Genomic DNA, 56,428 nt, shown 5'->3' on the forward strand with positions numbered 1-56,428 from the left:
CGCGCACTGGCCTATTGGATCGGTACCTGCCCGACCTGCCACCACACCTTCCCGACCTAACAAAGTCCTACTAGGGCGTGTCTCCCATTAGGCGCACCCAGGCCAGGATCGCGCAGAGGGTGACGGCGGCGCGGTAGGTGATCGCGAGTTTGTCGTAACGGGTCGCCAGGGCTCGCCACTGCTTGGCCATAGCGAAGGAACGCTCGACGACGTTTCGCCCTTTGTAGAGATCAGTGTCGAGTTTCGGGGGTCTGCCACCGTGGCTGCCTCGGCGTCCGCGGGCGGCGATCGTGTCGCTCTTTTCCGGGATCACGGCGGCGATGCCCCTGCTGCGGAGCTGGCGTCGGATCGTGCCAGCCGAGTACGCCTTGTCGGCGATCACCGCGTCCGGGCGGGTGCGAGGACGGCCTCGGCCTTGGCGGGGAACGTGGATGTCGGCCAGGACTTCGGCGAGCATCGCGCCGTCATTGCGCTGCCCGCCGGTGATCACATTCGCCAGCGGCCGACCGCGGCCGTCGACGGCACTGTGGATCTTGGTCGTCAACCCGCCATGCGACCTGCCGATACCGTGACCTGCAGGTTCACACTCTGCGGCGGGGCGATTCCTGTGATTCGATCGAGCCCCCTGTGTCCTGTTCGGGGCGGGTCGTATTCGTGCCGTGCTGATGAGCGCGACAGATGGTGGCATCGACCGAGACGTTCCAGTCGATCAACCCGGCCGCGTCGGCGTCGGCGAGGATCGTCTGCAGGACCCGGTCCCAGGTGCCGTCCTCGGCGTACCGTGCGTGGCGCTTCCACACGGTCTGCCACGGGCCGAACTCCTCGCGCGGCAGGTCTCGCCAGGGAATGCCTGCTCGGTAGCGGTAGATGATGCCCTCGACAACCTTGCGGTTGTCACGAAACGGATGCCCCTGCCGCCCAGAGTTGGAGGGCAGCAGGTGCTCGATCCGCTGCCACTGCTCGTCGGTGAACTGGCGAAACCTCGACTTCGTCTGTGCCATTCGGGCACCGTCTCGCGAGTCGCCAGTCAGGTGTAGGAGGCGCGCCCTAAGCGAAGTCGGCGAGCCAGGTCGGAGACAAAGACCCCATCTGGGTCGATTCGATCCCGTGTGGTCTGCCATTCCTTGAGCCGCGGATACATTGCGGCGATGCTCTCGGGGGTGGTTCGTGAGTCTTTAGCGAAGTAGAGCCGGCCGCCGAGCGCTAGGACACGCTCGTCGAGCTCATCGCAGAACCGGGCTAATCCATCCTTTATGGGGAAGTCGAGACTAAGCATGTACCCCGGCTGCGGCCAGGACAACGGCGCAGGATTGCCTTCGCCCATGCGCTTGAACACGTTCAGGAACGACCTATGGCCGGACTCGGCGATCGCTTGGACGATGGCAGCCAGCTGCTGTTCGGCGCCGAACGGAACGGAGAACTGGTACTGCAGAAACCCATTCGGCCCGTAGGCCCTGTTCCATTCTCCGAGGAGGTCCAGTGGATGGTAGAACTGCGTCAAATTCTGGATGGTTCCTCGACCCTGTTTCGGGTACATGCGATACGCGGCCTCGGCGGCGACTCTCGTTGTGAACCTGTTGACCATTCCGCTTGGGAAAATGTCCGGAACGGTGAACAGTTGCGGTGCGTTGAATCGCAGGGGGTCCCGGCGAAGCTTGGGTGGAAGCTGGTCACGGGTGGCCAGCGACCCGCGGGTGAAGCCGGCGCGACCCAGTTTTGAGCCGGTCGAGATCGTATCTGGCACTGACATCGAGTAGTCGTAGCCGTCGTCGGAACCGCCGGTTAGCAGTTCCATCGTCTCGTCGAGGTTGCTCGTGCGGTCGTGGTCAGCAATGAAATATGCAGTCTCGGTGTGCTTCATCCGCACGCGTGCCCGGACCACGATGCCGGTTAGTCCCATTCCGCCGACGGTCGCCCAGAACAGGTCACGATCCTCGCCGGAGGGGGTTAGTGTGCGGACGGATCCGTCAGCGGTGAGCAGGTCGATAGATTCAACGTGATTGCCAAAGCTGCCGTGCGAGTGGTGGTTCTTACCGTGAATGTCGGCGCCAATCGCGCCACCGATCGTCACCTGCCGGGTCCCAGGCAGTACTGGGACCCACAGGCCATAAGGGAGCGCTGCGCGCATCAGACTGTCCAGGCTGACTCCCGCGTCGAGATCAACGACCCCGGTGTCAGGGTCGATGTGGTGAATGCGATGCAGCGCCGTCATATCGACAACGAGTCCGCCCGCATTTTGCGCCGGGTCGCCGTAGCTGCGCCCCAGTCCACGGGCAATTATTCCGCGGGGGCCAGCTTGCCGCACTGCTTGGGCGATTACTTCAAGGTCTGGGGTGGACAGCACATCTGCCGTGGTAGCTGCGCTTCTACCCCATCCGCTTAGAGATCGCCTTTCGGTTGTGAACTCGGTCTTTGCAGTCATCCCGACAGGATAGTCACGCAGTCAGGCACCCTGAACACCCTTCGTCCGAGGATGTATGGGCGCGATCCACTTCGGCGAAGCGCCGAAAATGAGACTCCGGTGCCGCCAATCACCGCTTAGCTATAGGAGACACGCCCTAAAGGGACGTTCTGCTGGAGGGTTCGGTTCGTCTGCTGGAGTGGGTGCCGGCGACGGGTTGAGGTCCGGAGTACTCGTTTCGGTTTGGTCGTCCGGAGTACTTGTGACATCGTCTGTGTCGCCGGTTCCGGGCTGGGTTTCCTCTACCTGATTCGTCGACACAGGCCATCCTTCGCTAGGGGGCATAAACAGTTGTGCCGGTCATCATGGACTAAGCGTTGTGGGGGTTTCGGTGGAGGCTGCAGTTTCCGGTCACTGTGGCACCGGCACGAACACGTGCTCGCATACCGCTGCGAGGTCGCGAACGTAGCGCCGCTGTGCGCGCTCCTCAACCTGCCGAGGTGTCAGTGATTCTCGTCTTCCAGTGGCGCGTTCGTGCTTCGTCGGCGTGGTGAACCGTCGGGCCGGCAGTGACGTCAGGTAGTCGACCAGGTGGGTCGCGTCGACGAGCGTGACGAGCCGGGTGCCGACCATCGGCGCCTCGGAGTCATCGTCAACTGGGTCACCGAGCAGCTCGATCGTCCACTCCCCCCAGGGCACATTCATGCGGGCGCCGTGGATGGCGAGGACGATCGGGACCGCTTGGCGATCGAGGCCATCGGCGTGGAAGGCCCACGCGATGCGGTCAGCTTCGAAGATCGCCGACTGCGCGAGGCTGGCGTCGAGCACCTGGCCGTTGTAGAACCAGTCGCTGCCGGCGGTGCCATCTTCGGTAACCCAGGGGCGGGCTTCGAAGTTCCCTGACCGGTACTTGCTGTCGATGAGCAGGACACCAGCTGGGCCGATCACGATGTGGTCCGCATCCGCCGCCGTGTAGTGCAGTGCCCGAGAGTGCAGCACGTGCCAGCGGTCATCGAGGCCGGTCAACATGTGAGCGGTGATGCGTTCGGCGTCAGCGCCGAACTCGAGGTACTCCTCGGCCATCCACCGGCCGTCCCCGTCCGGGCGCTCGGCAAGCGGTGCGCCGGTGCGGTACCGGATCTTCGAGCGCCAACCCGCGCTGCGTGCCCGCCAGGTGATCGGCCACGCAGCGCGCCACCCGACAGCCACCAGGCTCGTGACGAGGGCGGGTGCTACCCACAGCCAACGCGGTAGACCGAGGGCGGCCGTCGCCCAGAAGGCCGTGACGATGACGGTCAAGACTGCGACGGTGGGGAGGTACGGGGTTCGGGTGGTGCGACGGGTCGAGAACACGGCCACCGAGGTGACGGCGCATGCAAGGGCGGCGGCCCAGGATGCAGCGGCCCCGAGCTCGTAGATCTGACCAATAGTGAAGACCAGCGCGGCTGCGACGAACGCGAAGCCGACTGCTGCGGCGCGGCGTGGGAAGGTGATGAGTGCGTAGGCGGCGGCGAGTGCCGCGGCGCTGTAGGTGCCCACGGCGAGGGCGTCCATGAGCGGGAGCACGAACAGCAGAGCGATGGTGGTGACCGTCGCGGTGATCGCGCTGGCGGTGACTATGAGCTGACCGGTCATGGTGCGCAGGGCGCGGCGTTGCGCGCGCGAGCGGTTGCGGAGGGACTGCCCGGCGAGGGCGGGGTTGTCGCCGCCGACGGAGTGGGCGTCTGGTGTGCTCATGTCGGTGAAGGTACGGAGACGCTTCGCCGGGTGTTTCAGCCGTAACTGTTACAAGTGCGGCGTGTCGTGCAACTCCGTAACAGTTATGCGTGTTTAATGACCGCCATGGCTCAACCACACCTCGGCGAACGAACGCAGATTCGTTTCCACGCGCCCCAGGCCGTCGTCGATGCTCTCGCTACCTATGCGGAGCGACGTGGTCTGCCTGTAAGCAGAGCAGTCGCTGACTTGCTCTCCGAAACCGCCGGTCGCCCTGACCTCGTTCTTCACGGTGAGCCGATGTTCGACTTCGCAGAAGTCATCCCATCGGTGGCCCATGAATCGGAGGGGACAGGGACACTCGCGATTCGCGTGCCCAAGGAACTCGTCCCGGTCCTTGACGAGTTCGCGGCCGAGGCAGCTCTTCGTCGCCCCGACGTCGTCGCCTCTCTGCTTGCCCACCGCGTAGGCCTAGGGCACCTGATGCCCGAGAGGAGCCAGCTGCTGATGACCGGCTAACGCCACACGCCGGGCGGCCTTACCAGCCAACCGGCGTCAGGCCCATGAACAACTTCATCAGCCGTGGACGTACATGTTTAGGAACTAACCACCCCTAGAAACAGCTAAACCCCGCACAAGCGGGGCTTCTGTAGCTGCTCGGTGAGCGCCAACTCACCGAACCAGTGTTCATGTGCGGGGCAGAGTTACCAGCTCTGCTGATCCGCGGCTCCGAACCAATGAGGAGCTTTCCTGTGCTAGCAGGACAGTTCGATGGTAGCGCACATCTATGCGCTGATCCATCGGCAACACACAACGACGCTGTCACAACTGTCACGGACCACAACTGGCGCCACACCTACTACCAGGCGTTTCACGAATGGTCCCCGCGACCCTCCGCCCGAGTCGACACCGCGCGCACCCACACCTACACCGACGCGCCATTTCCGGCCGACCTACCGGACTTCCCCGTCGCGATGTACCTCGCCGACCCCCACGGCACCTATCGCTTCCTCGCGTTCGACTTCGACTCGACCCAAACACCATCGATCGGACTCGCCGACTCCATTGCTGACGCACTCGCCTTCACCTCGACACTGCGGTCGCTGAACATCCCACACTTGGTGACAGCCTCCGGCAGCCAATGGGGCCGCCACGTCTGGATCCGCATGGCCGAGCCGGTAGCCGCCGGAGCGGTGCGCTCCCTCGCCCGCCTGACCAAACAGCTCCACAGCAGCCTCGACCTGTCGCCCCTGACCAACCCGCGAACCGGCTGCGTCCGTCTCCCGGCCTCCGCTCACCGCAGCGGCACATGCTCCACCCCCGTACTGCCCGATCCCGACGGTGACCCCAACGAAGCGCTCGCCGCACTGTCCCTCGGCGCGACCATGCTCGACCTGCGCCGGCTCTCCAAGCATCTGACCATGATGCTGACGGTCCTCAACACCGCCGGCACCACCGAGCCGACGCCGCAGCCGAAGCCCCGCACACCCCGCAAGTCCCCGCGCCTGGAAGTCCTCACCGGCCCGACCATCGTCGAAACCCGGGCCCCCGCCATCCGCTGCAACCTCGAAGACGACCCCCGCCACGCCGCGCTCCACGCCGCGCTGTCGACCCCCATCCGCCCACGAGACGACCACAGTGGCCCTGCGTTCTCTGCCCTGTTGCGCATGGCCGCCAACGGATGGCGCACCGACGATGTCCTCTCCGCCGCGCGTACCGCACCCGCCCTCGAGTATCTCCGCACCGGTCGCTACGGCGGTACCGGCCGCGTTCAACGCCCCGACATCGATCGGTTCGCGCTGCGCCAGTGGGACCGTGCCTTGGCAGCCTGGAACCGATGGACCCAGAAGCACCCCTGTCGCGCGGAGACAACCACCGACAAGGGCGGCAGGTTTCGCGCCCACCAGATTCAGCACGCCGCCGGTACCGACCCCACACAGTGGAGCGGCAACGCCGGAGTCCACAGACGATGTGTTCTCGATGCACTGTGCCTGATTGCGTGGGAGACCGGACGGACAGAGTTCGACATCGATCAGCGACGTCTGGCCCTGACTGCGGGGGTCACGCAGCCGACTGCGTCGAGGGCGCTGAGTTGGCTGCGGGAGAACGGATGGATCACCCGAGTAGATACCTGCCGGGGAACGCGATCCGATCGGTATCGGTTGGACCTTCCTGCCGTTGAGGTTAGAACTGAATCACAAGGGGTACCCGCCCCCGATCCCCTCCTGGGCACCCGCCTCCACCAGACCCTGCTCCACGCCCGCCACGACCTCTGGACCAGCACCGGCCTCGGCGGCGCCTGCGGTGCCACCCACCGCGCCCTCCTCTCGGGCCACCACAGCACCTCCTCGCTCTCTCAGGCGACGGGCCTCCCCGCAGCGACGGTCACTCGGCATCTGCGGCTCCTGCAGGACCTCGGACTTGTCACTCGGTGCGGTCGGGCTGTGAAGAAGGTGGTCTCGGCTATGGCTGCTGCCGCTGTGAAGCTGGGCGTGGCGGGCGTGATCGAAGCACGTCAGAGGCTGTACACCGCAGAATCGCTGATGTGGGAGTGGTGGCAACGAGAGTTGGCGTGGCGACGAGCACCGCGGAGCCGGAAGCCGGTCCGTGCCGAGCACCCGCTCCCTCTGCTCCGTGGCCGTTTCCCGACGGGCAAGGATGGTCGGGCGGACTTTGCTGGAGCACTCGGTCGGGTGCTGGCGTCTTTGTCCCGTGCTGTGGCCCTGGCTGCATAAGCTGCGAGCGGATGACCGGAGTGGAGGGAAGCAGCGATGACAGGCGGCTTTGAGTTGACACGGTTGACCTCGGTTGCGCCCCGTACGGTGTGGCCGGACGAGGCATTGCACTTCACGCCTTGGTTGCTGGAGAACGCGGATGTTCTCGCGGAGCTGCTCGGTATTGACGATCTCGTTCTCGAAGCAGCAGAGCACCGAGTCGGGGGGTTCCGCCTGGACTTGATCGGCCGGGATCAGGGAACGGACCGGAAGGTGATCGTCGAAAACCAGCTCGGGCGTTCGGATCATCAGCATCTCGGCCAGATCATCACGTACGCGGCCGGCACGAACCCAAGCACAATTGTGTGGGTGACCACGGGGTTCCGTGAGGAGCACCGGGCGGCACTGGAATGGCTCAATCATCGCACCGACGAGGACACCAGATTCTTCGGTGTAGAGATCCGTGTGGTGCGGATCGGCGACTCCCCCGTCGCCCCGAACTTCGAACTGGTCGTCAAACCGAACGACTGGGAGAAGACAGTGAAGAAGGCGGCGACCTCGACAGGTGAGTCCGCGTCGGCTGTGGTGTACCGCGAATTCTGGGCGGTTGTCCTCGACCGGATTCGGGACCGGTATCCGTCTTGGACGAACGCCACCGGCTTGAACAAACCCTGGCAACCCATAGGCACGGGTATCAGCAACGTTCAGCTGCTGATGAGTTGGTTCAACGGAGTCCTTACACATCAGGTGTACTTCTCGGCCAACGCCGAGGAGAACGAGCGCCGGTACGCCATCCTGGTCGAGCATCGCCACATCGTCGACTCGCTGGTCAACGCCGAGGTGACATGGGATCCGATGCCGGACAACAAGGCCGCTCGGATCATCGTTTCCTCGCCGTTCAACGACATCAACGACCGCGACCGGTGGGACGAGATGGCCGAATGGCTCATCACCAATCAAGAGCGCCTCCGAGAAGTCCTGACACGCGTGGATCTGAGGTAACAGCTCAGAGCTGGGTCAGACGCGAGACTTTCCACTCGCCGTCGATGTTGACCAGGGTCAACAGCAGCACTAGCTGTCGTCGCGCAATGAACCGCGTCGAGTTCTCTACCGTCTGCGTCACCCGCACCATCCGGTACGCCTCGAGAGCAGTCTGCGGCGGCACCTCTTGCGTGTCGATCGCCGCAGTGGCATCCACCATCGCACCCGCCTGCGCCCACCGGTTCCACTCGTACCCCGGCGAGGAACGCCCGACCTGGCCGCGGATGTCCTCGGCGAGCTTCGGATCCAGGACCGCTGCAGCACGGACCATTCCAGCGTTCATGTCCGGATCGGCCCCCGGTAACAGCGTGTACGACGTCTCAGCGAACGCGATGGCCACGGCATCCGGGTCGCTGGTGTCGATGGTCGACGCGTCGAGTGTCGGCAAGGTCGACGGCAGCACCTTCGTCGGCGCGGTCTCGGTGGGCTGTGGTGTCGACTCCTCGCTCGACGAGGAGCAGCCGGCCATCACGGCCGCGACCAACGCGAGGGCAGTGACACTGGTCAGTGCACGGCGGATCATCCGAACCTCCTGATGTTTTCGGCGTTGTTCAGGTCGAATGGGTGGACGCCGACGGGCACCCCGAAAGTCTGCGCCTCGAGGACCTTTCCGTCACCGAGCCAGATGGCCACATGCGCGGTGCCGTTGGAATACACCGCATCACCAGGCTGAATGTTCTCCTTGGACACCGCGGTGCCGGTCTCGACCTGCCCCCAGGTGGTGCGAGGAAGGATCGTCCGCTGTCCGGATGCCTGCGCGACGGCGTACAGCACCAGCCCAGAACAGTCGAAGCCGAGTTCGCCGGCGCCCTGACCGGCAGTGGGGCCGTCAGCTCCACCGCCACCCCACACGTAGGGCAGACCCTGCTGACGTGACGCGGCTTCGATCATCGCGCGCGCGAAGGGACTGCCGGCGACGGTGATGGCCGGGCCTCCCCCCGGGACTTCCGGGGACGACCCGATGTTGGCCTCGTACTTCGCCATCCGGGCGCGAATGCCGGGAACGTACGCCTGGGTCTGCCCGAACGGTGGGATCCCCCCGTACTCGATCACCGCACCCTCACCCGCGTTGTAGCCGGCCAATGCCAGATCGACGATGTCGCCCTTGACCTTTTCGCTGGCCACGTGAGGTTTGAGCTGGTCGACGATGTAGCACATGTACTTGCCCTGGGCGGCGATCGCGTCGAACGGATTGAACGGGTCCGGCGCGTTCGGGCCCTCGGGCCGTCCGCTTCTGTCCAGGCCGGAGTCGACGCCCATCGTTGCCCACGTGCCCGGCATGAACTGGGCCATACCTTGGGCGCCACCGGAGTTGACGCCATCGCCCGCGCTGGTGACCCCTTCCTGCCAGCCGGATTCCTGCTCGAGCTGCGCGGCGATCAGCGGGGGTTTGATCTCCGGACACATCGAGCCTGCGGCGATGACCGCGGCCCGGTACTTCTCGGGCACCGAGCCATCGGCGAGACCGCCTCCACCGCTGGTCTGTGGCTCGATGCAGTCGGCGGTGGAGGTGGACGTGTCGGCCGCGAGGATCGCGGGTGGAGAATTCGGGGAGATGCCCGGCGCGGTGCCGTAGCGTGTGTCGCCGTTCGGGGTTCCACCACCGGCGACGCTGACGTGGACGTGATCGAAGTGATTTTCGGTGTCCGATCCTCGGTCTTCCATCACAGACCAGGAGCCGTTCTGCCACAGTTGTTGCTGCCAGATCAGGTAGTCGACGTGGAAGGCGTCGGCGTTCGCCTGGAAGTAGGCGACGATGTCGTCGCCGAGCTTGGTCCCCTCGGGACTCTTGTAGTCCGGGACCATGATGTCGACGGCACGACCGGACCCGTGGTCGCCCGGGTCCCCGGGCCGTAGGCCACCGATCGTCGTGACGGCGGGGAACTTCGCCGACGCGGCCCGCATGACGCGCACACCGTCGACCTGCATCCCGGACTCGGTGCCCTTCTCGGCCGGCAAGGCGACCATCTCGGCGGCCGGCGCGGTGAGAGCGTCGAAGGGATTGGCGCTGGTCGACGTGCTCGGGTCGATCGGCGTGTACTCGGGACGCGCAGCTGCCAGCGATGAGGCTGCGGGCAGGTCTTGCGTGAGCCACGGCATCGGATCGACACCGGAGTTGTAGTTGACGTAGCCGCCAGGATGCAGGGAGAAGTGCAGGTGGGGGCCGGAGCTGTCGCCGTCGTTGCCGACGTTGGCGATGTGCTGTCCACCGCGGACGAGGTCACCGGCCTTCACCAGCACGCCGTCGCCAAACATGTGCCCGTAGAGCGTGGCGACCCGTTGGCCGTTGAGGTTGTGCTCGACGATGATCGCGTTGCCGTATCCGGAGACGGGACCGGCGACGGTCACCTCGCCGTCGGCGGCGGCGTAGATCGGTGTGCCGACGGGGGCGGCGAAGTCGCTGCCGTTGTGCATGCCACCGTCACGCATCCCCCATCCGGAGGAGATCGTGTAGGTACCCGAGGCCATGGGGATGGCCAGTGATCCGGCACGGACACCGGACAACGATCCACCGGCGGCACCGAACGCGGACACCCGCCCTCGGTCGACACCGCAGTCAGTCGAGACGACTGTGGTGGTTCCGGTGATCGCCGCGACGAATGCGGTGATCATGTTCCCGACCAACAGCAACAGGACTGCGAAGAACGCGGCGATCGCACCGAGAATCGACAGGTAGAGCGGCCACCGTTTCTTCTTCGGAGCCTGCCCTCCGGCGGCCTTCTTCGCGACCGCATTGGTGGCCGCCTTCGCGGCGACCTTGCCTGCTACAACCCACATCTGTCAGGCACCACGCATCTCGACGCGGTACACCGCCAGACCGGAGTCGGCCTCCCCGACAGTCCTCGGCCCGACGACGACCTCGAAATGCAGGTTCTCCCAATGCCCGTCCTCCACGTGCTGCGCGAGGAGCCCGAGCACGTAGCGGCGGGCCGGGATGCGGACGGTCACCGTCCCAAAGTCTGCGTCGAGTTGAACGGGCCCGGCCGGCAACACGTCCTGCGCCTGAACCTGCTGGTCCCAGGTCCACCCCCAGATACTGTCGAATTCCGCCTCGGCCCGACTGGATACTTCCGGCATGGCAAGCGACCGCCACGACGACATCCACGTCCGCCCTGGCGCCGGGTTGGCGGGGCTGAACGTGCCGTACAGTTTGATGAAGTCGATAGCGAATGCCTCAGCGTCGGCTGCCGGCACTTCTGCGTAGGTGTGCTTCGGGGTGACCTCGATGTTTCCCGGGTCGTCGGGGAGCACAGTCGGCGTTGCCGGGGCAGATGGGCTGTCACCGCCGCATCCCGCGAGGGCGACCGCTGCTGCGAGCAGTATCGCGGCCAGCGCGGTCCGCGTGCTGGCCGTACTCATCGGCCGCTCCGGACAGCGTGACGCGCACGCCGCTGCTTGAACCGGCGCCACAGCCAGCGGACCGCCGCAACCGTGAGCTCGAGGGCGATCACCGTGAGCATCAGGGCGGCCATGCGCACGCCACCGTCGCCGAGTCGCTGTGATCCGGTCTCGGACAACGACGCCGAGAGAACGAGAACGACTCCCCAGAGGACCAGGCGACCGCGGGTGGTGGTGAGCCTGGCCCCGACCTCGTTGATGGCCTGTCCAGCCCACCGCCGTGTGCGGTCAGCAAGATCCATGACGGGTCCTTCCTGCGTCGACGTCGATCGGTCGGACAGACGATTGCGTACGGGTTCTCCACCAGCTGCTGACCAGCGGAAACGCGAAACGGCCCCCACCGGGTCTGGTGGAGGCCGTCTGAGGGAGGAGCCAGGAGGGTTAGAGCAGGATCATCAGCAGGAACGAGATGACGAGCACTCCGATGAGGATGTAGGCGATCATCTTGTTCGACTGCACCCCAAAGATCGTCGGCGGAAGATCGTCCGGTGTCAGCCTGCTGATACCAGCCGGGTCCACCATTCGGCGGATCGCTGACCGTTTGGGCGTGTTGGTGGGAGCGTCGTAATCCTCGGTCACCGGGCCGCGTGCTGGAATGGACGTGCGCGGCTGCACGCCACGCGCTTCCGCGAGTCCGTTGACGACCGCGACCATTCCCTCGTCGTCGAGTGGAATGTGGATCGGCTGCTCGCCACCGCCCTCGACTGGAACGACGACGAGGATCCGAACCTCGCCGGTCTCGTTGTCGTACAGCACCTGAGGGTCGTAGCCGTACACCACGTCTTCCTCGTATCCGGCGGCGTCGAACGCCTCGAACGCGTCTGAAAGTTCGGCGGTGTGGTGGGAGTTGCCGTTGGCCGTGGTATCCATGGGCTGTCCTTGCGTCGTGCTGTGATCGGTCGAAGTCGGGCTGGACACTGTCACTTCGCTTCTCCGGGTCATCGATCGCCGTACCAATCGCCGTCCCAGCTGTCCCCGATGGGATCGCCGCGCCACTGGTCGGCACCGGAATTCCGGTCGGATTCAAACTGTGCGCGGGCCTTCTCACGCCGCTGCTGCCGCTCGAACTCGGGGAGCTGTCGCGACGGGTTGATCTTTCGACCAGCAGCGTTCTGGGCACGGGTTGCCTGGTACGCGACCTGGAACTTAACTTCTTTCGCTGCCCGAGCGGTTGCCTGTACACCACGATTCGCGGTATCAACGCCGCGGTTGGTCCCGTCACCGTCGTAGACGGGAGTGCGACCGCGTACACCCTGGTACGCGCCACGGACTGCACCAGCGGTGCCGGTGACCGGCGCGGTCACCAGGCGTCGCGCCATGACACGGGTGCCGCTGCGGCCCATTGCCCTCGATGCCTCCAGGTTGGCCTTGTGTTCGCCACCGAGCGTGTTGACCGCGCCCACCGCGGCGCCTCGGATCGCTCGACCGCTGGCGAGGACCGTGGACTTCGCTGCACGACCGCTGGACTGTACGACGGAGCCGGTTCCCCGACCGACCGCACCCGGCACGCGCGAAAGCCGCTGTGCACCCTTGTATCCGGCATATGCGGTCATGGCCTTCGTCGTGGTCATCCCGCGGCGTGCCTGGTCGGCCATGTTCACGTTCAGTGAACCCTGCTTCGGTCGGATCTTCTCGTCGACCTTGCGGATCAGCTTGAAGAACCCGAACAGCACCATGCCGACGATGATGATCTTCATGCCGGTGTAGATGCTGTCGGAGCGGAACACCAGGCAGATCAGCCAGATGATCAGGGTCATGATCAGGCCGTAGGCGAACCGGGCGCTGAACGTGTGCAGGACGTTGAACACCCATTCCTTGGCCATCTGCGTCTTGCCCGAGAACGTTGACGCGGAGAGGACCAGGACACCGATCATGAAGAGCGCGAACAGCATCACGTGCCAGAGCATCGTGATGATCGACAGTGACGTGAGGGCGATCGCGATGACCAGCGTCGCGACGAGAGAGGACGCGGCCTGAGTCAGCCGCTGTAGTCCATTGGTGCCGGTGAACGCCGAGTACATCGTGCTCGCATCTACTCCGGCCAGTGCGGTAGAACTGCCACTCTGTCCCGTGTCACCGCTCGAAGTGTCCGTCACGGCGGTGACCCGATCAGCCAAGACCTTCGCTGCTGCGAAATAGGGAACGCACTGCTGCGCATCAGCGAGGTTCTTCGGACTGTTGTCATTCAGGCATGTGGTGACGAGATCGCCGATGGCCGGGCCGCCCTGTTGCACGATCAAGTAGGTTCGCAGATCGCGGCACATGTCGAGGTTGATGTAGCACGGCAGGCCGTCGCCCTTGGTCGCTGCGTCCTGCCCGTATCGGACACCTTCCACCGCCTGCCCGGATCCGGCGTTGGGCTTGCCTTCGTCAACGTTGATCGCACGTCCACCCGAAGGACCGAACTGTCCCAGCGCCCACGGCCGGTACGCCAACGTTTCCGCGAGTACACAGGAAGATACTCGCTGCCCGAGAGCCTCGGCGTTCCCCGGCGGGACGTGGCAAAACTCTTCACCGCTGTCATCGCTGAGATCAGACAATATCGCTGTCGTCAGCGCTGAATTCAACTGCCCGATCATCGAATCGAGAGTGCTAGCCACGACGTAGAACCCCGCCCCCTGCGGTTCACCCAGGGACTGGTCGCTGTTCTTGTCAGCAATGATGCCGCCGAACATTGCTCCCGCCAGGATCATGACGCCGACGGATGCGACAGCCTTCCCGATCGCGTCGCGGCCACCGCCCCGCACCGCGGCCATTCCGATCGAGATCGCAGCCAAGGTCATCGCAATACCCATCAGCGGCAGCGCAACATTGGTGAACACGTTCGCCACTACTGAATTCGACTTGTCGTACAGCCATGCGACCGGGTTCTTCGCTTGCGCGAGTTCCTTGAGCGCGATGGTCGCCTGCAGAACGTAGAGGTTGACGGTGAAGATGGCGTTACCCGACATCGTCCACATCCACGCTGGAATCGAGCACTGGTCGGGCTTCGCCTGCCCGTCGGCGTCCGGCGAGTACTGCCAGTTCACCCAGTCCAAGCCTCGCAGGCCGGAGATCTCGTAAAGGGTGTACTGCGTCATGTCGCCGCCGGCCGCGAGACGAATGTCCTTCGCATTGTCCGAGCGCTGACCTGTTTCCGCATCGACCGCACCAGCCAGGTTCAGGTTCGAGAACCATGCCTCCGGACCGGAACCCACCGGCTGCTGCTCGAGGTTGGGTGCGGTCATACCGCACATCGCTTCCTTGACAGGCTCTGTGATCGCGTCCGTGATCGACGAGAAACCCCAAGCTCCAGCCGGTGCTGCCGAGCCGAGCATCACTGTGGCCGCGACCAGCAACGTCGCCACCACCGAGGTCACCACCTGCCACACCCGACCTGCGAGGCGGTGGGTCCGCGGGTTCGACTGCTCTCGTCGCGGTGCGAGGCGCTGGCGCCACCACACAACCGCGACTCCGAGGATCAGCCCGCCGATCGCAGCGGAGGCCGACGAGAGCCACAGCTGGAGGGGAAGGGTGGCCATCAATGCAGTCTGGGCCAGGAAGGTGGTGAGTGCCGGCGAGAGGCCGACTCGTCGCGAGCGCAGCACCAGCACTGCGAGCGCCAGCAGCCCGGTCAGGTAGGCGGTGAAGTACGCATACCCGCCCTCGACCATCGTCAGCCACGACGATGCCGCACCGAGCGTGACCACCACGCCTACGTACACCACCGTCGAGGCCGCCGCCAGGACGTGTGCCGGGCTGCGCCGCCATGCGACGACCAGACCGGCGACCCCGGCCAGCATCGAGGCAACCACGAGGGTCGACACGCCGCCAATCTCCTGCAGGATGCCAGCAGCTAGGAACAGCGCAGACACCACGGCAACGCCACGGAACATCAGACGCGGCTCCGTAAGCACGTCCATGAACTTGCGGCCCCACCTCGAGCCGCGCCCGGTCCAGAACTGCTGAGGGGCAAGGGTAGCCATCACCGCGCATCCTCCAGTCCGGAATCGGTGTACAGGCCCTCCGCCGCCACCGCGGCCGCGGCATTGGCCGCTTCGAGCTCGTCGATGTTGCGAGCGATGAAGTCGTGCCAGTCCTCGTCGAGTTCGAGGTCATCGGTGTAGTCGCCGCGCATGTTGGCTTCGCTAATACCCGTGCGGACCTCGAGCATCGTGGTCGGGTCGATGTCCCAGTCCCGTCCACTGCCACTGATCGGGATGCTCTGCGCTCGAGGACGATCATTCGGGTTCGTCTCGGTCGCCCGGGCGAGCTCGGCGAACATCTGGTCCACCGACACCGTGGCGACGCGGTTGTCGACATCGCGCATCACACACCGACCACCACGAAGCTGACCGCCAGCGCTCTTGCCTTCCTCCAGGAGCTTGCGTGCCAGCGCGACCGTTTCGGTCGTGGTCCCGCCGCTGGTGTCCCGCAGCAGCTCCAGCGCACGTGCAGCCTCGACCGGGGACTTCTGCCGGAACATGAAGATGGTGCCGAACTGGTTCGAATCTGCCTCACCGGCGTCCTTCGCCTGCTGTTCGATCTCCTGCACGTCGCGGGGCTGCTGGGAGATGAACACGATCACCAGGTTGAGCGAGCGCCCCTGACGCAGGCCGCGGGAGAGAATGCCCTGCCCGGTTGGCTGCCGGGCGATCATGTACCCCTCGTCGACGAACAGCGCACGCGGCGGCGTCTTCATCTCTCCCGTCACCGGATTTGGCTTCGGCCGGTCGTCGAACAGCTTCTGCACCAGATCGAGCACAGTGAACATCGCGGCCGCTGCGTTGCGCTCGGACTCCGACCACGTCTCGGGCTGGTCCGGCTTCTTCGGCGGCGCAAACCCGTGGAGGGTGAAGATGACCCGTCGACGAGTCATGTCACCGAGGTCGACTCGCTGGCCGTTGCCGACGAGCAGCTTGGCGTATCGAGTGTCACGGGCACGCTTGAACCGGTTGATCACTCGATCGAGCTGTTCGAGCTTCTCGGTCGCGTTGAAGGCGTTCGCGTTGTCCGCGTCCTCTGCCATCGGCCGGTACTTCTCCCGGCTCTGCTCGAGGAACCGAACCACGGTCCCCATCGACGGCATAATCGGGTCGCCGTGGATGGGCTCACCGGCCTGTTCGGCGTCGTAGGCTTCCTTCATCGCGGCCAACGCCTGCTCGACGATCGTGCGGTCGTCCTTGTCGGTGAACAGCACCTCCACCTGGCCGCGCGCGAGCTCGTCGGCCTCGGCGTACGAGTCGGTCAGCGACCACGCATCCAATTGGCCAGCGGCGCCCCGGGCGAGGCTGACGATCGTGGTCTCGGCCCAGAACTCGGGGTTGACCGGCTGGAACTGGGACTCCTCGGTGCCGAGAATGCCGGCTTCGGCGTCGGCGGAGAACCCCGGCTGCATCACCTGATCGCCGAACGCGATGTAGTACGTGAATTTCTCGAAGTCGTTCTTCGGGTCGAGCACCATGCACTGGGTGCCGGACTCGGATTCCCAGAAGTACAGCAGCAGGGCGAGAGTCGACTTGCCGCCGCCCGATGCGCCGATGATCGCGATACCTGCGCCGCGGTCCCGTGCAACCTGCACGTGCAACCCGAAGTGGACTGGTGCGCCGTTGGTGTAGGTGTAGCCGACCGGGAACCCTCGCCAGCCTCGGGTCCTCCCCCGGTTGGCCTCAACCGCGTCACCGACCTGGTCGTCCGAGTCGAGGCGGGCCACCGCCGGCGCCCACACATCGGTGGTGCGCTCGCCGATCTTCACCCCACCGCCCTGCGCGGCGACGAGGCCGCCGAAGATCTTGCCCGTGTAGTCTCCGGGCAGCTGCTCTTTGAGCAGGTGGGACTGGGCGCGGGGAACGCGCACCATTTCCAGGTCGCCCATCATCGCGCGGACATCTTCTTCTGCGGCGACGAGTTCCTTGGGTGTCGGGGCGGAGAGCACCAGCCGCAGCCGGCCGATCATCGCGGGCTGCGGAGCGGTACTTGCCTCCTCGAATAGGGCCTGCGCCCGGTCGTACTTGTTCTCGAATCGCGGATCCTCCGAGGCCTGCGCCTTGTCTCGGTCGTCGGCCTCATCCTTGATGTTCTTGGCGACCTTGAGGGCTCGGTCCTTGAACTCCGCTGCCGAGATCAGCTCGTAGCGCCACGACAGCTCGACCGGCCGCGGAAGCTGCGCGAGGGCTGGACCCCAGGCCATGACCGGGTTGAACTCGAGGATCGGTGCGGACGAGGCGACGACGAGGGTTGCGGTGTAGGTCGATCGTTCTTCGCCGGTATCCGGGTCGGTGTCGATGATCTCGACGTAGTCCTGTCCATTGCGGCCGCGGAAGTTCACGGCCATGTCGAAGAAACTCGTCCGCAGTGGCTTTGATGTCAGGATCGGCTGTTCGGACGGGAAGCGGTGCCCGGACAGTGTTTTTCGGACCAGCCAGATTAGGTCGCCGCGGGTGCACGGTGTTGCGCGGAAGGTGGCGAGCTGCAGGTGCACCCGGATCGCGAGATCGCGGAAAGGCTCGAGGTCCGCTGCTCGGAACTGTTCGTCAGCGACGGCGGTGACCCGATTCGCGATGGCGCTGAGCGGATCGGGAACGGTATCGCCGGTGAACTCGCCGAGCCGCACCATCAGGTAGCGCTGGCGCTCCGGTGTGGATTCGGACAGCAACGCCGACACGTGGCGCAGAAGCTGGCGCATCAATCGCGACGGGTTCCAGGATGTCTTGAGGTAGTCCCGGGCCCACTCTTCGGCCGATGTCGGCCGGTACCGGATGATCTCGTGGCACTGCACTGACTTGCCGTTGAATACGGCCAGCAGCGTGTTGTATGTCTGCGCCACCAGTTCGGCAGCGGCCTGCTTTTCCTCGGCTGTGAGGAACTCGTCGGTCGTGCCTGCGAGGCGCAGCGCGGTCCACACCGAGTCCTCGGAGATGAAGATCAGATCGTCCGCGTATCGGTATGGCAGTCGTTCCCGGTCCGCCACGGTTGTCAGCTTCTTCTGTCGAGCGCGGCCTGTTGGTGCGGAGGTCTTGCGCGCTTGGGCCTTCCGAGCGCCGAAGTAGACGCCGCAAATGACGAGGACGCCAATGAAGATGTATGTCACGGGAGGCTACTTCCGGTAGGTGCCGTAGGGCGCGGGTGCGGGAAAGCTGTCGCTGTAGTCCGGCATGTCCTCGGGGCGGTAGAGGATCACCTGCCAGTGCAGATCGGTCGGGTACTCGTCCTTGCCGGTGCCCTGCAGCATCGAGGGCTGGAACAGGTGGTAGTCGACCCACAGGGTGGTCGATTCGAGGGGCGTGACCCGACCCTCGGTGTCCTTGGCCACCACCGTGTAGACCACGCTGCCGACTACGACGCCGACCAGCAGTCCGATCCACCACCAGCCGCTTCCGAGCAGCCACAGAAGCAGTGCTATACCGATGCTGACGGACACCGCGGTTCCGCCTGCGACACCTGCTCCGACCCAGTCCACGCCACGGGTGAAACGGAACTCGTCCATCGAGAACTGACGGGACCGGTGCCGGAACAGGTTGGTCCAGTCATGGGAGATGATTTGGGAAGAGTTGTCGCCGGCGGACATCGCGAGGACCTACTGTCCGTCGACCACGGATACCCCGCCACCAGTGGTGCCGGACTGGACGGTCTCCTTGCCGAGCGAGGCGGCGAGGCCCGGAATGAAGGTGACCATGCCGATGAAGAGTCCGGCGAAGACCCACACGCCGACGTCACCGATGCGTTCGCGCATCTTGCCCTTGCCGGAGCTACCGATCTTCACGGCGAGGATGGACCCGAAGACGGTCAGCAGAGTGCTGCCGATGAGGAGCAGATTGTCGCGGACGTTCTCACCGATGCTATTGACCGTGTCCCACCCTTGCTGTGCGACGACAGTGGTCGACGGGTCTCCCGTCAACGCCAGAACCTGATCCCACATGCTGTGCTTCCTTTCTAGTGAGGGCCGCACCCGCCAGGCGGGCCAGTCGCGGCGACTGCACGATCTCGCATGGGTTCTCCACCTGAGCTGGACGTTCGCCGAAATTGTCGTTCTACGAGGGTCTTTCCTGGGGATTACGCGCTGGGAACCTGTGCGGGATCGAACGGAACGGCCGCGGCCTGCGTCGGCTGCACAGGCGTTGTCGAAGACGAAGACGAAGACGAGGGCGACGACGATCCACTGCGTGAGGAACTGTCGGCCGCACCCGATGACGACGCGGCTGCGCCGCTGTTCGGAACCGGTCCCCCAGAGGGATCCAACGCGGACCCCGTGACGTCGAGGACCGCCCACTTCCCCTGCACGTACCGCAGCCGGATCTGGTAGGTACCAACCTGCTTCGACGTGCTCATCGCGCTGGTCCACTCCACGGTGGTCTCGGCGACAACCTCGTCGCCGGACTGGTAGTGGATGGTGCCGTCGGACTCTGTCCGGGCGGTGTACACAGTCACCTTCTCCACGGTGGGGTTGACCAGCAAGCCACGCAGTCCAGCACGGGCCGCGAACGATGCGTCTTCGGTCAACGTCAGATTGAGCTGCTGGGCATCCGACGATCCCCACGCCTGCATGAACGGAGACAGCACCTGATCGCGCAGCTGCGTCGCCAGTTGGGCGTCCTTGGCTCGGGTCTCGGCGTAGGCGGGAGGAGCACCCAATCGGGGCGCCGGCATGAAACCGACATTGCCGACGACCCGCATCATCGTCGGGTCTGCGCGATCGTTGACCCACACCGGAACGACCGCTTCCAACGTCTTCTCCGCGTCGTACGCCACCTGGTACGTCAAATACGCTGCGGCCCCTTCGGTGTAGCCCTCGCGCACCGAGCTGATCTGTCCGGTGAAGACGATGCTTTCCGGCTTCTCCGCCTCTGCTGTCGATGTACCGGAGTAGCCACAGCCCGACTCGGTGCCGCTCGTCGCCATCCGAGCCAACACCTCACCGCGGGTGCGGACCGCGGCAGTGTCGGAGGCAGCCGGACGGGTCAGGCAGATGTTGAGGTACTGCTGACCGAACACCGCTGCCTGCTCGACGGGATACGACGACAGACGAAACCGCAGCGCCTCGTTCTGCGAAATCGCGCCCTGCGCCGGGACACGCGATGATCCGATGTTCACCCCCGCCGTGAACGTGGTGCCCGCCGCCAACAGCAGGACACCCACCGGGATACCCAGCCGCACCGCCCACTGTCGGCTCTTCGTATGGGACGGACGCCCACCGATCGGCGGGACATCGAAGTCGTCATTGGCGGAGCCGTCGTACATCGGCGCCGGCTCGTGGTCTCCGCGCACGGCCGAGAACGCGGCCGTTGCTCGCCCGCGCAGGCTGTTACCGGTCTTTTTGTCTTTCGCGGTCGGGGTGTCCGGCGTAGCGGTGTAGGCAGGCTCGGGTTGAGGCTCGGCCGGGGCCCGAGGCGGCGCTGGGCGCGGCCGGGTCGGGCGTTCCTGCATGCGAGGGGCAGCTCCAGACGTCCCGGGGGCAGCTACCGGTGCGTGCGGCATCGGCCTGCGTTCTGGGACCGGAGGAATGGTCGGTGTGACAGCAGAAGGAGCCGACGCGGCGGGCGGATCGGCCGGCGCGGGCGTGTAACCCGGAGCCGGCGGAAACGGGTGCACGGGCCGATACCCGGGCGGCGGGGTGGGAGCTGACATTCAAGGCCTCACAGATCGGTGGCGTCGGGCGGCGTGGTCAATTCACTGCGCGGGCACATTCAACTTCCGTGCTTCTCCACCTCGGCCTGGCCGCGATCGGGGTCGCTATCCCAGGGGTCGAGCCCCCACTCGCTGTCCGTCTCGTCCCAGGGGTCCGGACCAGGGTCTGGCGGCAATGGCACGTCGGGGTCTCCCGGACGTCCGGAGACGGGCTCTGGAACCTGCTGCCCTCTCCTTCTTGGCGGTGGCGCCGCGACGGCCCACGGATCCTCGGCGGCGGTCAGCACAGGAACCGCCGCGGCCTCGTGCGTCAGTTCCTCGACCGAAGCGGCATCCGCCGACAGCACGTGACCGAGCACCGCGTCCGACCGCACCCGCTCCCATGTCCTGTCGAGCACCTCGTCACGGAGGGCCTCGGCCTGTTCCACCGTGGCTGGATCGCCGAAGAAATCGTGCCGGTTCGGAGGTTCGAGCACGGTTACCAACCGCAGCGGCTCGAACCACATGTTCGGCCCCTCGTCGACGGTGTGCACCGCGCTCAGCGTCGGCGTCTTCGCGATCCAGATGAACTCGCGGGTGTCAGTGGCGTCATCCTTGGTCAGCTCCTGCAGCGTTCCCAAGGGAATGCGAGTCTCCCGGACCGAATCGGTCATGCCCGAGTTCATCGACCGGGCGCCAGCCCACAGCCGCCACCTGCCACCGATGTCGATCTCGTGCTTCATCCGTGGCTTGCGTTTGTCGACCTGTCCCGAGAATCCGCAGACGGCCTGATCGTCGGCGTCGGATCCGAGCTGGAAACAGAAGAGGTTGTAGACCTGCTCGAGCACCTGGTTCGCCCACACTCCGGTGCCGTCGACGGCGACGAAGTCACCCCAGCCCTGCGACGAGAGGACCACACGGATGCCCTCGTTCGACGATTTGTTGAGCAGCCCGAGCAACGCGGCCGCGGCCGCCGTCGACTTCGCCGACCCGAGCTCCTCGACCTGCACCACGAACGGCTTCCACGGCGTCGCGTCAGCTTTGCGAGAGGAATCCCCGGTCAGCCTCCGGACATCCGCGATGTTCTTCCGCAGCGTCGAGGTCGTGTTCTGCAGATCGAGCAGCACCATCGTCGACACCAGAATGGACAGGCTCCGGTAGTCGTTCGACGGCAGCGAGAACACGACAATCTCTCCCTGCAGCACAGCCCGGACGAGATCGATCGTGTCGGTCGCGTCGCGGCCCGGGCGCAGTCGGCCTCCCAGCGCCGACGAGTTCGCGAACTTCGAGATCAGCGTCTGGCTGTCCCCGATCGCCCCGGCCAGCAGATTGCCCGCCCCCCGGGTCTTCTGCCCCATCTCCGCGACCCGCTGCTGCAGATCGTTGACGCGGCGTCGGGCATCGACATCGGCCATCGACGGATGCGCACGGAGGACCGCGTCGACCGTCAGCTGGTTGGCTGCCTTGTCGAGGGCGGCCGGGTCGAGGATCGCGGTGAGCGTCTCGAGCCCGCCCTTGCCGGCGGAGAACCCGGTCAGGTCGGCGATGTCGAACGCCAACATCACGACATCCTCGGCTGTCCGCAGGTATGCCGCCGCGTCGCCGTCACGGTCCACCGAATTGAGGAGCATCGCGGTCTTGCTGTCACCGTTGCCGCGCACCAGCGGGTCGTAGAACGAGGGCTGGGTGCGCGCGTACGGGTGCGGGCGACGGTAGGCGCCGGAGGACTTCTCGTTCAGCGTGAAGTGATGGAACGCCCGATTCTCCTGCTGCGCAACCTCCGCCCAGTAGGAGGGAATGTCGTCGCCGCCCTTGAAATCGATAATGCACGCGCCGCCACCGGTCACCCGAACCTGCTGAGCATTCATCGAATTCGCGAGACGTGTCTTGCCGGTACGGGGCCCGCCGAGCACCAACGCCGGCAGCTTCAACGTGTCGAGGTCGCATACAGCGGGGTGACCGTATCGGCCGATGCCGACGGCAACCTGCCCCGCATCGTGACCGCGTCGGCGAAGCCCCGTGGTCTTGGAAGAGATCGGATTCAGTGTCATGAGGTCACCTCGGTCGGTGCGATGGTGTGATGGCCGGCGCGGATCTGTTCGGTGACACGGCGCGCACGCATCCGATCAAGGACGCCGACAGGCCGCCAGTTCGAGAACTCGGGTCCTTCGATCTCGCCGAGCTTCTCCCGCTTGAATCGGCGCACCCGGGTGAACACCGCGGTGACCGCGAAGCCGACAGGAAAGGCGAACAGGAGCTGCCCGAGTACCGCAGCACCGGCCGTCGCCGTCACGACGTCCCGCAGCGCGGCACCCACATCACCGTCGACACCGGAGGCCGCGTCGGCCGGCGATGCGCCAGCCAAAGATGTGATGAGCCACGCGGGAAGTCGGAGGGGCTGAAGCGCCCAGGCAAGTACCGACCCGGAGATGAGGACACCGAGGAGGAAACTCAGGGCCGCCCAGGCTGCCCACCACCGCCCGCGGACTCGTCGCCGCTCGACGACGAGCAATGACACCGCAGTCACTGCGATCGTCGCCGGAACCGTGACGATCGGAACGAGCACCGCCAGGACGCGGGCTGCGATCGGTAGTCCCGCAGACGTTTCGTTGGATCGCCCTGACGACCCAGGGTCCTCGTCGTAGCCGTCCTCATCGGACATCGTGCTCCCTTCACCGGAATTCGGTCGGAAGCAGTCTCGGAAACGCCTTCTCCAGGCCCCGGCGCGCGAGTCGACCGACGTCGGCCGCGGCCGGGTGTCGTATTGCATCCGAGAGGCCGCCTGGCTCGTCCGGTAGCTTTCGAACCAAGACCGCCGAAGTACGGCGGACGCGGAAGATTGGGGAAACAGTCGTGACCCGGATGAAGACGTACGCAGGAAGCGCGCTCGCTGCGCTGTGCTTGATCGGTGTCACGGCATGCGGTTCATCCGACGATGACGGCAGCGAAGCGGCATCTGGCACCGGTTCGCAGGCAGCCACTCCGACGCGTTCGGGTGCTATCGGTCAGGTCGATGGCCGCGTGAAAATGGAAATGGATTGGAACAGGGCACGGGAAAAGGTTGGGTTCGACAACCTGTCCCCCGCCCTGGGCTCTGTGACTTGCGAGGGAACGGGGCCGTCGTTGAAGGCCAATGTTGCATTCCCCGAGGGCATTCAGGTCCAGATCGACGCCGCAACCGAGACCGTTGTCGTGACGACGCCGGAGATACAGCCCGTCACGAATCCGATACCCGCGGAGGCTGTGACTTGGGGGATGAACGGAGTCGAATTCGACGGTGCCGGTGATGTGCAGCTTCAGTTGGTCGGGGAAGATTCCGCACGTCCTGGAAATGCAACCTTCCGCTTCTTGGTGACCTGCTGACAGCCCCAGGCTGTCCCATAGTTCTGAGGTCCTCGAGATGACAGTCATCTCGAGGACCTCGTGCTTTATGCGCCACCGACCTGTCGGCGGTCGCATCACGACCCGAACTTCTCCGTTCCGGAGTTGTTCATCATGGGCGTCGGGAGGTGCCACCACCAGAACTCAAGCGTCTCGCGGCCCGATCTCGATAGCTGCGCCCGGCAGCCCGGATGCGCGCTGCAAGGGCCTCCGGCGAGTACTTCATCGACCCCACCAGTGCCCCGAGTTCGGGCACGACCGGGTGAGGGGTCCGCGCATGAGCGAGCTGTTCGATGCGGTCGGCGAGTTCGGCGATGGTGTCGAGTTCGGCGACAAGCGCCTGTTCTCGTTCTCGGTCGTCTGCGTGGTGGCTGAGGAGTCGTTCGATCGCGTCGATGTCCTCGAGGTAGACGTCTTCGAGGCCTGAGTTGTACCAGTACTGGTCCACGTCCAGCAGCACACCGACAGGCGCGGTCCGCCGTCGCGGAAGGTCCTCTTCCATGACGGTTCCGTTGACGAGCTGGGCGACGAGGCCAGACTCCCAGGAGCCCGTGCGCCCGATGAGCAGCCGCTCGACCGACCCGACGTTCGCGGTGACGGAGGCGAGGATGCCGGCGAGCTCGTCGGCGAAATCGATGGCACTGCCGTCTTCTCGGGTGCTGAGGGCAAGTGCGGTCAAGGCCTCGATCGCCTTGTGCCGGGCCTTCGGGGCGACACCCGATTGGGCGGGCTGCAGGAGCGATGTCTCCTCGTCGGCAGAGGTGGGGTCTGCGCTGCGGGCAACGGCGCGCATGGCTTCCGGGAAGGTGGTCTCGGGGTGCGCGGCCTGATAGGCGCGGGCGGCTTTCTTGCGGGCCGAGTTCTTCGTCATGGCGGGCTCCGATCACATGGTCGTCGCGGCGGCCCCGCATCCGCCGCCACGGACATGTGACGGTTTCAAGGGGTTGCAGATCCGGTGGACCTTGCCCTCAGGCGCGGCCGGGGTGGTGATGCGGGCACCTGTCGGCAGCGTCGGGGTCAGCCATGCAACGTGGCTCTAGGTCACGAAAGTAGCAGAACGTAGCGGATCTCCCCTGAAAGCAGGAGATGGCTCGTCGTCGTGATGGAAATGCTTGCGTGAATGTGCAGGTAGATGAGCTAATGGGGGGTAGGTCGTTGTCTGTGACGGCCGGATGAGAGCGCGGAGTCCGCTCGTTTCGTGAAGTTCCGTGACCTGGGCTTTTAGGGTCTCGCTGGCCGTCAATTCGAGTAACGGCCCATTTTGGTGGTGCGACTATCGCTAATGACAGTTAGCGCCATCATCAATGCGTCCACCAGCGGTGGCTGGCGAAGGTGTTTTCGGCCCCTGCGGTGACCTGGGTGCGGCCTAAATACGGACAATCCCGGCACATGTTGGGCGCTCGTTGACGGCGGTCAACACCCCTCCCGCCGTCCGTTTTCTCCCCCTCGATTCGCGTCAATCGATGCATCCGCCCCTCCCCGATTGGCTCGATGAAAGGCTGCCTCGACGTCAGTTCAGGCTGAAACCGTCACTGTGACGGAATAGGGACGATTGCGCCCTCTGCCTGCGCCGACCACGCCACGGACTGAAACACCCCGCGTCCCTGCTCAGCACCATTCGACGAGTTCAACTGCCCCGACCGTCGAAGGAACCTGATGCCGCCGACCTTCCGCCCCACCTACACCTACGACGACCCGCACCTCACCCCGCCAGCCCCTGGCGTCGACCTGATCATGCAGGTCGGGCTCGTGCACTCCCTGCCCGGTATCGGACCCAAGACCGGAGGCCAGTACATCGGCATCCCCCGTGTCATCGGCCCGCTCCACTCCCGCCTATGGCGACCGCACGACCAGGTCGAGATGACGCTCCCGAACACTGATCTGCAGCTGGGGAACAACACCTTCCACGTCACCGGCCATCGTCACGGCGAGTTCAAGCTCTCGGAACGTCCCGGCTGGCACTGGCTGCGGTGGACGATCGCCGACCACCTTGCACACGACCTCCGGCAGGCGGCGGCCGCGGCTGACCTCGGGATCACCCCGGTCTACCCCGACGACCCGCTGGTCATCGTCCCCTGCGGAGGCAAGAAGGCCGCCTTCCCCCGCCCGGCCGGCGCCATGTACCTCTCCGGCTACCACCGACTCGCCCGACGCGCCGCGAGGGCCCTGACCAACGACCCGAACGTCAGGATCGTCAGTGCACTCCACGGCCTCCTCACCCTCGACCAGATCATCGCGCCCTATGACCTGCGCCTCGGACAACCCGGCTCGATCACCGCCGACCACCTCGAGGACCAGGCCAACCAGCAGGGACTCCTCGGCCGCCCAAACGTCGTCATCCTCGCTGGCCGCGACTACACCCGCCTCGCGCTCTCCATCTGGCCGCACGCCCGCACCCCACTCAACGGCACCCGCGGAATCGGCGAACAACAACACCTTTTGGCCCGCATCGCTGCAGGTGAACCGATCGGACAGGTCGGCTGAGTGGACCTTGGGCGTGCCGTGCGGTCGGGGTAGTGGATCAGAACGTGAAGATCGCGTCCCTGTACTCGAATCCGGGGCTGACTTCCATCACCAGATCCGTGGGGTCTGTGACGCTGTAGGCCACCTGGAACTCGGATTCCCGGCCCGGGAGTATCACGGTCGTCGGGGTCTCTCCGATGTTGCTCGCGGAGTCATAGATCTTGCTTGCTTCGCGGTTCCCGCTCTGCAGGGTCGTCGTGAAGAGCGCGGGGTCATAGTTTTCAGGCGACCCGTTGACGATCGTGATGGTGAAGGTGATTGCCTGGTCGCCAGGGTTAAATCCGGCGGCAGTTCCGCTTGGTGCGAAGGGCTCCGGCATCCCAACCGTGACTGCGAGACCGTTCCTGAAGGTGAATCCTTGTCCGAACTTCGCCGTCGCTGGCTCGTCGGAGGTAGTTGCTGTCGAAGCTGCGTCTGGGCGGTTGACGCCCGTTCCTGCGTCAGGTGTGGATTCGCCATCGGTTTGGCTGCAGGCGGTGAGTGTCGCCACCGCAACCAGTGCGAGGAATCCGAGTTTCCGGTATGGCATCTCAATCCTTGAAGTGTGATTTGGAGCACATTCCTGTTGATGGTGTCGATTTTGTTTCTCCAGGTGTTACGCCACCCGCGCCGGCATGACCTACGGTCCACAGAACGTCGGTGGCTCTCAGTAGGCTCCGTTTCGAGCAGGAGAGGAGCGGTGATGACGACCGAGACCATGCCGGGTGAGGCCATCGTCATCGCCCCACCGACCGCCACAGCAGTCGGCGGTAGCGAGATGTCGACACCGCCGGTCCTGTCCCCCGAGGCCAAGGCCCGCATCGTCGCAGCGCTCGAACAGCGTCACGCTCCGTCGACTGCCCGCAACTACCGGCAGGACTGGGAGAAGTTCACGGCCTGGTGCTCAGCCCACGGCCACCTCTCCATACCGGCGCACCCCGCCGTCGTCGCCGACTACCTCACCGAGTGCGCTGACCTGCGTACCGAGACCGGTGAACGCGCCTACTCGATGAACACCCTCGCCCGTTGGGTCGCCTCGATCAACTACTGGCACCGCGCCGTCGACCACCGCGCCCCCGGCGAATACCAACTCGTCAAAGACACGATCGCCGGCTTGCGCCGCACCTACGCCGCCGCTGGCGACCGCCCGGTCAAACGGGTCGCCCCGCTTGAGCTCGCCGAGATCGAGCACATCGTCACCACGCTGCGAGCGCAGGCATCGACCTGGCAGGCCCGGATGCGGGAGCGTCGCGACTCCGCACTGCTGCTCCTCGGATTCCTCGGCGCGTTCCGCCGCTCTGAACTGTCCGACCTGCAGATCCGTGACGTCACGATCCACTCCAGGGACGGCCTCCACATGCGGGTCCGCCGCTCGAAGACCGACCAAACCGGTCACGGCCTGGTGAAAGCCGCCCCGGTCGCCCTCACCCACACCGTGTGCGGACCCTGCACCTACCGCCGCTGGCTCGACGTACTCGCCGCCCACCAAGCCGACGGCCGACCCGGCATCATCCGACTGCTCCGCACCAGCGACGAACCAGCCGGCCACGTCTGCCACCTCCCCCACCCCGACCTCGCCGACGTCGACGTGCCGGTGTTCCGGCCGATCCGAGTCAACGGCAACCTCGCTGACACGGCACTGTCCGGGCAGGCCATCCACGCGGCCTACCGCAGGGCTGCCCAGGCCGGAGGCCTCTCCCCTGCGAAGATCGCCCAGCTCGGCGGCCACTCCGTCCGCGCCGGGTTCGTCACCGAAGCACTCCGCAACGGCGCCCAACCCCACGAAATCCAACGGCAGACTGGGCACGCCTCCCCCGTCACTGTCGGGATCTACGCCCGCGAGCACAACCCGCTGACGGGCAACGCTGTCACCCGCTTCGCCCGCTGACCGAAAGCTGTTCGCGAGCTGCTCGCCGCAGACCAGCACTGATCAGAAAACGCCGGTGAGCTGCCCCGAGACAACGGGGGCAGCCCACCGGCGTTTTTCCGTGGCGAGGCTCGCGCGGGCAGCCGACTACGTGCCGTACACCAGGGCCGCGATGGCGAGCACCGCCACCACAGGTGATCCGAACAGCAGTGGGAACTCCTCGACGACCCGAATCCGGATGACCCCCCGGTAGGAGAGGAACCCGAGCACGAACGCCACGACCGATCCGACCAACAGCAGCCACCACACCGGGCTCAGCGCACCAACCAGGTCCGGGACGAACGGCGGCGCCTCCGGCTTGATCTCGGGAATCTGGGCTAACGCGGGGGTGACAGACATGGAACCTCCGAGGTGGTGCGGGACCGCTCGATCGGACCGCCGAGCATGACGCTGATCTTCCCCTACGTCTTCTCCACGTGTTTCTCTCGTCAGAGATGGTGGTTAGCCTGGTCCAGCAGGTCGGATCAGAACATCGGCATCTGTTGGTCATCGACCGCGCGACGGCGTCCTGGCTGGTGACGCCGAGCCTGTTCGCGAGGCGCCGGCGCAGGCTCCGGCGTTGGATGAGGATCGGTCGTTTTTCCGGCGGACCAGCGTGCACGCGCAGCGTTCGCCCCGATCCCGGCCGCACCGCCTATCTGATCCCATGTCATCCCCGCGCGCAGAGCGCGCTGTACGTCCAAGGCCGGATTCATGCCGGCGAGGTGCTCGATCGCGATCCGGGTAAGCAGCCGCGCCTCGCTGTCGTCCCGCAGCTGGTCCGCCGAGTGGGCGCGGGCAGGGCCGATCGCACTGTCCACGATCCGGTCGAGCAGCACGTCGACCTTCTCCGCCAGCAGGTCAGCGGCGGCGGCGAGACGCTCGCGGTCGGCCCAGGGCTCACCCATGTCGGCAGTGTAAGCATCGGAAACGGCGCCTCGCATGAGATAGCGAGGCCAGCCGGCGGCTATCGGAGGAGGAAGCTGCGCGCAGTCGTCAGCGTTGGCTCGACGACATCCATCGCGTACACGTTCCAGTGCGAGCTGCCCCAGTTGTACGGGGCGTGAGCGGCGGGGTGACTGAAGTTCGCGATCGCGGTGGCGACGCCGGCGAACTGGGCGTACTCGAGCTGCTCGTTCGCCGGATCGATCCGCTCAACATGCTTGAGGTGCGGCGCGATCAGCGACCGAAGTGCCTTGCTCTGCAGGATCACCATGGTGGGCTCGAGGATCCGGACCGTCGCCGCAAGGTGCGGCAGGCATGCCCGGTCCATCGCCGGCACCTGCGCGGCCTGAAATCGGCGGCCCTTCGCCGAGTCGACCGGCCGCACCGCCGAGCACAATCGCTTGTTCACCAGGGCATAGCACTGCATGACGTGCTGCGGCACCGGGTCATTCGCCAGCGGTAACAACTCCCCAGCACGGTCATCGCCCAGGCCGCGGCCGAACGCGGCGCGCAGTGCACTGGTGGTGCCGAGCATGTGCGCGTGGCGGGCGCCGAACCTCGTCCCGATCGCTTCGTCCTGCTGAAGTCGCCGCGTCTCGAGGGAGATGTGCCGGTCCGGGCGCCCCATCTCCATGCCCAGCACCAGCACTCGCAGGGGGACGCCGTCTTCGAACATGTCGTAGTGCAGGCCCACGTGAGAGAGCTGTCCTTCGTAGAAGTCGGCATCCTTCTTCGCGGCCGCACTGCCACAGGCGGCACTGGATCGGCAGACGAAACCGCCCGCACCGAACACCGACCTGGACATGTACTCGTCGAGCTCAGCGATCCGCTGACGGGTCTGCACCGGGTCACTCGTGAACTGAGCCATCTGCGCAACCTACCGACGGCCGCCCAGCACCCAGCCCGACTCACGGATTGCCGTGCTGAAACACCTCGACCGGCCCACTCCTACGTTTGCCCCAGACCAGCACCGACGACCAGGAGAACACCATGACGACCCACTCCGACAGCCCCGCCACCGTCGCGCACATCGAGATTGCGCCAGCCGAGCTCACCCACATCACAGGCGCCGTGATCGTCGGCGCCCACGACGGCCACGTCCGCGTCACTGGCACCGTCGAACTGTCGGACGTCATGCCCAGAATGTTCAGCGTCGAGACCGAGGCCGGAACCCTCTACCTCGACCAGGATTTGCCGGTCACGATCGTCAACCCGACCCTCCAGTCGAGCGAGGACCGCGACGACATCGAGGGCCTGGCTCACACCGTCGGCCTGCTCAAGGCGTCTTGACCCCCACGACCAGCACATCGACTCGCCCCGGAAGGAAACAAGGACCGCAGTGACCACCACCGCAGTGACCACCACCGCTCACATCAACGAGGCCGTCTACATCGACCCGCGCGCCGGGAACGACAAGTTCTACCGGACCTTCACCTTCGGCTCCGCATGGGTTTCCCAGTACGGCCGAAACGGCACCCTGGGCACCTTCACCAAGATCGTCGAGACCGCCAGCCCCGAGGCGGCAGTGAAGGCCGCCGCCGCCAAGTTCGCCGGCAAGGTGAAGAAGGGCTACGAGCCGGTGCGCTCGGGTGGCGTCGAAACCAGCACCGTCATCACCGCGGACAACCTCGCGGTGCTCGATACGCTCGTGGAGAGTCTGCACAAGGGCGACGCCGTCGGCATCGTCACCGAGCCGGTCACCGCCGTCGAGATGGATACCCGCCGTGAAGACTTCACCGCTGCCGCTGTCGAGGCACTGACCGCCACCTCGTTCCTCGGGGAGCCCGCGGTCGCCGAGGACACCATGCCCTCCCTGCCGGTGCGACCGATGCTCGCCTCCGTGCAGCCCGCCGAGATCGTGGCGGACGCGATGGACTCCGACGACTGGTACGCCCAGTTCAAGTACGACGGCGACCGCGTCGTCATCGAAATCGACAACGGCGAGATTCGCGTCCTCAACCGCCAGGGGCAGGCGAAGGTCCGCAACGTCGGACCGTCGCACCTGCATCCGTTCAGCGCCTTGCACTCCGGGCGCTGGGTTTTCGACGGTGAGGTAGTGGGACGCACCCTGGTGCTCTTCGACCTCATCGTCGCCACCGACGGCATCAACACCTGGGCGCGCGAGTCCATGGCGTTCCCGGTCCGCCACCACACGCTCACCATCCTCACGGAGGTGCTGGGCATCCCCGCCGTCGACAAGGCCACGGAGGGCAGCCCGGTGGTGCTCGCGCCCGTCGCGGTGACCGCGCAGCACAAGGCTGACATGCTCGAATCCGCTGTGGCCGAGCAGCGAGAAGGCATCATCCTGCGCCACTACTGCGGGACATACGAGTCCGGTCGCCGCTCGACCATGCTGGTCAAGCACAAGCTCATCAAGGACGTCGACGTCGTCGTCACCGCCCTGCACCCGGTGAAGGACTCCGCGGAGCTCGCCGTCCACGACGCCGAGGGGAACCTCGTCCAGGCCGGTACCGCGTCCACCATCGGCAAGGGCGCAGTCGAGGTCGGTCAGGTCTGGGTGGTGACGTTCCTGTACGTCACCAACCCCGAGCACCCGCGGATGGTCCAGCCGCGCCTGATCCGCCAGCGCCACGACAAGGCCCTCACGGAGTGCCTGCTCGACCAGTTCGCCGACGCAGGCACCAACAAGGCCGTCTGACCAGCACCCCATCGGCGTCAGAAGCCCCCGACACCACCCGGTGCCGGGGGCTTCCTGGTGCTGGCGGGTGCGCGCGCCCCCCTCAGCGAACCGGCCGCAGCTGCCCGAGCTCGGCCCGCCGAGTCCCGTCCGGATCGGCCACCATGAGGTAGCGAGGTGACCAGCGCAGATACGGTCGGCCGCTCAAAGTGTCCTGACACCCCGCACGACCTGCGTATCGGCCCGTCCCCTGGCATTCCGCGGGAGGCGGGCCGACCCGGTGCTCACCCCGGCTAGCCTTCCCAGGTGACCGACAGACCCATCCTCACGCCGGACCAAGGCGATGCGAGCATGACGCCATGACGAGCTCCTACCCCCTCGGCGACCTCGTGCCGGCCATCGCGATCGGCGCGCGGTACAGGTACGACTGGCAGCTGTTCGCGGACTGGTGCACCGCGGTCGACGCGCCTGCGCTACCCGCGGACCCGCTCACGATTGCGATGTTCCTCGACGAGCACCCGGCCGCGACGGGAACCCACCGGCGGCGTCTGTCCGCGATCAACACCGTCCACACCCGCTCCGGTTACACCGCGCCCGGGACCGCGCACGCGCTGCGGGAACGCCTGACCCGCCGCACACGACCGCGTCCGGATCTCCGGGACGCCGCCGACGAGGTAATCCGCCGACTGCCGACCACAGGCTGGCCCGGGGGCCTCTTCGGCCGCCGCGACGCCCTCCTGCTCACCCTCGCGTGCAGGATGCGACTCTCCCCCATCCAGATCGGACGCCTCAAACGCAGCGACGTCACCTTCGACGGCCTCACTGTCCGCATCCCCAACCACGGCATCGTCGTCGACCACGACCCCGACGAGTCACCGCGCACCGACCCGGTCGCCGTATACCTGCGATGGGCCCGGCTGCAGGCCTTCACCGACCGCACCCCATCGAACCGGTGGCTCGGCGAGTCCCTCACCACCGCCACCCCGGTCACCGACGACACCGTCACCGGTCTGCAGCTCCTCCCCCCGATCCGACACAACGGGCCGCTGCTGCCGTCCTTCGACAAATGGGGCCACGCCAACGTGGGCCAGGCCGGACTGTCCCGGCGCGCAATCACCCGAATCCTCACCGCACACCTCACCGGCGGAACGCGCACCCGCGACCAACGCGCAGTGAAGTTCTTCGACGACGGCTGGGCCGATGCGGTCGAGGACGTAGTCGAATCCATCAGCGACGACGAGAACACCACCACCGATCCTGTCGAACCCCCAGAGCTGTCCAGCGAAGAGATCGCTACCCGCTACGAAGCCGGCCTCGCCGCGCGCCGCGGTACCGCCGAAGCGATGGCAGACCTTGAGCCGACCTTCGACGACCTCGACGACCGCACCGACGAACTCTTCGCCCGCATCCAAAAGCTCCTTGACATGACGACTGAGAACCCCTGATTCCACATCGGTGGAGGAGATTCCGACGTCGCCGTACAGTGCCAAAGCATGGCTGCCCGGTGGGATCATCTTGACTTGCGTGACGACCTCACTGCCGAATATTTCCCACCGATCGAGGGCACAACGCCCGACACCCCGGGAACCTTGTGGGGTTACGTGAGTGGGTATGGCGCCGGATGCGCAGTTCCCTTGGAGACATGGGTGGCTGTCGAAGACGGCGCCGCGGTCGGAATCCTGACGGTCCACGTTCGCCCAACAGCTCCGTCGGACAGGGGACACGATAAGCACGCCGTAGTCGATCTTGTGGCGTCTGAGGAAGGCTCTCGCAGTGGTCCATTCCTGGTGTGTACGGCGATCCAACAGCTGGAGGAGAAGGGCCTCCGGCTCTACAGAAGTGGGTATGCCACACCAGCGGGCTATCACCTTCTCAAGGAGAAGCTGAACCTCCTTGTTGACCCGAATCGCATTTACGAGGCCGCGGCAGAAGCGGGTGCCGAACCCGATTACGGGTTGGATCCAGGACCGGCGTACGTCGGATCGGCGGAGAAGAAGCAGGAAAAGCGGGTTCTGTCGAATCTCAAAAGGGCTCGTGAGCTCCTGGCCTACCGGCGGGGCGAGCTGCCAGACCCCGCCGTATAGATGGCAGGTATTTCGCGCGGTAGGTGACACGGCCGATGGTGGAGAAGGCTCTCTTTACCGTCTGCGGCCATGAGGGAGAAGCGGTTCGAGACCGGGCTGGCGCACCTTCGCGTCTACGTCGCAGAGCATGGTGACGGGCACGTCCCACGATCTTGGGTTTGTCCGGACTGCGGGTTCGCTCTGGGCAGCTGGGTTGCCCACAAGCGGGCCGCGATCCGTGCCGGCAGCACGACCCTGACCCTGGACCGCCTCACCCAGCTCAACGACGCAGGCTTCGAGGCCCGCAGCCCTCGCGGTGTCCGCGGCCCCACCTCGCTGCACCAGCAGCAGTGGGGACAGGGCCTCGACCGTCTCCGGACGTACGTCGCCGCGCACGGCAACGCTGACGTCCCGCGCCGCCACGTCACCGAGGATGGCTTCGCCCTCGGCATGTGGGTGCAGTCGCGCCGCAAGGAACTGCGAGCCGGGAAGCTCACCGCCTCGGACCGCCTGGAGGCACTGTCCAAGCTCGGGTTCATGGAGCACTCCGACCGCCGCGGAGGGTTCGCCGCACCCGGCCGGAATGCCGCCGCTGAAACAGGTGGAGAAGCGGTAGGCAATTATGGAGACACGTCGAGGCAGAACTTGGCGTAACAGACAACGGCACTGTTTTCCTCCCCTCGAAACAGTGCCCCGCCGGTCACCGCGCTCCTCCCCTCACCGCGGTGACCAACACGGCCCGGGCTCGCGTCTCCCTCCCCTCGACGCGAGCCCGGGCCGCACTCATCTCGACGCTCGGAGGGGCCGCTTCCCCTACTTGACGCCTGGCTGATAGACCCGGGCAAGCACCAGCCCCAGCACAGACAGCGCAAGGAATCCAAGCCACACCGGGGCGGCGGACGGGACCGTCAAGACAGAAATGAACAGCCCGCAAATCGACACAACCAGCAGGCTCGACCACACCACCGTGCGGACCGTAACCATGAACGCGGCCCTTGCGGCACGAGCCGCGCGGACCTGATCGATACCCGCCACGAAGTCCTTCGCGTGCTGGTTGACAGGGAACAAATTGCCGTCGGAGGTATAGGCGAACAAGCCGATCCCGTGCTCGTCTGCGTACCAGACGGCGTCCTGCGTGTACGGCGAAGGGGACAGCAGCTCCGCGAAGAACAGCATGTCCTTGGAATGTTCTGCGCCCCGCGCCCCGTACAAGCGTTGCAGATCCGGCCGCCCCACCTTCGAATGCATCCACTTCACTTGAGCGACTGCACGGCGGGCAACGACGTCGACGCCCCCGTCAGCGCCGCGCCCGGTCACCCTCGCATCCGGGAAGCCCATATCCCTCATCTGTGACGCCGCGAACTGCTCGGCGTCCTCTGGAGTGGTGATGTATCGGGACCGAGAATCCATGGCGCGACCTCCGGATCTGCCGACACTGTAGCCACTCGTAGCACGCATTCAGGTCAGATCAGGAGCCCAAACTCTGCAGACGTTGCAGCGTTCGCGGACGCATCAACCACTCCTCGAACTCCAACGCAGAGTCATCCCGCTCCCACACCTGCAGCCACTGCCGCCACACCCGATACGAGCACCGCAGCGACGGCGGCAGCGTCTTCTGCGACAGCGCGTACCGCACCCCGTCATCACGGCCCTGCGCCGGCCGCACCACCATCGGCCGACCCTTCACAGACCAGTCCGGAGCCTGTCCGGACTCAAGGAAACCAAGGTCCGCGAGCAACCCGTCATCCCACCCACCGACACTGCGCCGACCCTCCAACTGCATCTGCACATCCGGGGTGACCTCCCACAGCACCTGCGCGATATGACCGGCCTCGATCGACATCTTGTAGCCCCGCAGCACCTGCAGCATCCGCCACCGCTCCTTGTGCGTGATCTCCATTTCCACGGCCACAATCCGCCCACCGACAATCGCCGTGAAGTCCGGCCAATGCAGCTCCCCCGCCATCCCCACCGGCACCCCGAACCACCGCGCCCGGCCCTTCCCGTCAACCGTCGGCGACACCGTCACACCGGACTCGTCCGCCGCAGAAGAACCCGCCACCGCCACACCCACGAACCGCGCGAACGCCTCCGCCGCCTGCCCACTGTCATTCGCGCGTTCCACCGCCCGCATCTGCCGCTCGGACACCACCCGCACCCCACGGGCACGCATCCGCAGCGCCGCCTCCGCCACCAACAACCGGTGCAGCATCCGCTCCTCCGACGGCACCAACGCCCGCAGCTCCGGGAACCCCGGGGCCGCCGCGGCCGCCATCCCCGCCGCCGTCGGATACAACACCGTCCCCGCCCACCGAAGGTTGTCGGACCGCTCCAACAGCCCTGCCTCCCGCATGTACTGCACCCGCTTGCGCGCCGTCTCCCACACCCCGCCATAGAAGTGTTCGGCGGCGTGCCGAAGCGTGATCGCACCGAACGCGCCGGCGAACTCCAACAACTGCTCATCCCCCGGCGTCCGACGCCACCCGTGCCGCCGCACCGTCCCCGACGACATCCCCTGATTCCCCCGCCGAGCCGCCGCCGCCCGCCGCTTCCGCGTCATCGGAACCCGGTATCCCGCCCCCGAACCAGACGCCTTCTCCACGTACTCCGGCACCGACACCACTCCTCACATCACGTCCAACGCGCCAGCCCCAGACCCCGCAGCCACACCAGCCACAAGGCCCCCACCAACGCGCCCCCCACCCGGGGGCTTACCGCGCACACCCCATCACCCGCCTTCTCCACCTGAAACACTTGCGAAAAGCCCCCACTCAACCCCCGCCGACCACCACCACTCACCTCCACCCGGGGGTGTCGCGGGTTCCACTGGTCTCGTGCCTCGCCGGTGGAACCCTGCTGCCCCTTGTGGGTGTCGGTGCCCGCGCGGTGCGTGGGGGTCACCCCTTTTGGGCGGCCTTGGTGTGAACCCTGGGTTCCTCGCTCGCTCGGAACGCTGCGTGGTTCACGGGCCGCCCGGGGTGAGGACCCCCTCGCACCGCGTGGGTTTGTGGTGGTCGCCTCCGGGTGGGTGGTGTCGGCGTGACGCGGGGTTGCCTGTCGGGTCAGCCGGTGGCTGCCCCTGAGGTCAACCCGTGTGCTGGCGCAGGTGGGGTGGTGACCGTTCGGGGTCGCGCCGGAGGCGCTGCCGGGTACAGCCGACGGTCGGTCTGCCGGGTTGGTGGTCTGTGCTGGGTTGCGGGTGACCGCCTGCCGGCGGTGGGCCTCCGGCCCGATCGTGCGCACCTCACCTCGGGGCGCCGTACCCGGCTCGGTCGGACCGCGGTGATGGCGCAGGTTTCCCCTCTGGGCTGCCCTCGGTGGGTGACTGCCGGTGTGCGGGCTGCCCGCCGGGTGACCTCGGGCCGACCGACAGGTCGACCCGCCGCCCCGACCACGCTTGGCCGCACGCTTCCGTTCGAGGGCCGCCCCAAGGGGTCACCCCGAACCCGACCAGCAACGAGACCGCCGGCCAACCCGGGTCTGAGCGGAGCGAACCCCCACGGGCTTCCCCTACCGGCCGGCACCACCAGTGAGCCGCCCATGCAGCCGGACACCACACCCCGCCGACGCGAAGGCCACCCCACCCCGCCCGGCACACGAGGATGCGCCGCTGAAATCAGGAACCCGACCCCGCCGGAATCGCGCCCTGCAGCGACCACCGCCCGGCGACAGACCTCCACCCCGACCACTGGCCGCCGAGCCGACCTCCAGCACTCCCAAGCGAACCCACGGTCAACCCCAAACCTGCCCACACCCCAAACGGCAGCAGACCGCCGATCGCGCCGGAGGCGCCCCGCAGGCCACCCCTGCCCAACCCAGCCAGGCACACGTGGATGTGCCGCTGAAATCAGGAACCTGACCACGCCGGAATCGCGCCCTGCAGCGACCACCGCCCAGGCGAGAGTCCGGCGACCCGAGCGGCACCAGTGGCGCGCCGCCCCGAGAACGAACCACCCAACGACCAACCGCGAAGGTCAACCCCGGCCCCCCCTGCCGGGCGGCCGGGAGCCTGGGGAGCCGGCGCCCTCAACCCAGCCCACGGGCTGGGTTGCCCGGCCACCCTCCGGGTGACCGGGACGGGCACCGGCACCCCAGGACGAACACCAACCACGGCGACCACCTCCCACCCAGGGGCACCCGCACACCCCGCCACCACCCGTCAGGCGGCCACCCCACCCACCACACGTGGCTGGGTTTTGGGCGCGCGGTGCGGGCGTGGGCGGTGGGGTGTGTGGTTCGGGCACCCGGGCGGTGTGTCTATGTATTGTGGACGTAGACATAGTTTCGGGAGTCGAGAAGGCGGTGCTGTCCGTGAATGCGGTGGTCACAGACTCGGTGCGGGAGCAGGCTGCAGCCTTGGATGCGTTGCGTAGCGCTCATGCCCGCGAGAGCGACGAGCGTGGCCGGCTCGCGATGGCCACCGCGGTGACCGGTGCCGCGTTGGTGCGCGCCCGGGAGATGGACATCCCGTGGCGTCAGTGCCAGGAGGCTCTCGGCGGGATCAACCGGGCCGCTGCGAACGTGCGGTGGAAGAACGCGCGGGAGCGAGCCGCCACCGGGGTGGATTGGGACTCCTCCCCCGATGTGCTGTCCGAGTTTGCGGACCGCTGGGGCGGCGATCGTCCGCTGCGTGAGCTCCAGGCCCTCGAGGTCGCTGCGGAGTGCGGTGCCCGCCAGGCCGGCGAAGTGGAGCGAGCGGCGTGTGAGGCGGAGCCGGGCCGCCGGGACTACGAGATCGACGACCTCGTCGGTCGCACGGTCGAGGATGCGGTCGAGGCCGGGCGCCTGGCGCTGGTACGCGCGGCTCGCAGCGGTCCGGTCCCCACGCTTGAGGCATGGCGGATTGTGTCGGAAGCAGCTGCAGCGTTCCGCCCGCTGTGGCGGCACACCGACCGGTGATCAGCCTTGCGGCGCGGTGACACGCCGACGGGCCGGTGGCGGGTTCGCCGGTGGTCACCGCGTGTTCCCCGTACGCTGAGATCGGTCACGCCGCCCTCCGTGGTGGTAGCGGAATCCGATCGATCGAGGAATCCGACCGCTGTCCGCCCCCGCGGACGGTGGTCGCGGGGTTGTCGTCCACGTGCCTCTGGTGGTCGCCTGGACGCGAGCGTGACGACGGGGCCGGCTCCTTTTCGAGGAGCCGGCCCCGAGGCGTTTCCGGACCCGACGCGGGTGTCTCCCTCCGCCGCCTCGTGTCTCCCCGGGAGACCGCTGTCCAGCCAGGTCGCAGGGCATCGCCGGCGGTATGTCCCGTCGCCGGACTCTCGGGTCTGCAACAGGCGGTGAACCGGCTCGGTCCACTCGTGGCCATGAGCACTCGAACAGGCACCAGCGACCTCGCCTTCGCGTTCGCGGCCGCACCGCTTCCGGCAGTTCTCGGGATCGGCGCGCTTGCGCTCCTCGGTCTCCTCGCGCTGGGTGTCGCGCTGCACCAGCCGCGGTACGCGAACCTCGGCGCTAGAAGCTGCCTCTGGCGCCCGCTGACGGGCTCCGCCGCAGTCCTCGCCGCCACCGTGGCGGTCGCGTACTGGCTGTTCCCGTGAGAGCTTCCCGCTCCCGCCTGAGCGGAGGGCTCGACGAGGCTCACCTGCTCTCGCCGGACCCCGGTCGGCGAGGGGTGTCTCCTCGGCTCGGTCGTGTGGCCTCCGAGACCGCTGTTCGGCCCGCAGGCGGCCCGGAGGACGCGAAACGCGGCACGCCCTCTGAGCGCTCCGCTCCCCCTTTCTGGCACAGGAACCCCAGATTGGCTTTTTCGTCCGCGAGCGTGGCTCTCAGGCGGCAAAACGGGGGTCTCCCGTTCGCGTTCGGGACCCCAGATCTCCGATCGACCCGGAAACGCGTCAGCGAGCCGCTGACGCGTCGAGGACGCAAATCGGGCCCCGGGTCCGTCCGACGCCGTTTCGGGCGCCAGCGGGCCACGCAGGCATCCGCAGGCCCCATCCGGCGCAGCCCGCCAGCCGACCAATCGCGGCCAAGACGATTCGACGCCACCCGAGCCGCCCCGGTCGCCGACCTCGGGTCCGACGAGTCGCCCGTCGCCCGTGCCGCACGACTCCTCCGCGCCGCACGACTCCCCCGCGCCGCACGACTCCCCCGCGCCGCACGACTCCCCCGCTCCACACGACTCCCATGAGCCGTGCATCGCAGGGGAAACCCCAGCGCCGCACGAAACCAGGGTGACCCCTGGGATACACGCAACACGCCAGACACGCGATACACGCAATACCCGGGTAATACACGAAACACGCGACACCCAATGGGCACGAGACCGGCACGAATGCAGGGATACGCGCGAAACACGAGAACCGAGCGCCACACGTGGGCCACGCGCAAAACGCGAAACACGGGATACACATGAAACCCGCGCACTCCCCAAATTGCGCGAACTACCCGACACCCAAGACACACACGCCACACGCCAGAACCCGGTATCCCACGACACACGAGATACCCGCTCAACCCGAGTACGCCGGACCGCACTGGAAATGCGCGACACCCGCGATACCCGCCTACACCTCCCCTCCCCCGCCCCACCCGGATCCCGCGAAACACGCGCCCCCCGGCATTGCCCGGACTCCCCCGAGACCCGGGACACCCGCTTCACCCGCGCACGCCCGGACTCCCCAGCTCCGCTCGACTCCCGCGATACCCGACAACACCGGCTCTCACTGGAGACGCGCGAGACCCGCGATACCCGTCCGCACCCCCGCTCCCCCGCCCCACCCGACTCCCGCGATACCCCTGAAGCCCGCGACTCCCGCGAGTCACATGACTCCCCCACTCCCATGACCCCCGCGAGACCCCACCAACACAAGACACCCGCGAAACCCCAAGTACCCGCGAACCCCATGTGGCACGCGATTCCCCCGATGCACGCGTTCCGTGCAATACCCGGGCAATAGGGGTACTGCGTGAAACACGAGAGTCACACGAAACCCCACGTCAACCGGTAAAAAGGGAACAACTGGAGACACGCTCAACCGGGACAACACGCGAAACGCACGACCAACGCGACACCCAAGAATCATGCGGAGCTTGGGAACAGTGGGACACCCACGTCACACGCGATACCGGTGCAGCCCAACACACACACGAATCGCCGGTCACCCGCTATACCCTTCGAATACGCGATACCCGGAACCCACTGGTATAGCGGAATACCCGGCCAACACGTGCCACACCGGTCACCCAACGAACACACCTCACACGCGATACCCGAACCTGACGGGAAGAGTGGGTAACACGAGACACCCGCGTTACCCGGAGAGGGCGTGCCACCCACGAATTGCGGGTCACACGTGACCCCCGCAGTACCCGACTGATCCATGCCACACCGGTTATCCACGGAACCCTTGTCACCCGCGAAACCGGGGAAGCGAGGGCGACACGCGAGACACGAGATACACGTGGCATACCCGATACCAGTGGTATGCGTGATACCCGTGACCAGCATGGAACCAGAGAAATGGGGGAGACACTCTAAACACGCGCATCACTAGAAACCGGGTGGACACACGAGACACGCTGTCCACGCGTTACCCTTCAACCACGCGAACCTCTCCAATCACGGGAGTCACGCGCTACCACCGGACCCTGTGACACACGCGGATCGCGTGGAGAACCCGCCACCTACGGTTCTCGCACCACATCAACCACCAGAACACGAGGAGCTGCCGTGCAGCCTACGAATCTCGTCGCCCCCTCGCGTCGACACAGCGGGGGAGGGGTCCGATGAGCCTGACCCCTGCGGAACTCAACGCCGCACTCGACAAGTCCTGCTCGATGACCTCTCAGAAGGGTGGAGTCGCCAAGACCACCACCACCGCCCAGTACGCGAAGTTCCTCGCGAACGTCGGTGTGAAGGTCCTGATCGTCGACGCCGATACCAACCGCAGCATGACGGTCCTTACCGGCACCGGGCCGACTGTCGAGGACCCCGTCTCGATCGCCGACCTGATCAAGTACCCGACCGAGCCCAGCATCGTCGCTCGCGCTGCGCACCTGGCTACCGAACCGTGGCAGCCCGACACAACCCGGCCCTGGAAGCTCGGGGGAGCGCTCGTACCCGGAGGATCGGTTCATGTTGTGCCCTCACCGGGCGCAGCGCTGCAGGAGATCGCGGACGAGAAGCCCGCAGCCGCGCACTTGCGATTGTGGAAGGGGTTGCACGAGTCCGGACTGTCCTCGGACTACGACGTCGTGTTGATCGACTGCCCACCCTCGGTGGGGTCGACCACGGAACTCGCGATTCTCGCCTCCGGATGGGCCATCTTCCCGGCCCACCCGGAACTGCTCGGCACGGTCGGGTTCGCTGACGGCGTCCGAGCGGTCCAGCACTTCGCGGAGGCCTGGCGTCATCCGCTCGCAGTGGCAGGCGTCGTGGTCACCAAGGTCAACCGCACCACCGAGCACCGCATCGGAGTCGAAGGCACGGTCCAGTTCGTGAATGGGACCTGGCCTGACTCCGGCTTCGACGCCGACGATCCGCGGGACGCGTTCGCATCCGGGGTGTGGGCGCCGGCTATCAACGAAGCCGCGTTCGTCGCTGCTGCCAACGGTCGTGGCGAGTCTGTCGCCGACGCTCTGCCCTCGATGTTCACTGCAGCGGGGGAGCCGAAGATCAATACCGACTCGCAGTTGCGCCTGGTGTCCGCTTACATGCGGCACGCACTCAACCTTCTCGCGCTGCTCGCCCCGGAGCGGTACGAGGACACCATCGAGAAGCTCCAGAACGAACAGCTTCCTCAGGTGATGCGTGAGGTCCTGTTCGAGAGCCCGCTCAAGTTCACCGTCGAACCCGACGAAGACGACCATGTGCCGGCCGCAGACGCCGGTGGAGATGAAGGTGCGGCGGTTGCCGTGGCCGTTGCAGAAGGAGTTCAGTAATGGCGAAGATGACGTCAGGTCGACCCGATCGCTTCGGCGGCGGCACTCCGCCTCCGGCGTTCGTTGGCGCAACGGCACCTGCAGCAACGGCACCTGCAGCTGTCGAGCCCTCGCTCACTGCCGTCCCGGAGACGACGCCGGTGGCCGAGACTCCCGCACCCGCGCCGTCGGAGGTCGAGGAAGCTCCGGAACCGAAGGCCGCTCCGGAACCGACGAAGAAAAAGAGCACCACGTCGCGTAGCAAGCGGGTCGTCGAATCCACCAACAGCGAGGTCCGTCGCAAGTACGTCGAGTGGGACCAGTCGATCGAGGACGAGTTCCAGGACGGCTGCGACGACTGGTACGGCGACCGCGACCGCCGTGAGCGCAAGCGTCGCCTTGGCCGCCGCCCGTCGGACAACGCCATGGTCATCGCGTTGATGCGCCTCGGTCTCGAGACGATCGCCAAGGACCCGAAGGCCAACGATCGGCTCGAAGATCTGCTGCCGGTCGACGCACGGCGCCGCCGAAAGTCCTGATCCCCCTATATATAGAGCGCGGTATCCCCGGGACGACCACGTGTCTCCCGGGGATACCGCTGTCCGGGTAGGGGAGTGGTGCCCTACCACCCATACCTATCTCTGCATCGAGCTCTGCATTGAGCGAGGCCTATCTCTATAGGGCGCTGAAGGCGGGAGCGGTTGATTCCTCTAGTTGAGGTCACGCATCGGATCTGCGCAGGTCACAGCGCCGTCGAAGGTAATCCACGTGACGCGATCGAGCTCACCCGAGCCTGCGAGCAACGGTGTCGCCAAGGCATACCCGTTGAAACGGATCGATCGACGGTCGGGACTGACGATCACATTCGGCCCCCGGCCCCCCATGGCCCAGGAGGCGTGAGCCTTCCATCCAGTCCCCGTTTCATCTACCCACCCGAGGAGCACGGATGGACTGTAGGGCGGTCGATTGCTTCGCGGTTTCGGCACTTCATACTCGGCCTGCAAACCGACGTTGAGCGACTCGAAGACACCATCTTCGTTGGCGGAGTAGCCCCAACCCGTCCCGCTTATAGGCGGCGGATCTCCAACGGTCTCGCAGTGCGCGCTGGTCGGCGCCACAACGCCTTGCCAGCCACCAGCTACTTGTACGTGCGCTCCCACCGTTTCCATGAACTCCGCCGGTGGCATCGGTAAGGCGGCAGGTTCGTCGATCGTGCCCCCGAACCTGACCTGCGGCTTCTCATGTGGAACGGCTGCGGGCGTAGGAGAGGGAATGGTCGAAGTCTGGGTGGCCGTGCTGCTGGTGGGCGGGGAGGCTACTGGTGCGGTGGTGGATGCCCAGCTCGGTGTGGCGACGGTGGATGGAGCCGACGGCGCATCGGCGGTTTCCTCCGGGGACACCGAAACCTCTGGTCCGCACGCCGCGGCCATCACCGTCAGAGCTGCCAGAGCCAGCATCCGTCGCATCGCACAGTCCAATCGGAGGTGGGGAAGGAGTCTCATTCTCACCCGGCACAGTCACCGGGGCGGTTTCTACGCTGGGTGAGAGTCGGAGCATTCGCATCGTTGGTGGAGCCGAGAGGACGCGGCCTTACGAATCTCCCCGTCTCCCCGGGAGACGCCTGTCCGCCTCCGTGGTCGCAGGAGAGAAACCCGCCGGCGGGGGACACGTGCCCGAAGGTTCGTCGAATTCCTCGTGGTCAGCGCCGGTGGAGAAGCGACATGGTCCTATGTCGCGACCACCACGCCCAACCACCCAGGAGGACCGCGATGACCGAGACGATGCCCGCGCGATGGGACCGCGCAACGGCGACCACGCTCGCCCGTCTCCGCGAGACGACCGGCCGCCCGGTGAGCTTCCTGGTGACTCAAGCGGTCCTCCACGCGACGAATGACGGAGCCAATCTGACCAATTACTTCGCCACCCCCGCCCGTGGTGACACCGTCCGCACGACCGTCACCCTGCACGGCGACGTCGCCAGCAAGCTCGACTCGATCGCCGCAGCACATCCGTCGGCAAGAGGAGTGCGCAGTAGATACGCCGTGGTTCGGGCCTGCGTGCGATGGTGGCTCGACACCGACCTCGATGACCTGTCCGCTCGCCTGGGCGGGCAGTGGCTCCGAGTGGAGGCGCGTCGTGCCTGAACCCCGTCAACTGCGGAGACCGCGCCGGACCACCAGCGGCCCCGGCTTCGTCCAGATCCCCAAGACGTTCGAGAAGCAGTGCCTGGCCGACGAACTCACCCTCGAAGAGATCGGACTGCTCACCCTCGCGAACACCCATCCCGAGACCAAACACGTCGGCGTCCTCTACCGCCCGAACGAATGGAACGACGTGTTCGGCGGAACCAGTCACGTCGGGCGACTCCTCGACAACCTGCAGGCCAAAGGAAAGCTCGCCCTCGATGGGTACTGGGTCCTCATCCGCGGCTGGATGCCCACTCGCGGGTTTCGTCAGCCGAAGTACTTCTCCTCTGGTCTGTACAGCCTTGTGCACCAAGTCGACTCACCGCTGCTCCGGATGGTGATCGGATCCGAACTCCTCGGCCTGCGACTGTGCGACCAGACGCCCGCGGACCTGGAGAAGAACCGGATGTACCAGTACGCCTCGGAGTACTGGGAGGAAATCACCGGCTGCCCTTTAATTCCCGCCAGTTCGATGACCGGCGACCTCCTGCGGCCCCCGGAGGAGATGCTCGATCACCTTGCTGTGATGCCCGGCGCGGAAACGGCATTCAAAGGCCTCACATCGCGGTCGTGGTCCGTGATCGACGAGCCGCTGCGTGCCCCACTGCAGCGCTCACTGTTGTCCCGGTTCGGAGACAATCGGTTCGGGCATCTCAACAGCACCCGGCTCGGTTGACCGGCTCTGTCCGCTGCACCGTTGCATGAACGGCGGGCCCGCCACTGGTGAGCCCGCCGAGCTATATCCACGGCCGGTGGCTCCCAACAACTCCCGAGCGTCCGGTACGAGACGGTCAGCGCAGCCCACCACCGCCGCAGCCGCCGGCCGATTTCAAGGGAGTTGCCCATGCCTGCCACTCGTTCCGCAGAACGCACTGAGTTCCTCACCGATGTCTTCACTACCGCGATGGAAGGCGGGGTCTCGTACTGGGCATCAGTGCTCGAGTACAGGCACACCGAGTCGCCGCGGGCGGTGCTCGTTCACACCGAGGAGCTCATTCTCGATCACGAGACCATGAGCTGGGTTCCCGGTCCGGACGCGGAGGAACTTATCGTCGATCTCGATGTCGTAGCGCGAGGGATCAGTCGAATCGTCAAGGGAGAGGTCGACTACTTGCCCGAGACGCATCGCGCGCGGATCGCCGCCGCCAGCCGGGAGAACGACATGATGCCGGCGGATGGCCGACACGGTGACATCGACGCGGGGATCGCCGAGCACGTCGTGCAGGCAGCACTGTTCGGTGCGATCGTGCACGGTTGAGCATTTGGCTACGACAGGAACAAGCCCGTCCCGATCACGTCGGGGCGGGCTTCGTCGTGGGGTCGGAACTACCTTCGCAGGACGGGATTTCGAGCTGTCCACGAAAGGGCTCGGCGGGGCATTTGTCCGGTATTTCCGGTGGTGTAGGGGTGGTGTAGGTCTGCCATAGGGTATGCCGATTTCCGTCGGCCCCGATCTGGCATAGCCCTGCCATACCCAATGCCGATTCAGATAATTCGGACAGTCATGGGGTATGCCATCCGCGCGATGAACGATGGGTTCCGGAATCATCACCGCAGGTCAAGCCACACGCTCTGGAACGACGCTTGTGTGGCGTAGGGTATGCCGCCCAATCGGTCTGGCATAGGCGTGGCATAGGGGTGGCATACCCATGGCATACCGCCTATCGCGCGAATAAGAACTGAGATATAAGAACTACTAGTGGTCACCTTGGGTAGGTGGGGGGTGTGGGGGGAGGGGCAAATTCGCGACGAACCGTCGCCACACGAACGCGACCTGCGGCCAGCTCGACGCTGCGGACCCCACGAACCGTCGCCAGGCCGCAGGCCCGCTGTCCCGGCTGACGCCGGGACACCCAGACCGCCCCGCCTCTCAGACGCTCTGAAACCCCGATCGGGCACAGGAAACCCACCCCGCACCCTCCAGGCGCTCCACGGCCCGCACAGCCACACGGAACACCACCCACAGAACGCATCCCCAGGCGTCCATTTCCCAGCAGCTCGCCACGTGGTCCCCAGGCGGACGAGTCCTTCGCGGACACCGGCCCTGCCCGCCTCCGCTCGCACGCCCTCACCGCAGCAGGCAGCACGCCCGAGCCCGGTCGGCCACAACAGGGCTCGAACGGGACGCCGAAACCACTGGCCACACGCCTATTTCACCGCCCGACTGGACTGGAGAAGCGAAACCGTAGCCTTTCGCGCACCACCACGACCACCGATCGAAAGGCCCGGTATGCACACCCACGCAGCCGCGGACACCGAACTCGCCGCCGTCGTCTCCGCAGCGGTCGCAGCTGCCCTGCCCGCCTTCATCGACGCTGTTACCGCAGCCGTGCTGTCCGACCCTCGCCTCACCGTCCGGCAGGACGGCACCGCCGGCGCGCTCGCACCTGTGGATGCCTCTGCAGCTGCCGATCTCCGGGCGGTGCTGGCCGCCAACCCGAAGCACCAGCCGACCGACCCGGACGCGTGGGTTGCCACGGTCGCCGAGCACTACCCGGCCGCTGCGACCGCACTGGAGTGGGCGTGGTCCGAACGGTGCCCCACCGACTACTGGCGGCGCCTCCGCGGCGCGCCGGGCACCGCCAGGAACGCAGGGCGCAGCACGCGAAGCGAACTCGACCAGCTGCTGTCCGAACACTGCCTCGCGACCACTCGGGCTCACGCTGGACTCGTCGCCGACCTCAGCGCTGCAGTCGAGACTGTGCGGGCCGCGATCGCCGAACGGCACGCCCCGAAGGTGACCTACACGTGGCGGCGGAACCTTCTCGCCGCCGCCCACCTCGCCGGGGACGACCTCGGCAAGGCCGTCGCCGTCATCAGCTGGTGTCTGCGCACGCGCCCGCACTGGCAGCGCACCATCACCCAGGCTCCGTCGAAGTCCGCCTTCGAGAAGATGTTCGGGGACTGGCGCGCCGATGGACAGGACTGGACGATCGCCGATGTTGCCGAGCCCGAGATGGCTGAGCAGCTGCGCGATCTCGGACGGACCTGGTCCCGGTACCAGAGCGAGCATGGGGGAGGGGCACCTCCGTCCGTGCCGCGCACCGGCCGCAACCTCCACCGCGCGCTTGCAGGCGACGGCATCGAGGCGGTTCCGGCCGCCGAGCTCGCTGCGCTGATGCGGTGGTGGTTCGACGAGGGCAATGCCCGCTTCCACATCAGGGACGCCGATTTCCCAGCTCCTGAGGTTGTGTCCCGCGCGCTGCTCGCCATGCGGACCTCCCGCACCGCAGTTCCGTCGAACGGCGTCGCTGCCACCAACACCGCCGCCTCCGGGGTACGCGCCCACACCGACCTGAGCGAACTCGAAGGATTGGCATGAGCACACCCAGTAGCCCACGCAGCGTCGCTGCGATCCTCGGACACGTCACTACGATCGAGGTTCCGTGCCGGGACTGCGGTGCCCCCGTCGCGCGCCCCGCACAGCTTCCCGGCCGCCCGGACGGCTGGCGCGACGCTGTCCGGTGCCGGGCCCATGCCGCCGCAGCGGGCGTCGACGCAGCCTCGGCCCGGGCCGCCTCCGTCCGAGATCGTGACCGCCAGAACTGGTTCGACACGGTCCGCGCATTCAACGCGGTCGCCGGCTACGAGCACGCGAGCGTCGACGAGATCGACTCCACCAAGACCGCTGTCGCGTGCCGTCGCCTCATCGACTCCCATGCCGCGGCTGATCCGCACAGCGGTCATCGTGGTGGCATCGCGTTGATCGGGCCGACCGGGATCGGCAAGACCCGCGCCATGTTTTCTGTCGTCAATGCGCTCGCTCCCGGCCGCCGCGCGCTCGTCGGCAGTGAAGACAGCGTCCTCGCCGTCGACGTGCCGCCGTGGGAGCTCTCCGCCGCGATCACGACCCGGATCACCGGAGTCGAAGTCCTCGGCATCGACGACGTCGGGGTGTCACTGCGCCGGCCCGACGAGCGGATGCTCGCGTGGAAGGCATTGGCCGACGCGGTAGCCCGCGCACCGCACCCGGTCACGGTCGTGGTCACCACGAACCTGCAGGGGTGGACTGCGCTGACCGGTTGGGTTGGTGCGCAGGCCGCGTCGCGGTTGTCCGGGTGGATGCCGTTGGCGTCCCCGGGGTGGACCGATCGCCGCACAGGTAGAACGCATGAGCAGTGGCGGAACGACCTGCTCGCCGCCCAACGATCCGAGGAGCGAAACCGATGAGCCAGACCGACATCGAACTCCCCGAGGCACTCGAGATCCCGGCCCGCGGTTGGTTGCGGGGCCTGTTCGATCGCAGTGCTCCGGACCTTGCTGCGCAGTTGGAAAGTGCGGTCGCGGCGATCCGTTCGAGTCGTCGACCCGAGTACGTGGCGGTGTTCGGCGGCAAGGGGGGAGCGGGCAAGACGACGACCTCCACAGGTCTCGGGTCGATGCTCGCCGCGGTGATGCGTGACCGGGTGGCGGTTGTCGACTCCAACCCGGACAAGGGCACTCTGCGACTGAAGTTCCCGACGGGGCAGTCCGCGCTGCCGCTGCAGCAGCTCGCCGGCTACACCGAGCAGCTCCGCAGCTACGCGGATCTGCGGCCGTATCTGCTGTCCAACGAGCTCGGCCTCGACGCGCTCACCTCGACCCGGCACCGCGACATGGCCGCGGACGGTGTGGTGTACGCGGAGATTCTCGACTTCCTCACCGCCGACTACCGGATCGTCGTCGCCGACTGCGGCACCAGCGCAACGTCCGATGTGGCCCGTGAGGTCCTGGCCCGCGCGACGCAGTTGGTGGTCGTCACGCCGGCCCAGATCGACGGGTTCTACGCGCTGCTGGAGACACTCGATGAGCTGGTCGACATGCGGCACGCCAGGCTGCTCGGAGATGCGGTGGCGGTGATCAACGGGATCCATGAGTCGACCTCGGTGGACGTCGACAAGATCCACGCCGACCTCAAGCGGCGCGTGCGGGCGGTGCGCCGCATCCCGCACGATCCGCACCTGGCGGCGGGCGCGGCGTTCGACTTCGGCCAGCTGCAGCCGGAGACGAAGGTGGCCTACGCGGAACTGGCGGCGACGGTGACGGCCAGATTCCGGTAGCCGGCCGCGTCGTCGGCGCTGCAACAGTGTCGGTCCCGGTGGGCAGGGTTTGTGATGCGTGAGCGATCCGCCACGTGAAGTCGAGGGGGAGGGGTAGGCGATGTCGGGGGAGTTGAATCGACAGTTCAAGGAAGGGCTACCGCGGCGGCGGCGACCGTGCGTGGAGTGCCCGTGGCGCCGTGATGTCGCGGCGGGGAAGTTCGGGCGGGACCGTTTCGATGCGCTGGCGGGCACCGCGGGAGGCCCGGGGCGTGAGGCGGGCGTCGGCGCTCCGATGTTCGCGTGCCACAAGTCGCGGGAAGGCTCCGACAAGGCGTGCGCGGGGTGGCTTGCCACCGTCGGGGCCGACCATCTCGGCGTCCGGATCGCGGTGGTACGCGGGGATCTCGACCCCGCGGAACTGCAGCCCGGTGAGGGGTGGCCGCTGCTGTTCGACAGCTTCGAAGAGATGGCCGCCGTGCAGGCCGCGGCCGATCCTGTGTTCTGCGAGACCGGAACCGGTAGCGGTACACCGATGATCGAGGCCAGGGAAGGATGACACGAGCGATGAGCAGATTTGTTGGCCAGAGTGCGGTCACGCAGCGGTATGCGTTCTGTGAGCCCGTCACCGCTGCGGCGATGGGCAAGATCCACCTTCGGTCAACCGAGGGGCACCCGGGTTCGCCCTCGGGTTTGCCCGCCGGAACGGCGGCGCTGTGTGGCCGTGACCTTCGGTCCGGGTGGGATCTCGAGCTGATGGCCACCGAGGAGTCCATCGCAGAGGCTGGACGACCGCGCGCCACCGACGGCCATGTGTGGTTGTGCAGCCTGTGCGCTGAGCAGTACGCGAGGCAGGAGCGTAGCGATGTCGCCGACGTCTGACGTGTTGGGTCCGGGAGTTCCGGAGGTGCCGGGTATCGCGCCGGGTGTGACGTTCGGGTGGGTTCCGGGGCTGATCGGCAACGAGCCGGGCGTCGTAGTCGAAGGAATTCCTGGGTTGGTGGGCGGCGGTCCGGGCATCGTTGTCGGTGGGGTGATCGGATTCCCAGAGTCGGCGAGCGCCATCCCGGGGATGACGGTCGGCCTGCCGCCGGGGCCGATCGGTGTGGGCCTCGGTGACGTGGCCCTGTGGTGAGCGACTCGTCGGATTCGGTGGCCATGTTGTTGCTGCTGTCCTCGGTGGCATCGGGGTGTGCGGCTGTCGGTTTGGTGTTGATCGTCGTGACCTTGCTGGGCCGTCGTTCGCGGACTCGGTCTTGAACGTGCGTCGGATGCCGGGTGGCCCGGAGCCAGACCTGTCTGGTGCCGGTTCCCGTTCTTGGGCGGTGCATAGCCGGCCCGGCCGATCGTCGACCGCGACTTGCGGCACGCCGGGATGGGCGAGCGCGTGGCGATTTTCATCTCGGCAGTTCAGCACCGTGCACCAGTAGCGAAGTCTGCAACACACGCTGTACGCCGGCGGCATCGTCGGTTGCAGCAGTTCTCACCGACACTCTGGAGTACACGTGAACGCAGACAATCGAATCCCCGCCAGCTCCCCGTGGGGTGCTGTTCAGTACGGCAGCGTCGTCGCCGACGGCATCATCACCGTCTCCACGGCCGGACATGGGGGTGTGCGGATCAGCCCCGAACGGTTCAAGCAGATGCCCGCCGCACTTCGAATCGGACGACGGCGCTGGTTCGAGGAGGACTGCGAAGCCGCTCTCGTGGGACTCGCATTCGCCGACGACCTTGGGCTCGACGATCGTCGCCGGGCTCAGGTTGCGCAGTCGGTGGCCGACTGGTTCCCCACGAAGTGGGAAGCGCACTTCGGTCGCACGCTCGAGCCGGGGGAGTCGAATCTGCGGGACAAGGAAACCTTCGAGGCAGCCACGGCCGACCAGTTCGTCGCCGACAGCGCGCTGGGGGACTGGCACGAGGACGTCCCGGCAGGAATGGTCGGTGTGACCGCACTCCGCCGCAGTGACAACGTCCGCGGCAGGTTCCTGGTCGCCCACGACCGGTACTCCCAGCGCCACCGGTTCGGATACGTGATCGACGAGGCGGTCGACGTGGTGTGGTCGTCCGCACCCAAGCTCGCGGCGTAGTCGTCACCGGACATGGGTCGGCCCTCGGGGGGAGAAGGCACTCCCCGGGGCCGACCCGTGTCGTCTCCATGAAGACCCCGGCTGTCCGCCCGCTCCGTTGATCCCCGCCTGCGGTGCTGCGCTGCAACACCCGCGATCCCCGCTCGCGAACCTTGCGTCGACCAACAGGCACCGACAGTGAGGAACCGAATCATGGGAACCGACGTCTACTCGTCCGCCCGACTGACCATCACCGAAGAGAAGGCGACTGCGCCGACGTTCGACGAGATCGTCAAGGGGCTGCTGGCGATCCCCGAACTCGACGAGGTCGACGGATCCGGCACGCCCTTCGACACCGTCTTGTCGGCGCTGATGTCGATGATGCACGACACGACCGGCCCGGATGACATCGCGAAGGACGGCGACAAGTTCGTGCTCTCCGCCTCAGGACGGGGACGGCTGTACGCGATGGACGAGACCCTGCGGGTGCTCGCCGACGCCGGATTCGTTGGCGAGATCGAATGCGAGGACGAAAACAGTGACCGGTGGCGGTACCGGATCGACGATGCCGGGCGCGTGCACCGAGACGACGGCGAAACCATCTACACGGGCGGCCCGATCACCGGGGTGTGGATTGTGCAGATGCAGTACCCGGACGACCGCGATCTCGACCACGTCGCCGTCGTCGGCGTCGAGAAGGACGCTGAGCCGATCCTTGCCGGCTGGGCGCGCGCGGACGCCCGCGAACTCATCGAGCGGGGCGAGCTGGCTGCGTCGCGTATCGACCTTGACGTGGACGACGCTGCGCTCCTCGGCAGGTGGGCCGAGGTCGGCGGCGTGAAGTGGGATGTCTACCAGCCGAAGTGACCACTGCCGACGCGGTGCCGGGTGAAACACCCCGGCACCGCGCCACGCACTGTGGGGACATCCCGCCCCGACCGAAAGGACCGACCGTGCAGATTCTCGACTTCCCGACTGACCTGGCGTGCATCCACCGCGATTCGGCGGGAAGCCAGAACTGGGTCGGACTCACCCGCGGCCTGCCCGGCTCGGGCAAGAGCTCCCTCGCGCGGCTGTGGGTGCAGCAGGACCCGGAGCGCCGGGTTCGGATCAGCCGTGACGATCTCCGCGCCGAACTGTTCTCCGGCTCCGGCCAGCTCACCGAAGAGCAGGAGAAGGTCATCACCTTGACTCAACGAGCGCGGACCGCGGCAGCGCTCGTCCAGGGCCGCTCGGTCGTGTGCGACGACACCCTGCTCGACCCAGCACACCTCACAGCGTGGGAGGAGTTCCTCGCCCCGTTCGGTGTCCCCGTCGTCGTGGTCGACGTGCCGACCCCTGTCGACGAGTGCATTCGTCGCGACCGTGAACGCGGCGCCGCGGGAGGTCGACAGGTGGGGGAGGCGGTCATCCGCATGCTCGCCGACCGCTACGGATACCCGGGTGGGCAGTGCTGACCGGCAGACTCGTCGGGCAGGGCGAGCCGGACAAGGGGGCTCGTACCGTGCCCGCCATGAACAGTGCTGTCCGTCAATCAGAACCGCTGCCCGTGTGGGTTGTCGTGGCTGACACGACGGGACGGCTCGCCGCGCCCTGCCAGGCCGTGGGCATCACGGCGCACCGAGCGTTGCTGGTCGCCGCGACGGACGACGTCGACGCATTCGTCGCGGCGGCCGCGCGGTTCGGCGTGACTGTTCCGTCGCGGCGTCGCGGTGACCTCCTGCCGGCGGGGGTGGTGCAGGCGGTGTTCGACCCGATTGTCGGTACGGCTCGCGAGCGTCCTGGTCGGTTGCTCGCTCGATGTGGTGATGGCCGGGACGGTGCTGTCCTCGTCGACGGTGACCTGGTGGTGCCCTGGGTTGACCTCGGAGACCTGACCGCGCTCGCTGCCGAAGCCGCACGCACCGCGGCATAGCCGGGGACGTGCACGACCGCCGGAACGGTCACAGCAGTAGCGGCAGTCAGGGCGCGCATCGTCCGCCGGCCCGGTCTGGCTGAAACACGCAGGCCCCGGCTTCATAGCGTCCATCCTCGACAGCTTCCCGTAGATGCCCCGAGGAGAACCCATGACGGCGACCGACACACCCGATGCCTACCTGACCGCGGCGCTCGCCGACCATGGTGACCCGCTGACCGGCGACCAGTACGTCGAGCGCGTGCTGCTCGCGCGGCAGGCGGCGTGGGCGGATCAGCACCGCGCCGTGGGAGAGGCGAAGGGCCTCAAGCTGTCACGGATCATCACGCCGCTGCTGCCGGACTTCGTGCTGGAGGCGGACCTCGCGCACGTACAGCTTCCGCAGGCGACGCCCAAGCACCGGCCGCGGCCGCGGCGCTACCGTCCCGCGTCGTACTGGCAGGACCGCGTGAACAAGGTCGGCGCGCAGATGGAGACGCTGGCGGAGCCGATCATCCCCGACCGCGCCGCGGCGGGAGGCGCCGCGCTGGGCCCACGGCGAACCCGCAGAGTCCAACAGCAGGAGGACACACGGCTGGCCCGCTACACCCAGCTCCAGCGGCAGCACGGCCACGCGCAACAGATGCTGCGGGCCGCGCAGGCGCGGGAGGCGTGTCACACCCAGGGGTGACGATCACCCACAGAGACTGCGGCCGCCGCGTCGGCCGAAACCGGTGCGGCGGCGGCGAACGACTCACGTAGCGTGCGCCGCCGCACCATCCGAGAGAAGAGGGAGAAACCAGATGAGCGTGGATGGGTTCGTATTCGTCGACCTCGAAACCACCGGCACCAGAGCAGCCGAACACGAGATCCTCGAGATCGGCTTCGCGCTGTACTCGGTGGACCTCGAGCCGGTCGAGCGGTTCGAGATGCTCGCGGTCACCACCGACACCGCAGCCCTGATCGAGCGGGTCCGAAACGACCCGGCCTACGACTTCATTACCCGGATGCACACCAAGAACGGCCTGTTCGCGGATCTCGAAAAGCAACTCGCCACCCTCGGTGACAACGTCCCCGAGGACCTGTCGGGGTACGAGTCCGAGGTCGTCGACATCCTCGCCCGGTGGGGAGTGGACGGATCGACACCGCTGTGCGGGTGCTCGCACCGCATGGACCGTGAGTTCCTCGACCGGTGGCTTCCGAAGGTCGATGCGATGTTCTCGCACCGCATCATCGATGCGTCCTCGTTCCGGGAAGCCGGACTGATCTGCGACCGCGAGCGCACTCAATCCCGCATCGACCTCGTCGCCGAATACAGCACCGCGACCCACCGAGTCGCCGCGGACATCCACCACGCCGCGAACCTGCTGCGCGTCTTCCACGACCAGGCCCCCATCCCCCTCAGCGCCTGAGCGCAGCGCCGAGGGAAGGCGGTTCGATGCCTGTCGTCCGCGTGACGGCAGCTCGAACCGCCGCGCCGGCCCGGACCAGCGCTGTCCGAACGCCCGGCGCGAGGTGTGGGTGAACGGCGGTCTGAAACACCGTGACCAGCGGCATCAGAGAGTCGAGTGGTACCGACTTCGACATCGCCTGGAGGCCACAGTGACCACGACCTTTGACGAGACCCTGACGCGGCGTATCGCCGGCCATAATCGGCGACTCCGCGAGGAGATCGACGAGCGCACCGCCGAGCTCCGCGCGCTCGCCGCCCGCGCCCTGGCGCTGTCAGCGCAGTCGGTGGATCCGTCGGCGGCGATCGTCACGGTGCACGGCATCGACTCGTGGTTCGCGTTCGACCAGATCACCTGCACCGGCACCGCCGGGCAGACGACCACCCTGACTGGCCTGCCCGTCGAGGTGCTCAGCGTCGTGAGCAACGCGCTGTCGTCACTGCGGTCCGGCGACGCGGTCGCGCCGTGGAAGCGCGTCGATGACATCGCGCAGCTGAACGTCGCGGAGGCCCTTGCCCAGGAGGCCGGGTTCCCGTTCCTCACCGTGCAGGAGCGGATCGTCGCCGACCTCGAGGAGCAGACCGGTAAGTCGATCCGGAGGATCGAGATCACCAGCGAGGAGTACGACAACGGCTACTTCCCGTCGAGCCAAGTCGAGGT

The 56,428-nt window shown here is 66.6% G+C and carries 54 protein-coding genes and 1 pseudogene (1 of these 55 cut by a window edge); 32 read left to right on the plus strand and 23 right to left on the minus strand.

What is annotated here, in order from left to right; all coding sequences use genetic code 11:
• Window positions 1-70: 70 nt before the first annotated feature.
• The 3 genes and pseudogenes from HCA61_RS21850 to HCA61_RS21860 form a co-directional block, all read right to left on the minus strand.
• Window positions 71-1,001 (minus strand): annotated as a pseudogene (locus HCA61_RS21850) (IS5 family transposase).
• A gap of 26 nt (window positions 1,002-1,027) precedes the next feature.
• On the minus strand, window positions 1,028-2,422 hold the full coding sequence (locus HCA61_RS21855) for an FAD-binding oxidoreductase (protein ID WP_169690310.1): 1,395 nt from the start codon (window positions 2,420-2,422) through the stop codon (window positions 1,028-1,030).
• Window positions 2,423-2,812: 390 nt separating this feature from the next.
• Window positions 2,813-4,138: a nuclease-related domain-containing protein gene (locus HCA61_RS21860; RefSeq protein WP_169690311.1), complete on the minus strand. Its 1,326-nt coding sequence runs from the start codon at window positions 4,136-4,138 to the stop codon at window positions 2,813-2,815.
• Between the two features lie 105 nt (window positions 4,139-4,243).
• On the opposite strand from HCA61_RS21860, the gene HCA61_RS21865 reads away from it, so the two are divergent.
• From HCA61_RS21865 to HCA61_RS21875, 3 genes are all read left to right on the plus strand, one after another.
• Window positions 4,244-4,636, plus strand: a complete 393-nt coding sequence (locus HCA61_RS21865; RefSeq protein ID WP_169690312.1) for a hypothetical protein — start codon at window positions 4,244-4,246, stop codon at window positions 4,634-4,636.
• A gap of 233 nt (window positions 4,637-4,869) precedes the next feature.
• On the plus strand, window positions 4,870-6,852 hold the full coding sequence (locus HCA61_RS26900; RefSeq protein ID WP_169690313.1) for an ArsR family transcriptional regulator: 1,983 nt from the start codon (window positions 4,870-4,872) through the stop codon (window positions 6,850-6,852).
• Between the two features lie 36 nt (window positions 6,853-6,888).
• Window positions 6,889-7,833, plus strand: a complete 945-nt coding sequence (locus HCA61_RS21875; RefSeq protein ID WP_169690314.1) for a DUF4268 domain-containing protein — start codon at window positions 6,889-6,891, stop codon at window positions 7,831-7,833.
• 4 nt (window positions 7,834-7,837) lie between these two features.
• Here the strand turns inward: HCA61_RS21875 and HCA61_RS21880 are convergent, their stop codons facing one another.
• The 12 genes from HCA61_RS21880 to HCA61_RS21935 form a co-directional block, all read right to left on the minus strand.
• Window positions 7,838-8,395, minus strand: coding sequence for a hypothetical protein (locus HCA61_RS21880; protein ID WP_169690315.1), 558 nt, complete (start codon window positions 8,393-8,395; stop codon window positions 7,838-7,840).
• Complete coding sequence (locus tag HCA61_RS21885; protein WP_169690316.1) at window positions 8,392-10,650, minus strand: peptidoglycan DD-metalloendopeptidase family protein; 2,259 nt, start codon at window positions 10,648-10,650, stop codon at window positions 8,392-8,394. Before HCA61_RS21885 ends, HCA61_RS21880 begins: the two co-directional genes overlap by 4 nt.
• A 3-nt stretch (window positions 10,651-10,653) precedes the next feature.
• A complete protein-coding gene (locus tag HCA61_RS21890; RefSeq protein WP_138846066.1) occupies window positions 10,654-11,232 on the minus strand; it encodes a hypothetical protein in 579 nt (192 codons plus the stop codon).
• Window positions 11,229-11,513 (minus strand): hypothetical protein, encoded by a 285-nt coding sequence (locus HCA61_RS21895; protein ID WP_169690317.1) that lies wholly within the window; start codon window positions 11,511-11,513, stop codon window positions 11,229-11,231. The genes HCA61_RS21890 and HCA61_RS21895 overlap by 4 nt, the downstream gene beginning before the upstream one ends.
• Before the next feature lie 139 nt (window positions 11,514-11,652).
• Window positions 11,653-12,141: a hypothetical protein gene (locus tag HCA61_RS21900; protein ID WP_169690318.1), complete on the minus strand. Its 489-nt coding sequence runs from the start codon at window positions 12,139-12,141 to the stop codon at window positions 11,653-11,655.
• A gap of 68 nt (window positions 12,142-12,209) precedes the next feature.
• Window positions 12,210-15,236: a hypothetical protein gene (locus HCA61_RS21905; protein WP_169690319.1), complete on the minus strand. Its 3,027-nt coding sequence runs from the start codon at window positions 15,234-15,236 to the stop codon at window positions 12,210-12,212.
• A complete protein-coding gene (locus HCA61_RS26905; protein ID WP_169690320.1) occupies window positions 15,236-18,340 on the minus strand; it encodes an ATP-binding protein in 3,105 nt (1,034 codons plus the stop codon). The genes HCA61_RS21905 and HCA61_RS26905 overlap by 1 nt, the downstream gene beginning before the upstream one ends.
• Window positions 18,341-18,346: 6 nt before the next feature.
• Window positions 18,347-18,817 (minus strand): hypothetical protein, encoded by a 471-nt coding sequence (locus HCA61_RS21915; protein WP_169690321.1) that lies wholly within the window; start codon window positions 18,815-18,817, stop codon window positions 18,347-18,349.
• 9 nt (window positions 18,818-18,826) lie between these two features.
• Entirely contained in the window at window positions 18,827-19,168 is a 342-nt protein-coding gene (locus HCA61_RS21920; RefSeq protein WP_169690322.1) for a hypothetical protein, read from the minus strand.
• 134 nt (window positions 19,169-19,302) lie between these two features.
• Window positions 19,303-20,673, minus strand: a complete 1,371-nt coding sequence (locus tag HCA61_RS21925; protein WP_169690323.1) for a conjugal transfer protein — start codon at window positions 20,671-20,673, stop codon at window positions 19,303-19,305.
• Window positions 20,674-20,933: 260 nt separating this feature from the next.
• Window positions 20,934-22,904 (minus strand): hypothetical protein, encoded by a 1,971-nt coding sequence (locus HCA61_RS21930; RefSeq protein ID WP_169690324.1) that lies wholly within the window; start codon window positions 22,902-22,904, stop codon window positions 20,934-20,936.
• Window positions 22,901-23,515: a hypothetical protein gene (locus tag HCA61_RS21935; protein WP_169690325.1), complete on the minus strand. Its 615-nt coding sequence runs from the start codon at window positions 23,513-23,515 to the stop codon at window positions 22,901-22,903. The genes HCA61_RS21930 and HCA61_RS21935 overlap by 4 nt, the downstream gene beginning before the upstream one ends.
• 239 nt (window positions 23,516-23,754) lie before the next feature.
• Here HCA61_RS21935 and HCA61_RS21940 point away from each other — a divergent pair, with 239 nt between their 5' ends.
• Complete coding sequence (locus HCA61_RS21940) at window positions 23,755-24,216, plus strand: hypothetical protein (RefSeq protein WP_169690326.1); 462 nt, start codon at window positions 23,755-23,757, stop codon at window positions 24,214-24,216.
• Between the two features lie 130 nt (window positions 24,217-24,346).
• Here HCA61_RS21940 and HCA61_RS21945 read toward each other — a convergent pair whose 3' ends face one another.
• Complete coding sequence (locus tag HCA61_RS21945) at window positions 24,347-25,105, minus strand: hypothetical protein (protein WP_169690307.1); 759 nt, start codon at window positions 25,103-25,105, stop codon at window positions 24,347-24,349.
• A 785-nt stretch (window positions 25,106-25,890) separates the two neighbouring features.
• Between HCA61_RS21945 and HCA61_RS21950 the strand changes: the two genes are divergently transcribed.
• On the plus strand, window positions 25,891-26,718 hold the full coding sequence (locus tag HCA61_RS21950) for a DUF6884 domain-containing protein (protein ID WP_169690327.1): 828 nt from the start codon (window positions 25,891-25,893) through the stop codon (window positions 26,716-26,718).
• A gap of 37 nt (window positions 26,719-26,755) precedes the next feature.
• On the opposite strand, the gene HCA61_RS21955 is transcribed toward HCA61_RS21950, so the two are convergent.
• Window positions 26,756-27,247 (minus strand): hypothetical protein, encoded by a 492-nt coding sequence (locus tag HCA61_RS21955; protein ID WP_169690328.1) that lies wholly within the window; start codon window positions 27,245-27,247, stop codon window positions 26,756-26,758.
• 192 nt (window positions 27,248-27,439) lie between these two features.
• Between HCA61_RS21955 and HCA61_RS21960 the strand changes: the two genes are divergently transcribed.
• Entirely contained in the window at window positions 27,440-28,624 is a 1,185-nt protein-coding gene (locus HCA61_RS21960; RefSeq protein WP_240960005.1) for a tyrosine-type recombinase/integrase, read from the plus strand.
• Window positions 28,625-28,750: 126 nt separating this feature from the next.
• On the opposite strand, the gene HCA61_RS21965 is transcribed toward HCA61_RS21960, so the two are convergent.
• The 3 genes from HCA61_RS21965 to HCA61_RS21975 form a co-directional block, all read right to left on the minus strand.
• A complete protein-coding gene (locus HCA61_RS21965; protein WP_169690329.1) occupies window positions 28,751-29,002 on the minus strand; it encodes a hypothetical protein in 252 nt (83 codons plus the stop codon).
• A gap of 125 nt (window positions 29,003-29,127) precedes the next feature.
• Window positions 29,128-29,550, minus strand: coding sequence for a hypothetical protein (locus HCA61_RS21970; protein WP_169690330.1), 423 nt, complete (start codon window positions 29,548-29,550; stop codon window positions 29,128-29,130).
• A 59-nt stretch (window positions 29,551-29,609) separates the two neighbouring features.
• On the minus strand, window positions 29,610-30,455 hold the full coding sequence (locus tag HCA61_RS21975) for a hypothetical protein (RefSeq protein WP_169690331.1): 846 nt from the start codon (window positions 30,453-30,455) through the stop codon (window positions 29,610-29,612).
• Window positions 30,456-30,577: 122 nt separating this feature from the next.
• Here HCA61_RS21975 and HCA61_RS21980 point away from each other — a divergent pair, with 122 nt between their 5' ends.
• The 5 genes from HCA61_RS21980 (at window position 30,578) to HCA61_RS22000 (ending at window position 34,942) form a co-directional block, all read left to right on the plus strand.
• The gene (locus HCA61_RS21980) at window positions 30,578-30,877 is read left to right on the plus strand and encodes a hypothetical protein (RefSeq protein ID WP_169690332.1); all 300 of its coding nucleotides are present in this window, start codon (window positions 30,578-30,580) and stop codon (window positions 30,875-30,877) included.
• A 49-nt stretch (window positions 30,878-30,926) separates the two neighbouring features.
• Window positions 30,927-32,246 (plus strand): WGR domain-containing protein, encoded by a 1,320-nt coding sequence (locus HCA61_RS26910; RefSeq protein WP_169690333.1) that lies wholly within the window; start codon window positions 30,927-30,929, stop codon window positions 32,244-32,246.
• A 338-nt stretch (window positions 32,247-32,584) separates the two neighbouring features.
• On the plus strand, window positions 32,585-33,670 hold the full coding sequence (locus tag HCA61_RS21990) for a hypothetical protein (RefSeq protein WP_169690334.1): 1,086 nt from the start codon (window positions 32,585-32,587) through the stop codon (window positions 33,668-33,670).
• Window positions 33,671-33,718: 48 nt separating this feature from the next.
• On the plus strand, window positions 33,719-34,309 hold the full coding sequence (locus HCA61_RS21995; RefSeq protein ID WP_169690335.1) for a hypothetical protein: 591 nt from the start codon (window positions 33,719-33,721) through the stop codon (window positions 34,307-34,309).
• 69 nt (window positions 34,310-34,378) lie between these two features.
• On the plus strand, window positions 34,379-34,942 hold the full coding sequence (locus tag HCA61_RS22000; protein WP_169690336.1) for a helicase associated domain-containing protein: 564 nt from the start codon (window positions 34,379-34,381) through the stop codon (window positions 34,940-34,942).
• A 159-nt stretch (window positions 34,943-35,101) separates the two neighbouring features.
• On the opposite strand, the gene HCA61_RS22005 is transcribed toward HCA61_RS22000, so the two are convergent.
• Window positions 35,102-35,698, minus strand: coding sequence for a restriction endonuclease (locus tag HCA61_RS22005; RefSeq protein ID WP_206040454.1), 597 nt, complete (start codon window positions 35,696-35,698; stop codon window positions 35,102-35,104).
• 58 nt (window positions 35,699-35,756) lie between these two features.
• Complete coding sequence (locus HCA61_RS22010; protein WP_169690338.1) at window positions 35,757-36,800, minus strand: hypothetical protein; 1,044 nt, start codon at window positions 36,798-36,800, stop codon at window positions 35,757-35,759.
• A gap of 1,754 nt (window positions 36,801-38,554) precedes the next feature.
• On the opposite strand from HCA61_RS22010, the gene HCA61_RS22015 reads away from it, so the two are divergent.
• From HCA61_RS22015 to HCA61_RS26040, 4 genes are all read left to right on the plus strand, one after another.
• On the plus strand, window positions 38,555-39,187 hold the full coding sequence (locus tag HCA61_RS22015; RefSeq protein WP_169690339.1) for a hypothetical protein: 633 nt from the start codon (window positions 38,555-38,557) through the stop codon (window positions 39,185-39,187).
• 410 nt (window positions 39,188-39,597) lie between these two features.
• Entirely contained in the window at window positions 39,598-39,831 is a 234-nt protein-coding gene (locus HCA61_RS22020) for a hypothetical protein (RefSeq protein WP_138846041.1), read from the plus strand.
• Window positions 39,832-42,019: 2,188 nt separating this feature from the next.
• A complete protein-coding gene (locus HCA61_RS22025) occupies window positions 42,020-43,174 on the plus strand; it encodes a ParA family protein (RefSeq protein WP_138846040.1) in 1,155 nt (384 codons plus the stop codon).
• The gene (locus HCA61_RS26040) at window positions 43,174-43,692 is read left to right on the plus strand and encodes a hypothetical protein (protein WP_206040455.1); all 519 of its coding nucleotides are present in this window, start codon (window positions 43,174-43,176) and stop codon (window positions 43,690-43,692) included. Before HCA61_RS22025 ends, HCA61_RS26040 begins: the two co-directional genes overlap by 1 nt.
• Before the next feature lie 171 nt (window positions 43,693-43,863).
• Here the strand turns inward: HCA61_RS26040 and HCA61_RS22035 are convergent, their stop codons facing one another.
• Window positions 43,864-44,016: a hypothetical protein gene (locus HCA61_RS22035; RefSeq protein WP_169690340.1), complete on the minus strand. Its 153-nt coding sequence runs from the start codon at window positions 44,014-44,016 to the stop codon at window positions 43,864-43,866.
• 409 nt (window positions 44,017-44,425) lie between these two features.
• Here HCA61_RS22035 and HCA61_RS22040 point away from each other — a divergent pair, with 409 nt between their 5' ends.
• From HCA61_RS22040 to HCA61_RS22120, 17 genes are all read left to right on the plus strand, one after another.
• Window positions 44,426-44,698 carry a hypothetical protein gene (locus tag HCA61_RS22040; protein ID WP_169690341.1) on the plus strand — a complete coding sequence of 91 codons (273 nt, stop codon included), beginning with the start codon at window positions 44,426-44,428 and terminating at the stop codon, window positions 44,696-44,698.
• 224 nt (window positions 44,699-44,922) lie between these two features.
• The gene (locus HCA61_RS22045) at window positions 44,923-45,297 is read left to right on the plus strand and encodes a hypothetical protein (RefSeq protein ID WP_169690342.1); all 375 of its coding nucleotides are present in this window, start codon (window positions 44,923-44,925) and stop codon (window positions 45,295-45,297) included.
• Window positions 45,290-46,015 (plus strand): hypothetical protein, encoded by a 726-nt coding sequence (locus HCA61_RS22050; protein ID WP_169690343.1) that lies wholly within the window; start codon window positions 45,290-45,292, stop codon window positions 46,013-46,015. Before HCA61_RS22045 ends, HCA61_RS22050 begins: the two co-directional genes overlap by 8 nt.
• Window positions 46,016-46,183: 168 nt before the next feature.
• Window positions 46,184-46,597 carry a hypothetical protein gene (locus HCA61_RS22055; RefSeq protein ID WP_169690344.1) on the plus strand — a complete coding sequence of 138 codons (414 nt, stop codon included), beginning with the start codon at window positions 46,184-46,186 and terminating at the stop codon, window positions 46,595-46,597.
• A gap of 972 nt (window positions 46,598-47,569) precedes the next feature.
• Window positions 47,570-48,661: a hypothetical protein gene (locus HCA61_RS22060; RefSeq protein ID WP_169690345.1), complete on the plus strand. Its 1,092-nt coding sequence runs from the start codon at window positions 47,570-47,572 to the stop codon at window positions 48,659-48,661.
• Window positions 48,658-49,509: a hypothetical protein gene (locus HCA61_RS22065; protein ID WP_169690346.1), complete on the plus strand. Its 852-nt coding sequence runs from the start codon at window positions 48,658-48,660 to the stop codon at window positions 49,507-49,509. The genes HCA61_RS22060 and HCA61_RS22065 overlap by 4 nt, the downstream gene beginning before the upstream one ends.
• Window positions 49,506-50,378 (plus strand): AAA family ATPase, encoded by an 873-nt coding sequence (locus tag HCA61_RS22070; protein WP_169690347.1) that lies wholly within the window; start codon window positions 49,506-49,508, stop codon window positions 50,376-50,378. Before HCA61_RS22065 ends, HCA61_RS22070 begins: the two co-directional genes overlap by 4 nt.
• A gap of 100 nt (window positions 50,379-50,478) precedes the next feature.
• Window positions 50,479-50,916 (plus strand): DUF6283 family protein, encoded by a 438-nt coding sequence (locus HCA61_RS26490; protein WP_240960014.1) that lies wholly within the window; start codon window positions 50,479-50,481, stop codon window positions 50,914-50,916.
• An 8-nt stretch (window positions 50,917-50,924) separates the two neighbouring features.
• Complete coding sequence (locus tag HCA61_RS22080) at window positions 50,925-51,239, plus strand: hypothetical protein (RefSeq protein WP_169690348.1); 315 nt, start codon at window positions 50,925-50,927, stop codon at window positions 51,237-51,239.
• Window positions 51,223-51,492, plus strand: coding sequence for a hypothetical protein (locus tag HCA61_RS22085; protein WP_169690349.1), 270 nt, complete (start codon window positions 51,223-51,225; stop codon window positions 51,490-51,492). Before HCA61_RS22080 ends, HCA61_RS22085 begins: the two co-directional genes overlap by 17 nt.
• Window positions 51,493-51,862: 370 nt before the next feature.
• Window positions 51,863-52,444 carry a hypothetical protein gene (locus tag HCA61_RS22090; RefSeq protein ID WP_169690350.1) on the plus strand — a complete coding sequence of 194 codons (582 nt, stop codon included), beginning with the start codon at window positions 51,863-51,865 and terminating at the stop codon, window positions 52,442-52,444.
• Window positions 52,445-52,636: 192 nt separating this feature from the next.
• On the plus strand, window positions 52,637-53,290 hold the full coding sequence (locus tag HCA61_RS22095; protein WP_169690351.1) for a hypothetical protein: 654 nt from the start codon (window positions 52,637-52,639) through the stop codon (window positions 53,288-53,290).
• Window positions 53,291-53,376: 86 nt separating this feature from the next.
• Window positions 53,377-53,880, plus strand: coding sequence for an AAA family ATPase (locus tag HCA61_RS22100; RefSeq protein ID WP_169690352.1), 504 nt, complete (start codon window positions 53,377-53,379; stop codon window positions 53,878-53,880).
• A 56-nt stretch (window positions 53,881-53,936) separates the two neighbouring features.
• A complete protein-coding gene (locus HCA61_RS22105) occupies window positions 53,937-54,338 on the plus strand; it encodes a hypothetical protein (protein WP_169690353.1) in 402 nt (133 codons plus the stop codon).
• Window positions 54,339-54,489: 151 nt separating this feature from the next.
• Entirely contained in the window at window positions 54,490-55,008 is a 519-nt protein-coding gene (locus HCA61_RS22110) for a hypothetical protein (RefSeq protein WP_169690354.1), read from the plus strand.
• Window positions 55,009-55,120: 112 nt separating this feature from the next.
• On the plus strand, window positions 55,121-55,729 hold the full coding sequence (locus HCA61_RS22115; protein WP_169690355.1) for an exonuclease domain-containing protein: 609 nt from the start codon (window positions 55,121-55,123) through the stop codon (window positions 55,727-55,729).
• A gap of 190 nt (window positions 55,730-55,919) precedes the next feature.
• Window positions 55,920-56,428, plus strand: partial view of a hypothetical protein gene (locus HCA61_RS22120; protein ID WP_169690356.1) — the 5' portion only. It continues 151 nt past the right edge of the window; the window shows 509 of its 660 coding nt (coding positions 1-509); the start codon lies at window positions 55,920-55,922; its stop codon lies off the right edge, out of view.

The sequence above is a fragment of the Rhodococcus sp. HNM0563 genome, from assembly GCF_012726195.1.
In the GTDB taxonomy this organism is placed as follows: Bacteria; Actinomycetota; Actinomycetes; order Mycobacteriales; family Mycobacteriaceae; genus Rhodococcus.

Excerpts from the sequence above, each read along its gene's own strand:
- HCA61_RS21855 (WP_169690310.1), bottom strand. The coding sequence starts at position 2,422 with ATGACTGCAAAGACCGAGTTCACAACCGAAAGGCGATCTCTAAGCGGA.
- HCA61_RS21860 (WP_169690311.1), bottom strand. The coding sequence starts at position 4,138 with ATGAGCACACCAGACGCCCACTCCGTCGGCGGCGACAACCCCGCCCTC.
- HCA61_RS21865 (WP_169690312.1), top strand. The coding sequence starts at position 4,244 with ATGGCTCAACCACACCTCGGCGAACGAACGCAGATTCGTTTCCACGCG.
- HCA61_RS21875 (WP_169690314.1), top strand. The coding sequence starts at position 6,889 with ATGACAGGCGGCTTTGAGTTGACACGGTTGACCTCGGTTGCGCCCCGT.
- HCA61_RS21880 (WP_169690315.1), bottom strand. The coding sequence starts at position 8,395 with ATGATCCGCCGTGCACTGACCAGTGTCACTGCCCTCGCGTTGGTCGCG.
- HCA61_RS21885 (WP_169690316.1), bottom strand. The coding sequence starts at position 10,650 with ATGTGGGTTGTAGCAGGCAAGGTCGCCGCGAAGGCGGCCACCAATGCG.
- HCA61_RS21890 (WP_138846066.1), bottom strand. The coding sequence starts at position 11,232 with ATGAGTACGGCCAGCACGCGGACCGCGCTGGCCGCGATACTGCTCGCA.
- HCA61_RS21895 (WP_169690317.1), bottom strand. The coding sequence starts at position 11,513 with ATGGATCTTGCTGACCGCACACGGCGGTGGGCTGGACAGGCCATCAAC.
- HCA61_RS21900 (WP_169690318.1), bottom strand. The coding sequence starts at position 12,141 with ATGGATACCACGGCCAACGGCAACTCCCACCACACCGCCGAACTTTCA.
- HCA61_RS21905 (WP_169690319.1), bottom strand. The coding sequence starts at position 15,236 with ATGGCTACCCTTGCCCCTCAGCAGTTCTGGACCGGGCGCGGCTCGAGG.
- HCA61_RS21915 (WP_169690321.1), bottom strand. The coding sequence starts at position 18,817 with ATGTCCGCCGGCGACAACTCTTCCCAAATCATCTCCCATGACTGGACC.
- HCA61_RS21920 (WP_169690322.1), bottom strand. The coding sequence starts at position 19,168 with ATGTGGGATCAGGTTCTGGCGTTGACGGGAGACCCGTCGACCACTGTC.
- HCA61_RS21925 (WP_169690323.1), bottom strand. The coding sequence starts at position 20,673 with ATGCAGGAACGCCCGACCCGGCCGCGCCCAGCGCCGCCTCGGGCCCCG.
- HCA61_RS21930 (WP_169690324.1), bottom strand. The coding sequence starts at position 22,904 with ATGACACTGAATCCGATCTCTTCCAAGACCACGGGGCTTCGCCGACGC.
- HCA61_RS21935 (WP_169690325.1), bottom strand. The coding sequence starts at position 23,515 with ATGTCCGATGAGGACGGCTACGACGAGGACCCTGGGTCGTCAGGGCGA.
- HCA61_RS21945 (WP_169690307.1), bottom strand. The coding sequence starts at position 25,105 with ATGACGAAGAACTCGGCCCGCAAGAAAGCCGCCCGCGCCTATCAGGCC.
- HCA61_RS21950 (WP_169690327.1), top strand. The coding sequence starts at position 25,891 with ATGCCGCCGACCTTCCGCCCCACCTACACCTACGACGACCCGCACCTC.
- HCA61_RS21960 (WP_240960005.1), top strand. The coding sequence starts at position 27,440 with ATGACGACCGAGACCATGCCGGGTGAGGCCATCGTCATCGCCCCACCG.
- HCA61_RS21965 (WP_169690329.1), bottom strand. The coding sequence starts at position 29,002 with ATGTCTGTCACCCCCGCGTTAGCCCAGATTCCCGAGATCAAGCCGGAG.
- HCA61_RS21970 (WP_169690330.1), bottom strand. The coding sequence starts at position 29,550 with ATGGGTGAGCCCTGGGCCGACCGCGAGCGTCTCGCCGCCGCCGCTGAC.
- HCA61_RS21975 (WP_169690331.1), bottom strand. The coding sequence starts at position 30,455 with ATGGCTCAGTTCACGAGTGACCCGGTGCAGACCCGTCAGCGGATCGCT.
- HCA61_RS21980 (WP_169690332.1), top strand. The coding sequence starts at position 30,578 with ATGACGACCCACTCCGACAGCCCCGCCACCGTCGCGCACATCGAGATT.
- HCA61_RS21990 (WP_169690334.1), top strand. The coding sequence starts at position 32,585 with ATGACGAGCTCCTACCCCCTCGGCGACCTCGTGCCGGCCATCGCGATC.
- HCA61_RS21995 (WP_169690335.1), top strand. The coding sequence starts at position 33,719 with ATGGCTGCCCGGTGGGATCATCTTGACTTGCGTGACGACCTCACTGCC.
- HCA61_RS22000 (WP_169690336.1), top strand. The coding sequence starts at position 34,379 with ATGAGGGAGAAGCGGTTCGAGACCGGGCTGGCGCACCTTCGCGTCTAC.
- HCA61_RS22005 (WP_206040454.1), bottom strand. The coding sequence starts at position 35,698 with ATGGATTCTCGGTCCCGATACATCACCACTCCAGAGGACGCCGAGCAG.
- HCA61_RS22010 (WP_169690338.1), bottom strand. The coding sequence starts at position 36,800 with ATGTCGTCGGGGACGGTGCGGCGGCACGGGTGGCGTCGGACGCCGGGG.
- HCA61_RS22020 (WP_138846041.1), top strand. The coding sequence starts at position 39,598 with ATGAGCACTCGAACAGGCACCAGCGACCTCGCCTTCGCGTTCGCGGCC.
- HCA61_RS22025 (WP_138846040.1), top strand. The coding sequence starts at position 42,020 with ATGAGCCTGACCCCTGCGGAACTCAACGCCGCACTCGACAAGTCCTGC.
- HCA61_RS26040 (WP_206040455.1), top strand. The coding sequence starts at position 43,174 with ATGGCGAAGATGACGTCAGGTCGACCCGATCGCTTCGGCGGCGGCACT.
- HCA61_RS22040 (WP_169690341.1), top strand. The coding sequence starts at position 44,426 with ATGGTCGAAGTCTGGGTGGCCGTGCTGCTGGTGGGCGGGGAGGCTACT.
- HCA61_RS22045 (WP_169690342.1), top strand. The coding sequence starts at position 44,923 with ATGACCGAGACGATGCCCGCGCGATGGGACCGCGCAACGGCGACCACG.
- HCA61_RS22055 (WP_169690344.1), top strand. The coding sequence starts at position 46,184 with ATGCCTGCCACTCGTTCCGCAGAACGCACTGAGTTCCTCACCGATGTC.
- HCA61_RS22060 (WP_169690345.1), top strand. The coding sequence starts at position 47,570 with ATGCACACCCACGCAGCCGCGGACACCGAACTCGCCGCCGTCGTCTCC.
- HCA61_RS22065 (WP_169690346.1), top strand. The coding sequence starts at position 48,658 with ATGAGCACACCCAGTAGCCCACGCAGCGTCGCTGCGATCCTCGGACAC.
- HCA61_RS22070 (WP_169690347.1), top strand. The coding sequence starts at position 49,506 with ATGAGCCAGACCGACATCGAACTCCCCGAGGCACTCGAGATCCCGGCC.
- HCA61_RS26490 (WP_240960014.1), top strand. The coding sequence starts at position 50,479 with ATGTCGGGGGAGTTGAATCGACAGTTCAAGGAAGGGCTACCGCGGCGG.
- HCA61_RS22080 (WP_169690348.1), top strand. The coding sequence starts at position 50,925 with ATGAGCAGATTTGTTGGCCAGAGTGCGGTCACGCAGCGGTATGCGTTC.
- HCA61_RS22085 (WP_169690349.1), top strand. The coding sequence starts at position 51,223 with ATGTCGCCGACGTCTGACGTGTTGGGTCCGGGAGTTCCGGAGGTGCCG.
- HCA61_RS22095 (WP_169690351.1), top strand. The coding sequence starts at position 52,637 with ATGGGAACCGACGTCTACTCGTCCGCCCGACTGACCATCACCGAAGAG.
- HCA61_RS22105 (WP_169690353.1), top strand. The coding sequence starts at position 53,937 with ATGAACAGTGCTGTCCGTCAATCAGAACCGCTGCCCGTGTGGGTTGTC.
- HCA61_RS22110 (WP_169690354.1), top strand. The coding sequence starts at position 54,490 with ATGACGGCGACCGACACACCCGATGCCTACCTGACCGCGGCGCTCGCC.
- HCA61_RS22115 (WP_169690355.1), top strand. The coding sequence starts at position 55,121 with ATGAGCGTGGATGGGTTCGTATTCGTCGACCTCGAAACCACCGGCACC.